Origin of the sequence: Streptomyces parvulus, from assembly GCF_014648855.1 — a bacterium.
Classification (GTDB): domain Bacteria; phylum Actinomycetota; class Actinomycetes; order Streptomycetales; family Streptomycetaceae; genus Streptomyces; species Streptomyces parvulus.
In genome coordinates this window covers 1-57,671 of the sequence record NZ_BMRX01000006.1, presented here as the reverse complement: position 1 = coordinate 57,671, position 57,671 = coordinate 1, and the positions used below count along the sequence as shown (strand labels likewise).

The 57,671-nt window shown below is 72.9% G+C and carries 42 protein-coding genes, 2 tRNA genes and 1 pseudogene (1 of these 45 running past the window's edge); 8 read left to right on the top strand and 37 right to left on the bottom strand.

The window, feature by feature from the left end; genetic code table 11:
- Window positions 1-314: the 3' portion of a DUF3097 domain-containing protein gene (locus IE108_RS12400; protein WP_064727826.1), read on the top strand. 487 nt of this gene lie to the left of the window's left edge; only the last 314 of its 801 coding nucleotides appear in the window; the start codon falls outside the window, past its left edge; it ends in the stop codon at window positions 312-314.
- 141 nt (window positions 315-455) lie between these two features.
- On the opposite strand, the gene hemW is transcribed toward IE108_RS12400, so the two are convergent.
- The 4 genes from hemW to lepA all read right to left on the bottom strand — a co-directional run bounded on the left by hemW (window position 456) and on the right by lepA (window position 8,040).
- Window positions 456-1,688: a radical SAM family heme chaperone HemW gene (gene hemW / locus IE108_RS12395; RefSeq protein ID WP_064731746.1), complete on the bottom strand. Its 1,233-nt coding sequence runs from the start codon at window positions 1,686-1,688 to the stop codon at window positions 456-458.
- A 136-nt stretch (window positions 1,689-1,824) separates the two neighbouring features.
- A complete protein-coding gene (locus IE108_RS12390) occupies window positions 1,825-3,807 on the bottom strand; it encodes a SpoIIE family protein phosphatase (RefSeq protein WP_064727827.1) in 1,983 nt (660 codons plus the stop codon).
- A 213-nt stretch (window positions 3,808-4,020) separates the two neighbouring features.
- Window positions 4,021-5,898, bottom strand: coding sequence for an AMP-dependent synthetase/ligase (locus tag IE108_RS12385; RefSeq protein WP_064727828.1), 1,878 nt, complete (start codon window positions 5,896-5,898; stop codon window positions 4,021-4,023).
- A 273-nt stretch (window positions 5,899-6,171) separates the two neighbouring features.
- Window positions 6,172-8,040, bottom strand: coding sequence for a translation elongation factor 4 (gene lepA, locus IE108_RS12380; RefSeq protein ID WP_064727829.1), 1,869 nt, complete (start codon window positions 8,038-8,040; stop codon window positions 6,172-6,174).
- A gap of 253 nt (window positions 8,041-8,293) precedes the next feature.
- On the opposite strand from lepA, the gene rpsT reads away from it, so the two are divergent.
- Window positions 8,294-8,560: a 30S ribosomal protein S20 gene (gene rpsT, locus IE108_RS12375; protein ID WP_064727830.1), complete on the top strand. Its 267-nt coding sequence runs from the start codon at window positions 8,294-8,296 to the stop codon at window positions 8,558-8,560.
- A 649-nt stretch (window positions 8,561-9,209) separates the two neighbouring features.
- Here the strand turns inward: rpsT and IE108_RS12370 are convergent.
- The 10 genes from IE108_RS12370 to leuS form a co-directional block, all read right to left on the bottom strand.
- Window positions 9,210-10,445, bottom strand: a complete 1,236-nt coding sequence (locus IE108_RS12370; RefSeq protein ID WP_079163503.1) for an IS701 family transposase — start codon at window positions 10,443-10,445, stop codon at window positions 9,210-9,212.
- A gap of 52 nt (window positions 10,446-10,497) precedes the next feature.
- The gene (gene holA / locus IE108_RS12365) at window positions 10,498-11,487 is read right to left on the bottom strand and encodes a DNA polymerase III subunit delta (protein ID WP_189397643.1); all 990 of its coding nucleotides are present in this window, start codon (window positions 11,485-11,487) and stop codon (window positions 10,498-10,500) included.
- A gap of 95 nt (window positions 11,488-11,582) precedes the next feature.
- On the bottom strand, window positions 11,583-11,828 hold the full coding sequence (locus IE108_RS12360) for a hypothetical protein (protein ID WP_064731748.1): 246 nt from the start codon (window positions 11,826-11,828) through the stop codon (window positions 11,583-11,585).
- 107 nt (window positions 11,829-11,935) lie between these two features.
- Window positions 11,936-12,817: a YceI family protein gene (locus IE108_RS12355; protein ID WP_079163505.1), complete on the bottom strand. Its 882-nt coding sequence runs from the start codon at window positions 12,815-12,817 to the stop codon at window positions 11,936-11,938.
- Window positions 12,818-12,948: 131 nt separating this feature from the next.
- Window positions 12,949-13,824 carry an arylamine N-acetyltransferase family protein gene (locus tag IE108_RS12350; RefSeq protein ID WP_064727832.1) on the bottom strand — a complete coding sequence of 292 codons (876 nt, stop codon included), beginning with the start codon at window positions 13,822-13,824 and terminating at the stop codon, window positions 12,949-12,951.
- Between the two features lie 4 nt (window positions 13,825-13,828).
- Window positions 13,829-16,411 carry a ComEC/Rec2 family competence protein gene (locus IE108_RS12345; RefSeq protein WP_064727833.1) on the bottom strand — a complete coding sequence of 861 codons (2,583 nt, stop codon included), beginning with the start codon at window positions 16,409-16,411 and terminating at the stop codon, window positions 13,829-13,831.
- 173 nt (window positions 16,412-16,584) lie between these two features.
- Window positions 16,585-17,316, bottom strand: coding sequence for a ComEA family DNA-binding protein (locus IE108_RS35395; protein WP_107420415.1), 732 nt, complete (start codon window positions 17,314-17,316; stop codon window positions 16,585-16,587).
- A gap of 653 nt (window positions 17,317-17,969) precedes the next feature.
- Window positions 17,970-18,815 (bottom strand): DegV family protein, encoded by an 846-nt coding sequence (locus tag IE108_RS12335; protein WP_064727835.1) that lies wholly within the window; start codon window positions 18,813-18,815, stop codon window positions 17,970-17,972.
- Window positions 18,816-18,888: 73 nt separating this feature from the next.
- Window positions 18,889-19,623 carry a hypothetical protein gene (locus IE108_RS12330; RefSeq protein WP_064727836.1) on the bottom strand — a complete coding sequence of 245 codons (735 nt, stop codon included), beginning with the start codon at window positions 19,621-19,623 and terminating at the stop codon, window positions 18,889-18,891.
- A 264-nt stretch (window positions 19,624-19,887) separates the two neighbouring features.
- Window positions 19,888-22,788, bottom strand: coding sequence for a leucine--tRNA ligase (gene leuS, locus IE108_RS12325; RefSeq protein ID WP_064727837.1), 2,901 nt, complete (start codon window positions 22,786-22,788; stop codon window positions 19,888-19,890).
- Window positions 22,789-23,309: 521 nt separating this feature from the next.
- Here leuS and IE108_RS12320 point away from each other — a divergent pair.
- Both IE108_RS12320 and IE108_RS12315 read left to right on the top strand, forming a co-directional pair.
- Complete coding sequence (locus tag IE108_RS12320) at window positions 23,310-24,554, top strand: ferric reductase-like transmembrane domain-containing protein (protein WP_064727838.1); 1,245 nt, start codon at window positions 23,310-23,312, stop codon at window positions 24,552-24,554.
- Entirely contained in the window at window positions 24,551-26,161 is a 1,611-nt protein-coding gene (locus tag IE108_RS12315; RefSeq protein ID WP_064727839.1) for an NADH-quinone oxidoreductase subunit NuoF family protein, read from the top strand. Before IE108_RS12320 ends, IE108_RS12315 begins: the two co-directional genes overlap by 4 nt.
- Before the next feature lie 57 nt (window positions 26,162-26,218).
- Here IE108_RS12315 and IE108_RS12310 read toward each other — a convergent pair.
- The 10 genes from IE108_RS12310 to IE108_RS12265 form a co-directional block, all read right to left on the bottom strand.
- A tRNA-Ala gene (locus IE108_RS12310) sits at window positions 26,219-26,291 on the bottom strand.
- A 96-nt stretch (window positions 26,292-26,387) separates the two neighbouring features.
- Entirely contained in the window at window positions 26,388-26,621 is a 234-nt protein-coding gene (locus IE108_RS12305) for a hypothetical protein (protein WP_019523121.1), read from the bottom strand.
- A 3-nt stretch (window positions 26,622-26,624) separates the two neighbouring features.
- Window positions 26,625-26,798 carry a hypothetical protein gene (locus tag IE108_RS12300; protein WP_107420145.1) on the bottom strand — a complete coding sequence of 58 codons (174 nt, stop codon included), beginning with the start codon at window positions 26,796-26,798 and terminating at the stop codon, window positions 26,625-26,627.
- A gap of 201 nt (window positions 26,799-26,999) precedes the next feature.
- A tRNA-Ala gene (locus tag IE108_RS12295) sits at window positions 27,000-27,072 on the bottom strand.
- A 119-nt stretch (window positions 27,073-27,191) separates the two neighbouring features.
- Entirely contained in the window at window positions 27,192-27,863 is a 672-nt protein-coding gene (locus IE108_RS12290) for a histidine phosphatase family protein (RefSeq protein WP_064727840.1), read from the bottom strand.
- Window positions 27,860-28,306 carry a ribosome silencing factor gene (gene rsfS, locus IE108_RS12285; protein WP_064727841.1) on the bottom strand — a complete coding sequence of 149 codons (447 nt, stop codon included), beginning with the start codon at window positions 28,304-28,306 and terminating at the stop codon, window positions 27,860-27,862. Before rsfS ends, IE108_RS12290 begins: the two co-directional genes overlap by 4 nt.
- An 83-nt stretch (window positions 28,307-28,389) precedes the next feature.
- Window positions 28,390-30,111, bottom strand: a complete 1,722-nt coding sequence (locus IE108_RS12280; protein ID WP_064727842.1) for a LytR C-terminal domain-containing protein — start codon at window positions 30,109-30,111, stop codon at window positions 28,390-28,392.
- 16 nt (window positions 30,112-30,127) lie between these two features.
- Window positions 30,128-30,823, bottom strand: a complete 696-nt coding sequence (gene nadD, locus IE108_RS12275; protein ID WP_064727843.1) for a nicotinate-nucleotide adenylyltransferase — start codon at window positions 30,821-30,823, stop codon at window positions 30,128-30,130.
- A gap of 59 nt (window positions 30,824-30,882) precedes the next feature.
- The gene (locus IE108_RS12270) at window positions 30,883-31,050 is read right to left on the bottom strand and encodes a hypothetical protein (RefSeq protein ID WP_107420146.1); all 168 of its coding nucleotides are present in this window, start codon (window positions 31,048-31,050) and stop codon (window positions 30,883-30,885) included.
- A gap of 127 nt (window positions 31,051-31,177) precedes the next feature.
- On the bottom strand, window positions 31,178-31,339 hold the full coding sequence (locus IE108_RS12265; RefSeq protein ID WP_189397642.1) for a hypothetical protein: 162 nt from the start codon (window positions 31,337-31,339) through the stop codon (window positions 31,178-31,180).
- Window positions 31,340-31,480: 141 nt separating this feature from the next.
- Here IE108_RS12265 and IE108_RS12260 point away from each other — a divergent pair, with 141 nt between their 5' ends.
- The gene (locus IE108_RS12260; RefSeq protein WP_064727845.1) at window positions 31,481-32,620 is read left to right on the top strand and encodes a M48 family metallopeptidase; all 1,140 of its coding nucleotides are present in this window, start codon (window positions 31,481-31,483) and stop codon (window positions 32,618-32,620) included.
- Window positions 32,621-32,635: 15 nt separating this feature from the next.
- Here IE108_RS12260 and IE108_RS12255 read toward each other — a convergent pair whose 3' ends face one another.
- The 5 genes from IE108_RS12255 to proB all read right to left on the bottom strand — a co-directional run bounded on the left by IE108_RS12255 (window position 32,636) and on the right by proB (window position 37,689).
- On the bottom strand, window positions 32,636-33,706 hold the full coding sequence (locus tag IE108_RS12255; protein WP_064727846.1) for an SCO2583 family membrane protein: 1,071 nt from the start codon (window positions 33,704-33,706) through the stop codon (window positions 32,636-32,638).
- Window positions 33,707-33,792: 86 nt separating this feature from the next.
- Window positions 33,793-34,362, bottom strand: a complete 570-nt coding sequence (locus IE108_RS12250; RefSeq protein ID WP_064727847.1) for an SCO2584 family spore wall biosynthesis protein — start codon at window positions 34,360-34,362, stop codon at window positions 33,793-33,795.
- 130 nt (window positions 34,363-34,492) lie between these two features.
- Complete coding sequence (locus IE108_RS12245) at window positions 34,493-35,779, bottom strand: glutamate-5-semialdehyde dehydrogenase (protein WP_064727848.1); 1,287 nt, start codon at window positions 35,777-35,779, stop codon at window positions 34,493-34,495.
- Between the two features lie 147 nt (window positions 35,780-35,926).
- On the bottom strand, window positions 35,927-36,448 hold the full coding sequence (locus tag IE108_RS12240; protein WP_107420417.1) for a DUF8830 family protein: 522 nt from the start codon (window positions 36,446-36,448) through the stop codon (window positions 35,927-35,929).
- 134 nt (window positions 36,449-36,582) lie between these two features.
- Window positions 36,583-37,689: a glutamate 5-kinase gene (gene proB, locus IE108_RS12235; protein ID WP_064727850.1), complete on the bottom strand. Its 1,107-nt coding sequence runs from the start codon at window positions 37,687-37,689 to the stop codon at window positions 36,583-36,585.
- A 210-nt stretch (window positions 37,690-37,899) separates the two neighbouring features.
- Between proB and IE108_RS12230 the strand changes: the two genes are divergently transcribed.
- Window positions 37,900-40,044 carry a hypothetical protein gene (locus IE108_RS12230; protein WP_107420149.1) on the top strand — a complete coding sequence of 715 codons (2,145 nt, stop codon included), beginning with the start codon at window positions 37,900-37,902 and terminating at the stop codon, window positions 40,042-40,044.
- Window positions 40,045-40,066: 22 nt separating this feature from the next.
- Here the strand turns inward: IE108_RS12230 and galE are convergent, their stop codons facing one another.
- Window positions 40,067-41,038 carry a UDP-glucose 4-epimerase GalE gene (galE, locus tag IE108_RS12225; RefSeq protein ID WP_064727851.1) on the bottom strand — a complete coding sequence of 324 codons (972 nt, stop codon included), beginning with the start codon at window positions 41,036-41,038 and terminating at the stop codon, window positions 40,067-40,069.
- Window positions 41,039-41,382: 344 nt separating this feature from the next.
- Between galE and IE108_RS12220 the strand changes: the two genes are divergently transcribed.
- Window positions 41,383-43,617, top strand: a complete 2,235-nt coding sequence (locus IE108_RS12220) for a bifunctional glycosyltransferase/CDP-glycerol:glycerophosphate glycerophosphotransferase (RefSeq protein ID WP_064727852.1) — start codon at window positions 41,383-41,385, stop codon at window positions 43,615-43,617.
- Between the two features lie 23 nt (window positions 43,618-43,640).
- Window positions 43,641-47,204, top strand: a complete 3,564-nt coding sequence (locus IE108_RS12215; RefSeq protein ID WP_064727853.1) for a bifunctional glycosyltransferase/CDP-glycerol:glycerophosphate glycerophosphotransferase — start codon at window positions 43,641-43,643, stop codon at window positions 47,202-47,204.
- A gap of 87 nt (window positions 47,205-47,291) precedes the next feature.
- On the opposite strand, the gene IE108_RS12210 is transcribed toward IE108_RS12215, so the two are convergent.
- The 7 genes and pseudogenes from IE108_RS12210 to IE108_RS12180 form a co-directional block, all read right to left on the bottom strand.
- A complete protein-coding gene (locus IE108_RS12210) occupies window positions 47,292-49,331 on the bottom strand; it encodes a glycosyltransferase family 4 protein (protein ID WP_064727854.1) in 2,040 nt (679 codons plus the stop codon).
- Window positions 49,332-49,521: 190 nt separating this feature from the next.
- Window positions 49,522-50,958, bottom strand: coding sequence for a GTPase ObgE (obgE, locus tag IE108_RS12205; protein ID WP_064727855.1), 1,437 nt, complete (start codon window positions 50,956-50,958; stop codon window positions 49,522-49,524).
- 124 nt (window positions 50,959-51,082) lie between these two features.
- Window positions 51,083-51,337: a 50S ribosomal protein L27 gene (gene rpmA / locus IE108_RS12200; RefSeq protein WP_015033582.1), complete on the bottom strand. Its 255-nt coding sequence runs from the start codon at window positions 51,335-51,337 to the stop codon at window positions 51,083-51,085.
- 14 nt (window positions 51,338-51,351) lie between these two features.
- Window positions 51,352-51,672, bottom strand: a complete 321-nt coding sequence (gene rplU / locus IE108_RS12195) for a 50S ribosomal protein L21 (protein ID WP_003976204.1) — start codon at window positions 51,670-51,672, stop codon at window positions 51,352-51,354.
- A gap of 274 nt (window positions 51,673-51,946) precedes the next feature.
- Window positions 51,947-55,921: an Rne/Rng family ribonuclease gene (locus IE108_RS12190; protein WP_064727856.1), complete on the bottom strand. Its 3,975-nt coding sequence runs from the start codon at window positions 55,919-55,921 to the stop codon at window positions 51,947-51,949.
- Window positions 55,922-56,195: 274 nt separating this feature from the next.
- On the bottom strand, window positions 56,196-56,972 hold the full coding sequence (locus IE108_RS12185) for a TIGR03936 family radical SAM-associated protein (protein WP_064727857.1): 777 nt from the start codon (window positions 56,970-56,972) through the stop codon (window positions 56,196-56,198).
- Between the two features lie 48 nt (window positions 56,973-57,020).
- Window positions 57,021-57,671 (bottom strand): annotated as a pseudogene (locus IE108_RS12180) (hypothetical protein); the annotation flags it as partial.

The window sequence follows — 57,671 nt, the reverse complement described above, 5'->3', positions numbered from 1 at the left end:
TCGATCACTTGGTGCCGGGTTCGAAGGAGTCCCGCATCGCGGAGGCGGTGACGGGCGAACACGCGCTGGTGGTCGGCCATCCCTACATCGACATCTGGGAGGCGGTGAAGCCGTCGTCCGTGGGGATCGACGCCTGGCCTCGGGTGCCGCGCGGGCAGGACTGGAAGACGGGCGTGTGCCGGGCCCTGGGCTGGCCCGCCGACAACACCGGGGCGGTGTGGCAGGCGATCCTGGCGCGGGTCGGCTCGTACAAGGACCTGGAGCCGGAGCTGCTGGGCCGCGTGGAGGAACTGATCGACTTCGTGACCGCGTAAGCCGTGTCTTTCAGCCCTTCCGGGCTGCATTTCAGCCTCCCCGGGCTGCATTTCAGCCCCTCCGGCGTTTGAGGAGCGGGGGTCCGGGGGCGGAGCCCCCGGGACGGGACGGGTAGGGGCGGCGGGGGCGAAACGAACTGGTCAGTCCACCAGATCCCGCACCACGGCATCCGCCAGCAACCGCCCGCGCAGCGTAAGCACCGCGCTCCCCGCCGCGTACGGGTCCTCCTGAAGGAGTCCGTCGGACAGCGCCCGCCGGGACGCCACGAGCCCCGCCTCCCGCAGCAGCGACAGCGGCACCCCCTCCCGCAGCCGCAGCTCCAGCAGGATCCGCTCGACCCGCCGGTCCTCCTCCGTGAGGACCTCCCGCCCGGCCCCCGGCGACTTCCCCGCCGCCAGCGCCCCGGCGTACGCCCCGGGGTGCTTCACGTTCCACCAGCGCACACCGCCCACGTGGGAGTGGGCTCCCGGCCCCGCGCCCCACCAGTCGGCGCCCCGCCAGTACAGCTCGTTGTGCAGGCAGCGCCCGGCGTCGGAGGTGGCCCAGTTCGACACCTCGTACCAGTCGAAGCCCGCCGCCGAGAGCGTCTCCTCGGCGATCAGGTACCGGTCGGCGTGGACGTCGTCGTCGGTCATCGGGACCTCGCCGCGCCGGATGCGCCGCGCCAGCTGGGTGCCCTCCTCGACGATCAGGGCGTACGCCGAGACGTGGTCGGGTCCGGCACCGATCGCGGCGTCGAGGGAGGCCCGCCAGTCGTCGTCGGACTCGCCGGGTGTGCCGTAGATCAGGTCCAGGTTGACGTGGTCGAACCCGGCGGCGCGGGCCTCGGCGACGCAGGCCTCGGGGCGGCCCGGGGTGTGGGTGCGGTCCAGCACCTGCAGGACGTGCCGCTTCGCGCTCTGCATGCCGAAGGAGATCCGGTCGAAACCGCCCTCGCGGAGGGTGGCCAGGTAGGCGGGGTCCACCGACTCCGGGTTGGCCTCGGTGGTCACCTCCGCGTCCGGCGCCAGGCCGAACTCGTCGCGGATCGCGCCCAGCATCCGCACCAGGTCCCCGGCGGGCAGCAGCGTGGGCGTACCGCCGCCGACGAAGACCGTGCGCACCTCGCGCGGGTCGTCGCCGAGCACCTTGCGGGCCAGCCGCACCTCGTCGACGAGGGTCCCCGCGTAGTTGTCGCGGGAGGCGAGGACGCCGCCGGTGCCGCGCAGCTCGGTCGCGGTGTACGTGTTGAAGTCGCAGTAGCCGCAGCGGGTCGCGCAGTAGGGCACGTGCAGGTAGAAGCCGAGGGGGCGGTCGGCGGCCCCGGCGAGCGCGGACGCGGGCAGGGCACCGTCGGCGGGGACGGGTTCGCCGTCGGGGAGTGCGGAGGGCATGCGTTCCATTGTCCCGTACCGGACCGATTGCTCGGCCGCGCCGGCCGCGGTCGTCCCGCGCGGGGCGGTCGCCGGGCTCGCGAGACCGCCGCGGCGGCTCACGCTCCCTCTCACACCGGCCCGCGCCGCCCACCGGTCACTCGGCCTGGAGCACCAGCAGCGCCAGGTCGTCCTCCGGGGGCCGGGGCCCGAACTCGTGCACCAGCCGCCGGATGCGCTCGGCGACCAGCCCGGCGTCCAGTCCCGCGCACCCGGCGAGCGCCGCCGCGAGTCCGTCGCCGTCGTCGAACTGGCGGGAGCCGCTGCGCCGCTCGGTGACCCCGTCGGTGACGCACAGCAGGGTCTCACCGGAGCGCAGCTCGAAGGTCTCGCTGGTGTAGGCGGCGTCCTCGACGACGCCGAGCAGCGTCTGCGGCGCGGCCACCGCGCGGACGGCGCCGTCGGGTGCGAGGAGCAGCGGCAGCGGGTGTCCGGCGGAGGCGAGGGTGCAGCGGACGCCGCCCTCGAAGGGTTCCAGTTCGCCGTAGAGCAGGGAGAGGAACCGGGTCTGCGGTCCGTCGCCCGGGGCAACCGGTGGTCCGCCGACGGCCACCAGGGCGCGGGCGGCGGCGTCGGCGGCCTCGGTGGCGTCGTCGAGGAGGAGCTGGTTGAGGCGGTCGAGGACGTCGGGGACGCCGTACTGCTCGCGGGCGAGCAGCCGCAGCCAGGGCCGGGCGAGGCCGATGACGACGGCGGCCTCGGGGCCCTTGCCCTGGACGTCGCCGACGGCGAAGCACCAGCGGCCGTCTCCGGCCGGGAAGAGATCGTAGAAGTCGCCGCTGGGACCGCCCTTGTCGCGCGGCTCGTAGACGAGGGCGCTGCGCACGCCGGGGATCTCGGCGACGGCGCCGGGCAGCAGGCCGCGCTGGAGGACGGCGCTGATGGTGGCCTGGCGCGCGTACTGCCGGGCGGCGCCGATGGCGAGGGCCACCCGGCGGCTCAGGTCCTCGACCAGGCCGGTGATCTCGTCGGGGAAGCCCGCAGGGCCGGCCCGTCCGATGATCAGGGTGCCCAGCGGCCTGCCCCCGGCGACCAGGCGGTAGGCGAGCGCGGCGCCCTGCGTGCCGAGCGCGTCGCCGGGCCAGGGGTGGCCGACGGGGCCGGAGCGCCAGGGGTCGCGGGCGCGGGGCGGGTCCTTCTCGAGGGCCAGGCGCAGTTCGTCGATGTGGCCCTCACCGGCGTGCCACACCCGGGCCAGCCGGGCGCCCACGGCGGTGCCGGGCTCGTCGCTCCAGGCGCCCCGGCCCAGGGACTCGTCCTCCAGCCAGACGCCGCACCAGTCGGCGAGCCGGGGCACGACGAGCTGCCCGGTGAGGGAGGCGACCAGGTCCTCGTCGAGCTGCCCGGCCAGGAGGTCGGAGGCCTCGGCGAGGAAGGAGAGCGCGCCGCGCCCGAGCCACTCCCGGTCGCGCAGACCGCGCAGGCCGGTGTCGGCGACGTCCGCCGACGGGTCACCGGCGGCTTCCGTCCAGGGCCGTGCGTCCGGGCCGTGGCCGGTCCACGGGCCCTCGCGGCCGGCGTACGCCTCGATCTGCTCGGCGGTCACCGCGTCGCCCCCGGCGTCGGCCGCCGTCTCCCGGCCCGCCGCGGGCAGCCGGGCCCACACCGTCTTGGTGCCCGGCCGGTACGTGATGCCCCAGGCCTCGGAGAGCGCCGCGACCAGCCGCAGTCCCCGCCCGTACTCGGAGGGGTCGGCCGGCGTCTCGTCGTCGCCGCCCCTCGGCGCACGGGAGGGGTGGTGGTCCGCGGTCTCGACGACGACGGTGCCCGTCTCCTCCATCAGGCAGACGACCTCGACGTCGGTCCCGGCGTGCACGACGGCGTTGGTGACCAGTTCGCTCACGACGACCAGGACGTCGGCGGCCAGGTGTTCGGTGAGCTGCTCCGTACCGGGCAGCCCCCGCGCGCACCAGTCGGCGAGCGCCGCCCGCACCATCGCGCGCGCCGCGCCCGGCGCGAGGGAGCTGCCGAGCAGCGCCACGTGCGCCCGGCCGAGGTCCTGGGCGGACGCCCCGGCGGTGTGCGGGGGCGCCCCGCTGAGGTGGGAGGCGGTCTCCCGTTGCGTCGGAATGGCCCCCATGGACGTCTCCCCGGGCAGTTCGTGCGAGGAACTCGCAGCCGATGCCGACAGAGTGACAGACCGGCCCCGTTCATAAGCACGGAGTTACCGAACTGGGCCGCCACGGGTGAGATCCGTGCTAAGCGAACGCTCGAACACCGCCGCGAAACGAACGGTTCCGGACGCACAGGGGCGGGACGCGAACATGTCGCGCCCCCGCGCCCGCGCCCGCGCTCACGCCTCGCGCGAGCCCTCGTACATCTCCTCGATCAGGTGCTTGTACTCCCGCTCCACCACCGGGCGCTTCAGCTTGAGGCTCGGGGTGATCTCGCCGTGCTCGACGTCCAGGTCGCGGGGGAGCAGGCGGAACTTCTTGATGGTCTGCCAGCGCTGGAGGCCCTCGTTGAGCTGCTTGACGTAGCCGTCGACCATCTCCACCGTCACGGGCGCCGCGACGATCTCCGCGTACGGCTTCCCCTCCAGGCCGTTCTCCTTGGCCCACTCGGTGATGGCGATCTCGTCGAGGGAGATGAGGGCGGTGCAGAAGTTCCGGTCGGCGCCGTGCACCAGGATGTTGGAGACGTAGGGGCAGACCGCCTTGAACTGGCCCTCGACCTCGGCGGGCGCGATGTACTTGCCGCCGGAGGTCTTGATGAGGTCCTTCTTGCGGTCCGTGATCCGCAGGTAGCCGTCGGCGGAGAGTTCGCCGATGTCGCCGGTGTGGAACCAGCCGTCGGCCTCCAGCACCTCCGCCGTCTTCTCGGGCAGCTTGTGGTAGCCCTCCATGATGCCGGGGCCGCGCAGCAGGATCTCGCCGTCGTCGGCGATGCGCACCTCGGTGCCGGGCAGCGGCTTGCCGACCGTGCCGGTGCGGTAGGCCTCGCCGGGGTTGACGAAGGAGGCGGCGGAGGACTCGGTGAGGCCGTAGCCCTCCAGGATGTGGATGCCGGCGCCGGCGAAGAAGTAGCCGATCTCGGGGGCGAGGGCGGCCGAGCCGGAGACGCAGGCGCGCAGGCGGCCGCCGAAGGCCTCGCGGATCTTGGCGTAGACGAGCTTGTCGGCGACGGCGTGCTTGGTGCGCAGGCCGGCGGGGGCGCTCGCGGTGCCGGTGCGCTTGAAGTTGTCCTGGGTGACCTTGGCGTACTCGCGGGCCACGCCGGCGGCCCACTGGAAGATCTTGTACTTCGCTCCGCCACCGGCGCGGGCCTTGGCGGCGACGCCGTTGTAGACCTTCTCGAAGATGCGCGGCACGGCCGCCATGTAGGTCGGCTGGACCACCGGCAGGTTCTCGATGATCTTGTCCACGCGGCCGTCGACGGCGGTGACGTGGCCGACCTCGATCTGGCCGGAGGTGAGCACCTTGCCGAAGACGTGCGCGAGCGGCAGCCACAGGTACTGCACGTCGTCGGCGCCGACCAGACCGGTCGCCGCGATCGCCTTCGCCATGTACGACCAGCAGTCGTGCGGGAGGCGGACGCCCTTGGGCTTGCCGGTGGTGCCGGAGGTGTAGATGAGGGTGGCGAGCTGGTCCTTGGTGAGCGCGCCGACCCGCTTGGCGACCAGTTCGGGGTCCGCCTCCAGACGCGCCGCGCCGCTGCGCTCCAGCTCGTCGAGGGTGAGGATCCAGTCCTCGGAGGTGTCCGCGCCGGCCGCGTCGATCACCACGACGTGGGTGAGGTCGGGCAGCTCCGCCCGCTTCTCCCGGGCCTTGGCCAGCTGCGCGGCGTCCTCGGCGATCAGCACGCGGCTCTCCGAGTCGGAGAGGATGTACGCGGACTCGTCGGCGTTGGTCTGCGGGTAGACGGTGGTCGTGGCCGCGCCCGCGCACATGATGCCGAGGTCGGCGAGGATCCACTCCAGCCGGGTGGAGGAGGCCAGCGCCACCCGCTGCTGCGGCTGCACGCCCAGCTCGATCAGGCCGGCCGCGATCGCGTAGACCCGCTCGGCGGCCTGGGACCAGGTCAGCGACTTCCACTCGTCGGGGCCCTCGCCCGAGGCCGGCGGCACCGGGTGGCGGTAGGCCTCGGCGTCCGGCGTGGCCGCCACCCGCTCCAGGAAGAGTCCCGCCACGGAGGGCGGACGGTTCTCGATCGTTGTCTGTGTGTCGCTCACGACATCCTCCGGGCCCGCGACGGTGCGGCTGGCTCGTAGCGGTTGGCTCAGGTGCGGCTGGTTCACTCTCGGGCGGTGGTTCTGGCGTTGTTTAACTCGCGAGTAACTATGGAGCAGGCATCAGAGTAAAGGGCGACCGGCCCCCGCGTAAGAGTCCGCACTCTGTCACTTCCTACAGAGCCCCGCCCGTGACATGCGAAGGGACCCGCCGCACTTTCGTACGACGGGCCCCCAGGCGTCCGTTTTGCCCGGACTCGGCGTGCGGTGCGGCGGTTACTTCTTGCCCTTGCCCGACCCCGCGCTGTCATCGCTGGAGAGGACCGCGATGAAGGCCTCCTGCGGAACCTCCACGGAACCCACCATCTTCATCCGCTTCTTGCCTTCCTTCTGCTTCTCGAGCAGCTTCCGCTTGCGGGAGATGTCGCCGCCGTAGCACTTGGCGAGGACGTCCTTGCGGATGGCGCGGATGGTCTCGCGGGCGATCACCCGGGAGCCGATGGCGGCCTGGATGGGCACCTCGAAGGCCTGCCGCGGGATCAGCTCGCGCAGCTTGGCGACGAGCCGTACGCCGTACGCGTACGCGGCGTCCTTGTGGGTGATCGCGGAGAAGGCGTCCACCTTGTCGCCGTGCAGCAGGATGTCGACCTTGACCAGGCTGGAGGTCTGCTCGCCGGTGGGCTCGTAGTCCAGCGAGGCGTAGCCGCGCGTCTTGGACTTGAGCTGGTCGAAGAAGTCGAAGACGATCTCCGCGAGCGGGAGGGTGTAGCGGATCTCCACCCGGTCCTCGGAGAGGTAGTCCATGCCGAGCAGGGTGCCGCGCCGGGTCTGGCACAGCTCCATGATCGAGCCGATGAACTCGGTCGGCGCCAGGATGGTGGCCCGCACGACCGGCTCGTAGACCTCGTTGATCTTGCCTTCGGGGAACTCGCTCGGGTTGGTGACGGTGTGCTCGGTGCCGTCCTCCATGATCACGCGGTAGACCACGTTGGGCGCGGTGGCGATCAGGTCGAGGCCGAACTCGCGCTCCAGGCGCTCGCGGATCACGTCGAGGTGCAGCAGGCCGAGGAAGCCGACGCGGAAGCCGAAGCCCAGGGCCGCGGAGGTCTCCGGCTCGTAGACCAGGGCGGCGTCGTTGAGCTGGAGCTTGTCCAGCGCCTCGCGCAGCTCGGGGTAGTCGGAGCCGTCCAGCGGATACAGGCCGGAGAAGACCATCGGCCGCGGGTCCTTGTAGCCGCCGAGCGCCTCCTCGGCGCCCTTGTGCTGGCTGGTGACGGTGTCACCGACCTTGGACTGGCGGACGTCCTTCACACCCGTGATCAGGTAGCCGACCTCGCCGACGCCGAGACCGTCGGCGGCGAGCATCTCCGGGGAGTTGGTGCCGATCTCCAGCAGCTCGTGGGTGGCGCCGGTGGACATCATCCGGATCCGCTCGCGCTTGTTGAGCTGGCCGTCGATGACTCGGACGTACGTCACGACGCCGCGGTACGAGTCGTAGACCGAGTCGAAGATCATCGCGCGGGCGGGGGCGTCCTTGACGCCGACCGGGGCGGGGATCTCGGCGACCACCTTGTCCAGCAGCGCGTCGACGCCGAGGCCGGTCTTGGCGGAGACCTTGAGCACGTCGTCGGGGTCGCAGCCGACCAGGTTGGCCAGTTCCTCGGCGAACTTCTCGGGCTGCGCGGCCGGCAGGTCGATCTTGTTCAGCACGGGGATGATCGTGAGGTCGTTCTCCATCGCCAGGTAGAGGTTGGCGAGGGTCTGCGCCTCGATGCCCTGGGCGGCGTCCACGAGCAGGATCGTGCCCTCGCAGGCGGCCAGCGACCGCGAGACCTCGTACGTGAAGTCGACGTGCCCGGGGGTGTCGATCATGTTGAGGATGTGCGTGCTGCTCTTGTCGTGGGTCGGCGCCCACGGCAGTCGCACCGCCTGGGACTTGATCGTGATGCCGCGCTCGCGCTCGATGTCCATGCGGTCGAGGTACTGGGCGCGCATCTGCCGCTGCTCGACCACACCGGTCAGCTGGAGCATCCGGTCGGCGAGCGTCGACTTGCCGTGGTCGATGTGCGCGATGATGCAGAAGTTGCGGATCAGCGCCGGGTCGGTACGGCTCGGCTCGGGCACATGGCTGGGGATCGCGGGCACGCAGGGTCCTGATTCTTGAGGCGTCCGCAGTGTCTGCGGTCTCGGGTCGGATCGATACGTAGCCTCCATCGTCCCACGGGCGGCGACCTGGGATGGGTTTGGGAGGGCTTGAGGCCTGGTTTGGGCGGTCCAGAGGGCCACTGGTACTGTGGGGGGCTGTGTCTCATGCCCTCTCAGCGCGAGGCACTCCTTCAAGAAATCATCGGCACGGGACCCTCGCGTCCTCGTGCCTGAACCTGCAAAGGCTCATTTCGTGGCGAACATCAAGTCCCAGATCAAGCGGAACAAGACCAACGAGAAGGCCCGGCTGCGCAACAAGGCCGTCAAGTCCTCTCTGAAGACCGCGATCCGCAAGGCCCGTGAGGCCGCTGCCGCGGGTGACGTCGAGAAGGCCGCCGAGTACCAGCGCGTCGCTTCGCGCCAGCTCGACAAGGCCGTCTCCAAGGGCGTCATCCACAAGAACCAGGCCGCCAACAAGAAGTCGGCCCTGGCCACCAAGGTCGGCGCCCTCAAGGGCTGAACCCCTCATCTGGTCTGATCGCCGGGTGGACCCAGAGCGGGCCCTCTCTCATCCGCTCCCGTCCGGCACCCAGGATCCATGCGCGGCCTGCGTTCGCCACGCGGGCATGGATCCGCGAGCTTGATCCGAAGGCCCCGGTGGCCGTCCTTCCCCAGGACGGACGCCGGGGCCTTCGGTCTGCTCGGTCCGGTCCGGCGGTCTGCTCGGTCCGATCCGGTTGTCTGCTCTGTCCGGCGGTCTGCTCGGTCCGGCGGTCTGCTCGGTCCCGATCCGGCGGTTGCTTGGTCCGGCCGGTCCGGCCGGTCCGCGGCTTCCGGGGGGGGGCGGGCCCTAGGGTCTGTCGTTTGGATCAGGCCGGCTGAGAGAAGGGGTCCTTGCCTGCCCACCCGAGCGGGGCGTGGTGCGTGCGGCTGCAAGGCGGAGGAGGGCGACAACGCGGAGCGTTGGCAACCGACGACAACGCCGCAGACGCGCGTGCCACGCCCCGCGACGCCGGCATGATCCAAACGACAGGCCCTAGTAGTGCTTCGTTAGGTTCTTCGTGTTCTGTGGCGGCTTCGTCGGGCGGGCAGGGGGCGCCCGCAGGTGGTGCAGGCACCGGTCCAGCACCTCAGCAGGTCCTGTAGAGCGTCGAGGGCCTGGTAGAGGGTCAGACCGGTGTGCGGACTTTTGGGTCGAGCCTCCTGAGGGTGAGGAATGCCTGGGCGGCGGAGACGAGGGTGACGTGGTGGTGCCAGCCGCGCCAGGTACGGCCCTCGAAGTGGTCCAGGCCCAGGCCGTGCTTGAGCTCGCGGTAGTCGTGCTCGATCCGCCAACGCATCTTCGCCCACCGCACCAGATCGGCGACCGGGGTCGAAGCGGGCAGGTTCGATATCCAGTAGCCCGTGGGAGCGTCGTGGCTGTCCGGCCGTTCGACCAGGAGCGTCTGGGTGGGCAGGACACCGTCCCATCGGTTGCGGCCGCCGCCCGCCTCCTGGGCAGCGGCCACGGACTGCTTGCCCGCAGGCCGGATGGTCAGGACCGCGAACCGTGAGGTCATCGCGCCTTTACTGCCCTGGCGCCAGGTCACCTCGGTGAACCGGGCCGCGTCGGACTCGGCCGCGAGGGCGGAGATGGCTCGTGGTGGGGTGCGATAGCGGGGCAGCGTGGGTGGACCGAGCCCGCCGTATGCCGGATGGTGCGGCTCGACGCCCTCGGGGTGGGCGACCTCCTTCCCGGTCAGCGCGACGACGTAGGACATTCCTCGTTCCTCAAGGCCGATCCGAAACGGTGTGCTGACGCCATAGCCGGCATCGGCGACCACGACCGGCGCCTTCAGCTCCGAGTCGGCGAGCGCGTCGAGCAGACCGAGCGCAAGCCGCCACTTCTCCTGGTGGACGACGTCGTCGGGGACTCCTGCGCGGCGGCAGCGGTCCGGATCGTCCGTCCACTCCCGCGGCAGATACAACTGCCACTCCAACGGGCACGAGGCAGTGTCGGTAGCGGCATGGACGCTGACCGCAACCTGGCAGTTCGCCCGCTTACCGACCGCGCCGCAGTACTGCCGGGCCACCCCGACCGACGCCCGCCCACACTTGGGGAACGACACGTCGTCGACCACCCACACCTCGGGCGTGACCGCCTCGGTGAGACGCTCGGCGATCCGCTTCCTGACCGGCAGCGGATCCCACGGCGACTGGCTCACGAACTGCTGCAGGGCCTGCACGTTCCCGTCCGGCAGACGCTCGGCCATCGGCTGGACCGACTTCCGCCGGCCGTCGAACATCAGGCCCCGCAGGTAACACTCGCCCCATCGCCGCTGATCCCGCCGCGGCAGCGACCCGAACGCATCGACAACGAACTCCGCCAACTCACCCCGGAGTCGCTCCACTTCCCCCAGCTTCACCCCGAAAGGCTGCCCACCACCAGACGAGATCACTCAACGTAACGAAGCACTACTAGGCCCGTCCGCGTGAGCGGGCCGCCCGCGCGATCGTCACCACGGCCTTCTCCAGCGCGTACTCGGGGTCGTCACTGGCGCCCTTCACCCCCGCGTCCGCCTCGGCCACGGCGCGCAGGGCCACGGACACCCCGTCCGGCGTCCAGCCCCGCATCTGCTGCCGCACGCGGTCGATCTTCCAGGGCGGCATCCCCAGCTCACGCGCCAGGTCGGCCGGGCGTCCGCCGCGCGCGGAGGAGAGCTTGCCGATGGCGCGCACGCCCTGCGCCAGGGCACTGGTGATCAGCACCGGCGCGACCCCGGTCGCCAGCGACCAGCGCAGCGCCTCCAGGGCCTCGGCCGCGCGTCCCTCCACCGCACGGTCGGCGACGGTGAAGCTGGAGGCCTCCGCCCGCCCCGTGTAGTACTGCCCGACCACTGCCTCGTCGATCGTCCCCTCGACGTCGGCGGTGAGCTGGGACACCGCCGAGGCCAGCTCCCTGAGATCGCTGCCGATCGCGTCGACCAGGGCCTGGCACGCCTCGGGGGTGGCCGACCGCCCGGCGGCACGGAACTCCGCGCGCACGAACGCCAGCCGGTCCGCGGGCTTCGTCATCTTCGGGCACGCCACCTCGCGCGCGCCCGCCTTGCGACCCGCGTCGAGCAGGCCCTTGCCCTTGGCGCCGCCCGCGTGCAGCAGGACGAGGGTGATCTCCTCGGCGGGGGAGCCGAGGTACGCCTTGACGTCCTTGACCGTGTCGGCGGACAGGTCCTGCGCGTTGCGTACGACGACGACCTTGCGCTCGGCGAAGAGCGAGGGGCTGGTGAGCTCGGCGAGGGTGCCGGGCTGCAGCTGGTCGGGGGTCAGGTCGCGTACGTCCGTGTCGGCGTCGGCGGCCCTCGCGGCGGCCACCACCTCCTGCACGGCACGGTCGAGCAGGAGGTCCTCCTGGCCCACGGCAAGGGTCACCGGGGCGAGAGGGTCGTCATTCGCAGTCTTCCTGGCCATCGCGACAAGCATCCCACGCGCCACTGACAACGGGCCGCCGCGCCCGGTCCACGGCGGCCGCTCCGCCGCGCCCGCCGAACTGGTGCGGACACGACCTAGGGCTCCTCGCGCCAGCCCTCCCACTCCGCCGCGAACTCGTCCAGCTCGCCGGGGTCCAGCAGGGCCCGCTCGTCGCTCAGCAGGACCAGCCACTGGGCGTCCTCGGCGTCGTCCTCGCCGGCCAGGGCGTCCCGCAGGATCCGGGGCTCCTCGTCGAGGCCGAACCGCTCCCCCAGCGCCTGCGCCGCCTCCTCCGCGGCGTCGCGGTCGGGCAGCACCAGCACATGTCTCACGTCGCTCACGGGTGCCATTGTCGGACACCGGGCGGCCACGCCGGTCGCCGGGCTCGTCGGTCGCCGGGCCCGGGGAGCGGGGAGCGGGGAGCGGGGAGCGGGTGGGCTCCGCCCGGTCAGCCCTTGGGCACGGTCTGCACGTCGAGGTCGATGCGGATGCTGGGGCCGACCACGGCGATACCGCGGGCCAGCATCGTCTGCCAGCTCACCGTGAAGTCGTCGCGGTGCAGTTCGGTGGTGGCGCGGCAGGCCGCCCGCGTCTCGCCCTCCATGCCGTTGCCGAGCCCGAGGTACTCGGTGTCCAGCGTGACCGTGCGCGTCACGCCGTGCAGGGTCAGCGCGCCGGTGACGGCCCAGCGGTTGCCGCCTCGGTGGGCGAAGCGGTCGCTGTAGAACTCCAGCGTGGGAAACCGCTCCACGTCCAGGAAGTCGGCCGAACGCAGGTGGTCGTCGCGCATCTTCACGTTGGTGTCGATGGACGACGCGTCGATGACGACGTGCATCGCCGACTGCTCCATGTCCTCCGCGATCCGCACCGCGCCCGCGAAGGAGTTGAACCGGCCGTGGATCCGGGCCAGTCCAATGTGCCGCGCGGTGAACGCGATCGAGGAGTGCGCGGGTTCGACCTCCCAGTCGCCCGGCGTGGGCAGCTCGGGCGGCTGGGCCACCTGGAGCGTCACGTCGCCGAGCGAGGCCAGCGCGTCCGCTGCGACCGTCACGGACGCCCGGTACGGCGTGTAGCCCTCGGCGGAGACGGCGAGCCGGTACTCCCCGGCGGGCACCGCCGAGACGAAGGACCCGAAGGGGTCCGTGCCGCCGGCGACCACCTTGCGCCCCATGGTGTCGGTGACCGTGAACTCCGCGTTCGGCACGGGCTCGTGGACGGGGTCGAGGACCCGGCAGCTGAGCACCCCCGCGTCCGGCGGGGTGCGCACCGCCGCCAGGGGGCCCGTCCGTTGCATCCGCTTCGTACGGCTTCCCAGCAAGCGGCCGATCATCTGCGACACCCTCTGCCCGACATCAGAACTAGTTGACGAAGCAACATTCGATCACCGATGGGGCTTTCGAGGCAACACGGGACCACCTCACGGGAAACCGGCATCACCGGACAGCGGCGCATGTGCCGGAACTACGGCCGAGTGCCCGCCTGTGGCCCGGTATCGTCCTGCCGGCGGACCGGCACCCGGTCCAGACGGATGCCGAAGTGCTCCCGGTAGGCCGCGAGTACCTCCGCGTCCGTCTCCAGCTCGCGCTCCTCCCGCCCGCCGCCGGCCGCCGTGGAGGTGAGCCGCCGTCCGCTCAGCGTGATCCGGCCTCCGTCCCCGGTGACCCGGGAGCAGACCGTGGACTGGAGGAAGTGCGACCGGGGCGAGGTGCTGTGCCACCAGGCGCCGGACACGAAGTCGTCCAGCACCCTCGGGCGGGCCTCCACCCGGTACACCTGCTTCCCGTCGCGCAGCACGTCCAGGTCGGCCGCCGGCGCCGGTCCGGACGCCTTCGCGACCCCGTCCCCTCCGCGCACCCCGGCCGCGTCCGGCCCCGACTCCACGACCCGGAACGTGCCCCCGCCGTCCTCCTGGTCCGCCCGTTCGCCGACGGCCAGCGGGCCGTGACTGTGCGCCCCGAACCCGACGTCCGCCAGCCAGTCGCCCCCTTCCTCTGTCCGCACCAGCAGCGCCATGTGGTCGTACGGGATCCCGACCCGGCCCCCGTCCCCGTACACCCGGGCGGCGAGCATCGTGACCCGGTACCCGAGCGCCGTGAGCAACGCGCCGAACAGGCCGTTGAGTTCGTAGCAGAAGCCGCCCCTCCCCCGGCCCACCACCTTGTCGTGCAGCGGCGTCTCCGCCAGCACGATCTCCTCGCCCAGGTGGACGGAGAGGTTCTCGAACGGCACCGTGCGCAGATGCCGCAGGTGCAGTGCGCCCAGCGCCTCGGCGGTGGGCCGGGGCGGGCGCTCGGCTCCCAGCCGGCGGAGATAGGCATCGACCTGTGCGGAGTCCATGCCCTCAGTCTCCCGCGACCCGCAGCTCCCCGCCGGTGCCGGCGACGGCCAGCGCCCCGTCCCGGTCCGTGCGCAGCACCGTCGTCCCCAGCGCGCGGAGGGCGGCGAGGGTGCCCGGGGCCGGGTGCCCGTAGGTGTTGTCCGCGCCGCAGCTGATGAGGGCCAGGCGCGGCGCGACCCTCCGTATGAGGTCCGGGTCCTGGTGGGCGGACCCGTGGTGGGCCACCTTGAGGACGTCGACCCCCTCCAGCTCCGCTGCCGCCGGGGAGCGCGCCAGCTCACGCTGGGCCGGCGGCTCCAGGTCGCCGAGGAGCAGGAGGCGCAGGCCCGCCGTGCGCACCAGCAGGGTCACGCTGGCGTCGTTGGGGCCCTCCGTGCTCGTGGACGGCAGTGTCCCCGGTCCGGTGCCGGGCGGCGGCCACACCACCTCCCAGGACAGCGGTCCGGCCCGGCGCCGCTCTCCGGCGGCCGCGTGCCCGACGGGGACACCTCGTGCCGCCGCCTGCTCGCGGACGGACTCGGCCTGCTCCGCGGGCTCTTCGAGGGCGGTCGTCTCGATGGCCCCCACCGCACGCCCGCGCAGCACTCCGGGCAGCCCGGCCACATGGTCGGCGTGGAAGTGGGTGAGCACCACGAGCGGGACCCGGGTGATGCCGAGCGTGCGCAGGCAGCCGTCCACCCGGGCCGGGTCGGGCCCGGCGTCCACGACCACGCCGGCGCCCTCCCCCGCCGCCAGGACCATGGCGTCGCCCTGTCCCACGTCGCACATCACCATCCGCCAGCCGGGCGGCGGCCACCCCTTGATCACCCTCGCCAGCGGCGGCGGCTGCACCACCGCCAGCACCAGCAGCACCGCGCAGACCCCGCACCACCAGGGGTGCCGCAGCAGCCGCCGGCCCACGAGCAGCCCGCCCGCCGTGAGGAGGGCGAGCAGCGCCGCCCCGGCCCAGCTGCCCGGCCAGTCCACTCCGGCGCCGGGCAGCGCGGCTCCGGTGCGGGCGATCCCGGCGATCCATCCGGCGGGCCAGCCTCCGCACCAGGCCAGCGCCTGGGCCACCGGCATCGCCAACGGCGCCGTCGCCAGCGCCGCGAACCCCAGCACCGTGGCCGGGGCCACCGCGAACTCCGCGAGCAGGTTGCACGGCACCCCCACCAGGCTCACCCGCGCCGACAGCACGGCGACGACCGGCGCGCACACGGCCTGGGCGGCACCCGCGGCGGCCAGCGCCTCCGCGAGCCGGGGCGGCACCCCGCGCCGCCGCAGCCCCGCGCTCCACCGTGGGGCGAGCGTGAGCAGGGCCCCCGTGGCCAGCACGGAGAGCAGGAAGCCGTAACTCCGGGCCAGCCACGGGTCGTACAGCACGAGCAGCAGCACGGCCGTCGCCAGCGCGGGGAGCAGCGACCTGCGGCGTCCGGTGGCCAGGGCGAGCAACGCGACGGAGCCGCAGGCCGCCGCCCGCAACACGCTCGGGTCGGGGCGGCAGACCACGACGAAGCCCAGCGCGAGGGCGCCGCCGAGCAGCGCGGTCGTCCGCAGCGACAGCCCGAGCCGGGGCGCCACTCCCCTGCGTTCACTGCGCTGGGCCAGTCCGGGCGGGCCGAGCAGCAGGGCGAGCACGATCGTGAAGTTGGCCCCGGAGACGGCCAGCGTGTGCGCCAGGTCGGTCTCCTTGAACGCCTCCTCCAGCTCGGGCGTGATGCGCGAGGTGTCCCCGACGACCAGGCCTGGCAGCAGCGCCCGCGCGTCCGCCGGCAGCCCGTCGGTCGCCTCTCGCAGCCCGGCCCGCAGCCGCCCCGCCAACCGCTGCGCCGCCGACGGACCGGCGACCACCTCGGGCCCGGCCCGCCCGTCCCGCACCCTCAGCACGGCCGCCACCCGGTCACCGGTCGTCCTCGGTGGCTCCGAGCGGGCGGTGACGCGGAGCAGCGTCGTCGGCAGGAGCCGCAGCCAGCGCGCCACCGCGGGCCCGGCACGGGACGGACGATCCCCCTCCGCGCCCCGCTCGTCCGCCACGTCGACGAGCAGGAGCACCGGCGTCCGGGTCCCGACGCCCGTCCCGTCCGCCTCCGCGACCCGCCGCACGTCGGCCTCGACGAGCACCGTGGGCGGCATGGCCCCGTCGCCCCGCACGCGTGGTGCGGTGAGCCGGGGGTCGGCGGTGACCTCCACCTCGGCCGTGACGGTTGCGTACTCCCGGGCCGCTCCCGGCACGGGCCCCCGGCGCAGGTCGGCGCCGTGCAGCGCGGCCGAGGCGGCGGCCGCGGCGACGCAGAGCAGCAGGGCGGCGACGGCGACCGGAGGCCGGCCCGCACATCCCCTCCGCCCGTACCCCGCACTCCCCGTTGGCTCGTACTCCGCGCGACGCCCTCGCCCCTGCCCCGCACGCCCCCTCCCCGCCCGGCGGAGCACCACGCAGCCCAGGACCAGGGCGCCGACGACGATGCCGACGGACCACCCGGCGGGCGCGTCCAGCAGGAGTGCCGCCGTCGCCCAGGCCGCGAGCGCGGGCGGCACCAACCGCAGGTCCGTGGGCCCCTCCTGGCGTGGGTGAGCCGCGCCGAGCCGGTGCCCGGACGCGACGTGCACGGCCGCGCGCGGGCGTGACGCCCCGTCACGGGCATCCGCCGGGCCACTGGTCCCTTCCGCTCGTCCGGCGTCGCCGATTCCTTCGGCCTCGTCGATCCCCTCGGCCTCGTCGACGAGGTCTCCCGGTGGAGCGGCGCTCGAATCCGCGGGCCGCCCCGTGGAGACGTCCGTACTCATGGCCGCACGAGATTCCGCAGGTCGGCGAAGCGGCGCTCGCCGATGCCGTTGACCTCGCGCAACTCGTCCACGGACCGGAAACCGCCGTGCTGCGTGCGGTAGTCGATGATGTGCTGGGCGAGCACCGGGCCCACGCCCGGCAGGGTGTCGAGCTGGTCCGGGGTCGCCGTGTTCAGGGAGACCGGCGCCCCGGGTACGGCCGCCGCGATCCCTCCGCTCCCACCGGTGCCCGCGGCGCCGGACGTGCCGGGCGCGGCCCCCGCGGCGGCGGGGACCGGAGCGCCCACGACAACCTGCTCGCCGTCCACCAGGAAGCGCGCCCGGTTGAGTCCGTCGGTCTTCGCCCCGTCCCGCACGCCTCCGGCGGCCCGCAGGGCGTCCGCGACCCGTGACCCGGCCGGCAGACGATGGACGCCGGGCTCTCGGACCTTGCCGCCGACGTCCACCACGATCTCGGCCCCCGCCGTCGGCGCCGCCCCTCCGGCCACCGCCCCGGCCCCGGCCTTGACCTCGTCCGGCGCCCGGTGGCCCGCCGCCTCCCGCACCACCTCGGGCGCCGCCACGGGCTGGGTGCGGCCGCTCCAGAAGTGCTGCACGGCGAAGAGCGCCGCGACGACGAGCAGCACGGCGAGCGCGGCCGCACTGCGCCGCTCCAGCCCGCACCGCGCCTGCAACCAGACCGGCATCCGCTCCCGTAGCGCCTGACCCGACCGCTCCCGCCAGGTCATCCCGGGATTGTCGGCAGCCACCGCCGGGGACCCGGAGTCCCCCGCGAGCCCCGAATCGCCCGCGAGCCCCAAGTCCCCCGTGGACCCCGAGCCTCCCGCGAGCCCAGGGCCTCCCGCCGCTTCCCTCAGGCCTCCCCCGGCATCCCAGCGCTCCCCACTCCCGCCGTACCGCGGCGGCCCCTTGCCCGCCACTCCCGGAGATCCGTCCCGTCCTGCCCGTCCCGCCCGTCCTGCCCATCCAGCCGATCCGACCTGATCGACCTGATCGGCCTGATCGACCTGATCAACTGATTCGGCCCGTTCAGCCCGTTCGGCGAACAACGCCTCCGCCCGCCGCCGAAGCTCCTCGGTGGGGACCCGCCGGCGTCCGTGCCGCGCGTGGGAACGGGGTGGGCGGCGGTGGCGGAGGCGCCCGTCGGACGCCGGTGCGCGACCCGGGCCGCTGGTCGCGGACGCCGTAGGTGACGGTGAGCGAGAGTGTGATCGAAGTGCCATGCGCCGAGGATGCGACAGCTCGCCGCAGCCGCGACGATCATGGTCAATTCCCGTGGATTACCCACGGGTTGTGGAAAACTCCATCCCCCGAACGGCCGACGCCCGACGCCCGACGCCCCAGCCCAGCCCTCCCAGCCCCGCCCCACCTCGCAACCCCCTCAGCGGGACGAGACCACAACCCCCAGCAACCCCGGCCCCGTGTGCGCCCCGATCACCGCGCCCACCTCGCTGACGTGCAGGTCGGCCAGGTCCGGCACCCGCTCCCGCAGCCGGTCGGCGAGGGCCGACGCCCGGTCCGGGGCGGCGAGATGGTGGACGGCGATGTCGACGGGCGCGCTGCCCGCCCGGTCGGCGGCGATCTCCTCCAGCCGCGCGATCGCCTTGGACGCCGTACGCACCTTCTCCAGTGGCTCGATGCGGCCGCCGTGAAGCTGAAGCAGGGGCTTCACGGCCAGCGCGGAGCCGAACAGCGCCTGGGCCGCCCCGATCCGGCCACCGCGGCGCAGGTAGTCGAGGGTGTCGACGTAGAAGTAGGCGGAGGTCCCGGCGGCCCGTTTCTCGGCGGCCGTGACGGCCTCGTCCACGGTGCTGCCCGCCTCCACCGCGTCCGCGGCGGCGAGGGCGCAGAAGCCGAGGGCCATCGCGATCATCCCGGTGTCCACCACACGCACCGGAACCGGCGCCTCGCGTGCGGCGACGACGGCGGCGTCGTGCGTGCCGGACAGTTCGGCGGAGAGGTGGAGCGAGACGATGCCGTCGACGCCGGACTCGGCGATCCGCCGGTAGGTCTCGGCGAAGACGGCGGGGCTGGGGCGGGATGTGGTGACCGGACGGCGTTTCTGCAGGGCCTGGGCCAGGGAGCGGGTCGAGATCTCGGTCCCCTCCTCCAGCGCCCGGTCGCCCAGGACGACGGTCAGGGGGACCGCGGTGATGCCGTGCCGCTCCATCGTCCGGGCCGGAAGGTAGGCCGTTGAATCGGTGACGATCGCGACATGGCGGGACATGAGCTGGAGGTTACCTGCCGTAGTGTCCGTCCGGCAGCCCGGCCCCGGTGACCGGGCGTTCACTCGGCCGTCGTCAGGTCGTGCTCTCCGGGCGGGCCTTCTTCTGCCACGGGTACACCGGGTTCGGCCCCGGCGCGTCGATGGCGGGGCGCGTCGCCTCCTCGGCGGGCGCCTGGGCCGGGGGCTCGGGCCAACTCTGCCGGGCGGAGGGCGCGTCGGCGGCCGGCGGCTCGGGCCAGGGCGGCGGGGCCGCGGCGGGCTCCGTCTCGGTCCAGTGCCGCAGGGCGCCGGCCTCGACGTCGATCTGCGCGCTCAGCGAGTCCAGGTCGTCGTCGGCGAAGCGGCGGGCGCGGTCGCGGGCCGCCCAGCGCAGGGACTCCGCCGAGCGGGTGATCCGCTCGGTACGCTCGCGCAGCGAGGGCAGCAGCGCGGCGAGCGTCGCGCGGTCCGGCTCGGACTCCAGCCGCCGCAGCTCAGCGTCCAGCTCGAAACCGTGGGCGCTCAGCCGCTCGAAGAGGGCCAGGGACTCCTTGAGGGACTCGTCCTCGGCCACGCGCGCGTGCAGCGTGTCCTGGGTGGCCCGCATGGATGTGCGCAGGCTCAGCCGCAGCTGGGCCAGCTCGCCGGCCGGACCGGGCTGCACCAGGGACTTGGCGCGCAGGGTGTGGTCCTCGACCGTGCGCCGGGCCTGCGTGATGCCCCGGTCCACGCTGCGCTTGGCCGCGCCGACCGCCTTCACCGTGGCGTAGACGCCCAGCACCACCGCGAGCAGGAAGAGCAGGGCGAAGACGGTGATCGCTACTTCCACGAAGCTCCTCCTCCGAGCGTCCGGCCCGCGCGCCGGCGGTCCGCGGCACTCCCGTGCCGCTCTTCCACGGTAAACGCAGCGGGCAGGCCCAGGGTTCCGGCGGAACCCCGAACCTGCCCGCACCCACCCCTCGGGGCGCCCCTAGGGGATCACCCCGAGACCCGGTGGAAGCAGCACATCCGATACGCGCCGGGGCCGAACGCCCGTCGCCTCACGAGCCGCACGCCCGTCGCCCGTCGCCTCACGAGCCGCACGCCCGTCGCCTCACGCCGGAACGATGTTCACCAGCTTCGGCGCCCGCACGATCACCTTCCGGATCCCGGCCCCGCCCAGCGCGGCCACGACCTTCTCGTCGGCCAGCGCCGCCTTCTCCAGGTCGCCCTCGGAGATGCCCGGGTCGACCTCCAGCCGCGCCTTGACCTTGCCCTTGATCTGCACGACGCAGGTCACGGTCTCGTCGACGACGTAGGCCGGGTCGGCCACCGGGAAGTCGTGGTGCACCACGGAGTCCGTGTGCCCCAGCTTGCGCCACAGTTCCTCGGCGACGTGCGGGGCCAGCGGCGCGACCAGCAGCACCAGGCGCTCGGCGACCGTGCGCGGGACCGGGCCTCCCACCTTGGTCAGGTGGTTGTTCAGCTCGGTGACCTTGGCGATCGCGGTGTTGAACCGCATCCCCTCCAGGTCCTGCCGGACGCCGTCGATGGCCTTGTGCAGGGCGCGCAGCGTGTCCGTGTCGACGTCGGACTCGGGGACGTCCGTGACGGTCACCTCGCCGCTGTCCTCGTCGACGACGTTGCGCCACAGCCGCTGCAGCAGCCGGAACTGGCCCACCACCGCGCGCGTGTCCCAGGGCCGGGAGACGTCCAGGGGGCCCATCGCCATCTCGTACAGGCGCAGCGTGTCCGCGCCGTACTCGGCGCAGATCTCGTCGGGGGTGACCGCGTTCTTCAGGGACTTGCCCATCTTGCCCAGCAGCCGGGAGACCTTCTCGCCCTGGTGGTAGTAGGCGCCGTCGCGCTCCTCCACCTCGGCGGCCGGCACCGCGATGCCGCGGGCGTCCCGGTAGACGTAGGCCTGGATCATGCCCTGGTTGAACAGCTTGTGGAACGGCTCGGCCGAGGACACGTGCCCCAGGTCGAACAGCACCTTGGACCAGAAGCGCGCGTACAGCAGGTGCAGCACGGCGTGCTCGGCGCCGCCGACGTACAGGTCGACGCCGCCGTGCGGCAGGCCCTCGCGGGGGCCCATCCAGTACTGCTCGATCTCCGGGTCGACCAGCCGCTCGGAGTTGTGCGGGTCCAGGTAGCGCAGCTCGTACCAGCAGGAGCCGGCCCAGTTGGGCATGGTGTTGGTCTCGCGGCGGAACCGGCGGGGGCCGCGCCCGTCGCCCAGGTCCAGGGTGACGTTCACCCAGTCCTCGTTGCGCGACAGGGGCGTCTCGGGGCGGGTGTCGGCGTCCTCCGGGTCGAAGGTGCGCGGCGAGTAGTCCTCGACCTCGGGCAGCTCCAGGGGCAGCATCGACTCGGGCAGCGAGTGCGCGATGCCGTCCTCGTCGTAGACGATCGGGAAGGGCTCGCCCCAGTAGCGCTGGCGGCTGAACAGCCAGTCGCGCAGGCGGAAGTTGACGGTGCCCTCACCGGTGCCGGTGCGCTCCAGCCACTCGGTCATGCGCTCCTTGGCGTCGGCGACGCCCAGGCCGTCCAGGCTGATCTCGCCGTTGGACGAGTTCATGATCTTCGCCTCGTAGGAGCCGAAGGCGTTCTCCCACGTCGCCGGGTCGGTGCCGCGGCCGTCGGTCGGCTCGACCACGCAGCGGATCGGCAGCTCGAAGGCGCGCGCGAACTCGAAGTCGCGCTGGTCGCCCGCCGGGACGGCCATGATCGCGCCGGTGCCGTAGCCCATCAGCACGTAGTCGGCGATGAAGACCGGGACCCGCTCGCCGTTGACCGGGTTGGTGGCGTAGGCGCCGATGAAGACGCCGGTCTTGTCCTTGGCCTCGGCCTGGCGCTCGACGTCGGACTTGGAGGCGGCCTGCGCGCGGTACGCCGCCACGGCCTCGGTCGGGGTGGCGTGGCCGCCGGTCCACACCTGGTGGGTGCCCTCGGGCCAGGCGGCCGGGGTGAACTTCTCGACCAGGGGGTGCTCGGGCGCCAGCACCATGTAGGTGGCGCCGAACAGGGTGTCCTGGCGGGTGGTGAAGACGGTGATGCGCTCGCCGTCGACGGGGAAGTCGACGCGCGCGCCCTCGGAGCGGCCGATCCAGTTGCGCTGCTGCAGCTTGATGGCCTCGGGCCAGTCCAGCTCGTCCAGGTCGTCCAGCAGCCGGTCCGCGTAGGCGGTGATGCGCATGTTCCACTGGCGCAGCTTCGACTTGAAGACGGGGAAGTTGCCGCGCTCGGAGCGGCCGTCGGCGGTGACCTCCTCGTTGGCCAGCACGGTGCCCAGCCCGGGGCACCAGTTGACGGGCGCGTCGGAGGCGTAGGCCAGGCGGAACTCGCCCAGGACGTCGGCACGCTCGGCCTCGCTCAGCGCGCTCCAGGCGCGTCCGGCGTGTCCCGGGACCTCACGCTCGCCGGAGGCGAACCGGGCGACCAGCTCGTCGATCGGGCGGGCCTTCCCCGCCTCCTCGTCGTACCAGGAGTTGAAGATCCGCAGGAAGATCCACTGGGTCCACTTGTAGTACTCGGGGTCGATCGTGGCGAACGAGCGGCGCTTGTCGTGGCCCAGGCCCAGCCGGCGCAGCTGGCTCACCATGTTCTTCATGTTGGCCTCGGTGGACACGCGCGGGTGCGTGCCGGTCTGCACCGCGTACTGCTCGGCGGGCAGTCCGAAGGCGTCGAAACCCAGGGTGTGCAGGACGTTGTGGCCGGTCATCCGCTGGAAGCGGGCGAAGACGTCGGTGGCGATGTAGCCCAGGGGATGGCCGACGTGCAGGCCCGCACCGGACGGGTACGGGAACATGTCCATGATGAACTTCTTGGGCCGGGCGACCAGCTCCGGATCGCCCGCCAGGTCACCCTTGGGGTTCGGCGCCGCGTACGTCTCCTCGGCGTCCCAGAAGTCCTGCCAGCGTGCCTCGATGTCGGCGGCCATGGCGGCCGTGTAGCGGTGCGGCGCGGCGTCCGCCGACACGGGGGCGGTCGCCGCGGGGTTCGTCTCGCTCATGATCCTCAAAGCTCCATCGATCGTCTCTGCCAGCGGCTGCGACCTTCAAGACCAGTGGCTGCGGATGCCTGGAAATGAAAAATCCCCTCGCACAGGAGGGGACGCCGCGCCGATTCCGGCCACCGGGCTGTGACCGGGGTCGGGACTGATCAGCGCGGCTCGCTAAGCAGAAGGCGTACGGCACGCATGGCGTCAGGGTACCGCAGTCGCCGATCGCGCCGCGACGCGCCTTCCGGCCGCCGGCCGCGCCCGTCGAACCTGAACCAAGGTCAAAGGTTACTTCGCGTAACGACCAGTAAAGGGACAACCCTACGAGCGCACGGTCGTTTGATAACAACGCAATAACTCAAACCTCGTACCCACGGGTACGGACGCCACTTAGAGTGCCGCTCCGGGACCGCTTTCCCGAACCGCTCCGGAGTCGCCCCCATGAATCCTCCCCCGATCCGCCTTCCGCTCCCCGCGCACGACACCAGTCCGCCGCCTCCCCGCGCGTCCCTGCCGTGGGGAGGCCCGTCGTCATGACGAACGACAGCACGGCCGACGACACCTTCGCCGAGTTCCTCAACTTCGGCGCCGGCGTCCTCTCGCTCGTCTTCCTCAGCTGCTCGGTGATCTGGGGACTCCTCGCCCAGGACCGGATCGTCCTCGACACCCGGCAGCGCATCCTGGCCCAGGCCGTGCACCGGACCACCGCGGTCGCCTCGGTCGTGTTCCTCCTGGTCCACATCGGCGTCAAGCTGGCCCTGGACCACACGACGTGGGTCGCCGCGGTCCTGCCCTTCGGGCTACTGGCCACGGAGGACGAGGCCTTCGGCGGCCGGGCCGTCCTGATCGGCTTCGGCACCCTGGCCAGCATGCTCATGATCTTCGTGGGCGTCACCGGCGCCCTGCGCAACCGCTTCGCCTCGGCGTCCCCCGTGGCCTCCCGCTGGCGGGCCATGCACATGCTGGCCTACCCGGCGTGGTGCATGGCCCTGCTGCACGGGCTCTACGCGGGTCGCGCGGCGAAGCCCGTGTTCACGATCCTGTACGGCCTGTCCGTACTGGGCGTCATGGGCGCCCTGGCCCTGCGGGCGGCCCCCCGCCCCGTCAAGCGCCGGGTCGCCGACCGGATCGCCGCCGTCTTCGGGACCGGAGAGCGGCCGGTCCGCGAGGAGTGGCGGGAGGAGCGCACCCGCGGGACCGACCCCGCGGCGCTGCCCGGCTACGACCGGCCCCGGGCGGGACGCGGGCGCGGCGGGTCCGGCCCGCTGTACGAGACCGCGGAGCGCATGGCCCCGCCCCAGCCCGCCGGCGGCTTCGCGGCCGCCTACCGCGCCGTCTCCGGCCCCCCGGGCGCCCGCCGGGCACCGCTGACGGCCGACGGCACCGGATCCCACAGCCTGCCCCCGGACATGCGCCCCACCGAGGCGATGCCCCTCGTGGACAGCGGCGCCAGCACCTCGGGCAACTGGCCCATCCCCTCGCCGCCCCCGGTCGGCGAGGCGCCCCCGTCGGCCTACGACCCGCTCAACGACACGGGACACACCATCCCGGTCTACGGCAATCCGGGCGCCTCCGGATACGGGTCGAGTGACGTGTACGACACCGCTGAGACGAACGCGGTCTACGACACGTACTACCCGGACGACACGTACAACAGCGGTCCCGCCAATGAACCAGCCCCCGGTACGCCCCCGCGCGGTGCGCCCTCGTCGGACTACGACTTCGGCGCACCGGGTGCGGGCGAACCCTGGAACACGCCTTCCGGAGGCTTCAAGTGAACGAGGCCCTGCCCGACGTCCCGGAAGTCCGCGTCGTCGGGCTTCCCCAGCTCACGTCGGGCTTCGACCTTGTCGAGCGCCTGGACCTGCCGATGCATCTCAAGGTGCACGGCCCGCTCGAACCGATGGGCGGGGAGCAGCTCGCGCAGCTCTCCGAGCGCATCGGCCTGAAGGGCCGCGGCGGCGCGGGCTTCCCCTTCCACAAGAAGCTGCGCTCGGTCGCCGAGGCGGCGATCAAGCGCGGTGTACGGCCGGTCGTGGTCGTCAACGGCAGTGAGGACGAACCGGCCTGCCGCAAGGACACGGTGCTCATCAACCGCGCCCCGCACCTGATCCTGGACGGCGCGCTGCTGTGCGCCGAGGCGATGGGCGCCCGCACGCTCGTCATCGGGGTCACCCGCGAGTCCACCCAGCGCTCCATGGAGGCCGCCCTCGCCGAGCGCGGCCTCAGCAACGGCCGCCGCTCCGCCCTGCGCGCCCGCGTGCAGCGCAACCCGGTCCGCATGGTGACCGGCGCCGCGGCCTCGCTGATCCGCTCGATCGACGGCGGCCCGGCGATCCCGCCCGGCCGCAAGGTCAGCGCCTCGAAGAGCGGCGTCGGCGGCGCGCCGACCCTGCTGTCCAACGCCGAGACCTTCGCCCAGCTCGCGATCGCCGCCCGCATCGGCCCCGAGCGCTACGGCAACACCGGCCTGTACGACGAGCCCGGCACCGTGATGCTCACCGTCTCCGGCGCGGTCGCCCGGCCGATGGTGATCGAGGTGCCGACGGGCGTGCCGCTGCGCTACGTCCTGCAGCTGGCCGGCGCCCCGCCGGTGCCGCAGGGCGTGCTCACCGGCGGCTACCACGGCAAGTGGATCGACGCGGCGAGCGTCGACGAGGCGATCGTCTCCCGCAACTCCCTTCAGCAGGTGGGCGGCTCGCTCGGCGCGGGCGCGATCCTGCCGATCGGTCAGGACACCTGCCCGCTGGGCGAGTCCCTGCGGGTGGCCCAGTGGCTGGCGCAGGAGAGCGCGGGCCAGTGCGGTCCCTGCTACCTCGGTCTGCCCGCCGCGGCGCGCGGTCTGGAGGACATCCTGAACGGCGGCGGCCCGGCCGCCCTGGAGGCCGTCAAACAGGTCGCGCGGAACGTGAAGCGGCGCGGCGCCTGCTCGCACCCGGACGGCTCCGCGATGTTCCTGGAGTCCACCGTCGGCGCGTTCACCGACGACCTCGCAGCCCACGTCCTCGGCAACGGCTGCGGACGGCCCGTGGAGGGCGTGCTGCCGCTCTTCGAGGGGGGCATGGCGCCCACGGGCGTCCCCGGCGGCGACGAGGCGAACGGCCCCAGCCGCCAGAAGATCTACGTCGACTGGACGCTGTGCCGGGGCCACGGGCTGTGCGCGGACATCCTCCCGGAGGTCTTCCAGCTGGGCGCCGACGGCTTCCCGACGGTCGCGCAGGCCGAGGTGCCGCGATTCGCCGAGGCCAAGGCGGTGCGCGCGGTGCGCCGCTGCCCCGCACTGGCCCTGCGGATCGAGGAGGACCTGCGCGGACCGGTGCCGGCCTCGCGGACCAACCTGCCGGTGCTCTCCCAGGGCCGCGGCCGCCGGGCGCTCGGCCGCTGACGAGGGCCCCGGACGCACGAACAAACCCCCCGGATCACGATCCGGGGGGTTTTCCTGTGGAGCTAAGGAGAATTGAACTCCTGACCTCCTGCATGCCATGCAGGCGCTCTACCAACTGAGCTATAGCCCCTTGCCCTTCATCCGCCCGGTTTCCCCGGCGGCGACGCCAACATTACACGGTCCACCGGGCCCAACACCAAATCGTTTCCGATCCGTCCGGTTCGCCCTAGGCCGTCACGAACGAGTAGAACCGCTTGAGCGTGCAGTGCTCCTCCAGGAGCCGGCCGTAGATCGGCTCACCCTCCAGTTCGCGGTACGTCTCGATCGGGTCGCCCTTTATGATCAGCGCCCGCGCGCATTCCTCGCACCAGTACTGGTAGTCCGGGTTGAGCGGCTCCATGTCGCGCACGATCGGCGTGCCGCTGCCGCACCAGTCGCACTTCCGCCTGTGTGCACCCATCGATCAGCTCCAGCTGTGGCCGCAGGCCGTGCACACGTAGGAGATCCCGCCGTTGTCGCCCAGGACTTGGGCGACGTGCCCGGAACCGCACGAGGGGCAGTGCAGGCGGGTGAGTGTGTTCCGCGCCACCGCCGAGCCGAGGAGGTGGCCGACCTCCTCGCGGATGCTCGCAGGCATCGCCACTCCCTCCCGTCGGGTCGCGGTCCCCTTCCGGCCGTTTGATTCTGCCACGACCGGGCCAATACGGTCAGCGACGCCTCAGTACCAGTCCGGACACGGAGGCCCACAGGGGTATACGCCCCTGGGAGCCAGGTTGCTCAAGCGTGCGGATGCGAAAAATCCCGCCCCCCGAGGGGGACGGGATTCGTCCGTGGGCTGTGGAGCTAAGGAGAATTGAACTCCTGACCTCCTGCATGCCATGCAGGCGCTCTACCAACTGAGCTATAGCCCCTGGTCCCACGCGGCCGGGCCGCATGGTCTCTCGTCCCGCTCGGCGGGGCGAACAAGAAGAACTTTAGCCTGTGGCCTGCCGGAAAGTGAAATCCGGGTACCGGGGCCGCCGCCCGTCGCTCAGACGTCGTCGCCGAGCACCGGTTCCGGCAGCGTGCCGGCGTTGTGCTCCAGCAGGCGCCAGCCGCGCGCGCCCTCGCCCAGGACCGACCAGCAGCAGTTGGTCAGCCCGCCGAGACTCTCCCAGCTGCGCGGATCGAGGCCGAGGAGACGGCCGATGGTGGTGCGGATGGTGCCGCCGTGGCTGACCACGACGAGGGTGCCGTCCTCGGGCAGCTTCTCGGCGTGCCGCAGCACGACGGGGGCGGCGCGGTCGGCGACCTCGGTCTCCAGCTCTCCGCCGCCGCGGCGCACGGGCTCGCCGCGCTTCCAGGCCGCGTACTCCTCGCCGTGCCGGGCGATGATCTCCTCGTGGGTCAGGCCCTGCCAGACGCCCGCGTAGGTCTCCCGCAGGCCCTCCTCCAGGGTCACCTCGAGGCCGGTGAGCACGGACAGCTCGGCGGCCGTGTCCGCGGCCCGCACCAGGTCGGAGGCGACGATGGCGTCCGGCCGCAGGTGGACCAGGAGCTCGGCCGCGCGGCGGGCCTGGGCGACGCCGGTCGCGGTCAGCTCGACGTCGGTGCTGCCCTGGAAGCGGCGCTCCACGTTCCACGAGGTCTGGCCGTGGCGCCAGAGGATGACGCGCCTGCCGCGGCCCGGCCTGCCCGCCGCGACCTCGCCGGTGGCGCTCATCGCCAGTCCCCGTCGGTCTCCGTCGCCTCCTCGGCGGCCTGGAGCTTCGCGTGCTCCTCGGCCTTGCCGCGGGTCTCCTTGGCGTCGGCGGGCAGCTCCAGCTCGGGGCAGTCCTTCCACAGCCGCTCCAGGGCGTAGAAGACGCGCTCCTCGCTGTGCTGGACGTGGACGACGATGTCGACGTAGTCGAGCAGGACCCAGCGGGCCTCGCGGTCGCCCTCGCGGCGGACCGGCTTGGCGCCCAGGTCCTTGTTCAGCCGCTCCTCGATCTCGTCGACGATCGACTTGACCTGGCGGTCGTTGGGCGCGGAGGCCAGCAGGAAGGCGTCCGTGATCGACAGCACGTCGCTGACGTCGTACGCGATGATGTCGTGCGCGAGCTTGTCGGCCGCCGCCTGGGCGGCGGCGTTGATGAGTTCGATGGAGCGGTCGGTCGCGGTCACTGCCTGGCTTTCGGGTCGGCGGTCGGTTGACCTCAAGGGTCTCACGACCGCCGGTGGCGGCCCACGCGACGAGGCGCCCTCCCCTACGACGCCGGTTCGTAGTCCTGGCCGAGCACCACCGAGACCCGTGCGTTCGCGGTGGTCTTCCCCTGCGCGACGGCGTCGGTGGGCAGGCCCAGGGTCTTGGCGACCTCGACGGCGTTCTCCTTGTCGGCGGCGTCGGCGTAGACGACCTTCGAGGCGGCCTCGGTGCCGGAGGCGGTGCCGCCCGACAGGAAGGTGAAGCCGCCGTTGAGCAGGACGACGCGGGCCTTGCCGGTGCGGTCCTCCTCGCCGGTGGCGTTGCGGACGGAGACGCTGACGGCCGCGTCCTCGTCGGGGCTCTTGGCGGTGCCGCCGAGGACGTCCTTGACGACGCTGTCGCTGGTCTCGGCGCTGAGCGTGCCGCCCTGCTGGACGGGCAGCAGCGTGGTCCTGAAGTCCCCGCCCTTGGCGCGGTCGGAGAGCCCGGCGAGGAAGGAGCCGAGGTCGTTCTCGGTCAGCGGCGGGTCGAGGATCAGCCCGAGGGTCTGGACGGTGGTCGTCGCGGCCTGCGGGTCGGACGAGAGCTTGCGCAGCACCCCCTGCATGACCTGCCCGAACCGCTGCAGCTGGGTGTCGGCCGACTCGCCCTTGCCGCGGTACGTGGCGTAGGCGACGGCCATCTTGCCGCTCAGGGTCTGGCCCTCGCCCTTGCGCACCAGCGGGGTGGCGCCCTTGTCCTTGGCCTCCGGGTCGGCGACGTCGGCGTCGGTGTCGACCTCGATGTTGCCGACCAGGTCGACGAGGATCTGGAGGTAGGGCGTGTCCAGGCGCCAGGTGCCCTCGATGTCGGTGCCGAGGGAGGAGTCCAGGGCCGTGCGGGTGGCGTCGGGGCCCTGGTCGTCGACGGACTGGGCGAGCGTGGTGGTGCTGCCGTCGTCGCCGGTCAGGGCGAGCGCGTTGGGCACCAGGACGGCGGTGCCCTGCTTGGTGGTGGTGTTGTCGACGAGCAGGGCGGTCGAGGTGCCGCCGCCCTTGGTGTCGTGCAGGTGGACGGCGATCACGTCGCGCTTCTGGGCGCCCGCCGCCGTCGCGGAGCCGGTCTTGTCGTCGGAGGAGGACATGCCGGGGAGCTTTCCGGCGTACCAGAGGTAGCCGACGCCGCCGGCCGCGACCAGGGCCAGGGTGACGACGAGGGCGACGACACGCGTGCGTGCGCGCCGGCGGGCCTCCTCGCGGCGTTCGGTGCGGTTCTCCGTGAACTTCATCCAGTCGATGACGTCCTCGGAGTCGGCGGCCGGCTCCTCGACGAAGGCGAACTGCTCGGTCCGGTAGTCCCGGTCGCCGTCGGCGGGTGCCGGCGCCCGCTGCTCCTCGCGCGGGCCCGCCTGCTGCGGGATGTGCGCGGTCTGCTCGGCGACCCTGGGCTGCGGGCCGCTGGTGGCGGCCGGGCCGTAGGGGTCGTACGGCTGCTGCGGTGCGGCGGGCGGATAGCCGTGGGAGCCGTGGTCCGGCGTGGGGGGCTGCTGCCCGGTGTCGTAGCCGGCGCCGGAGCCGTAGGGGTCGTACGGGTCGTAGGGGCGCTGCGCGGTCTGCCCGCCGTCCGCGGGGGCGTACGGGTCGTAGCCGTAGCCCTGCTGCTGATACTGCTGGTACGGGTCGTACTGCTGCTGCCCGCCGGGTGCGGCCTGGGCGTGGCGGTAGACCGGGCGGCCGTACTCGTCGTAGCCGACCAGTTCGTACGGGCCGTCGCCGCCGTGTCCCGCGTCGTATCCGTCGTTCACCGGTGCCCCTCTCGGTTCACTCGCCGCGGTACAGCTGGCGTTTGTCGATATAGCGCACGACTCCGTCCGGCACCAGGTACCAGACGGGATCGCCCTTGGCGACTCTCGCCCGGCAGTCCGTGGAGGAGATGGCGAGGGCCGGGACCTCGACGAGCGAGACGCCGCCCTTGGGGAGTCCCGCGTCCGTGAGGGTGTGGCCGGGCCGGGTGACGCCGATGAAGTGCGCCAGGGAGAACAGCTCCTCGCTGTCGCGCCAGGTGAGGATCTGGGCGAGGGCGTCGGCGCCGGTGATGAAGAACAGGTCCGCGTCCGGGTTGAGGGCGCGCAGGTCGCGCAGCGTGTCCACGGTGTAGGTGGGGCCGCCGCGGTCGATGTCGATGCGGCTGACGGAGAACTGCGGGTTCTCGACGGTCGCGACCACGGTCATCAGGTAGCGGTCCTCGGCCGCGGACACCACGCGGTGGCTCTTCTGCCACGGCTGTCCGGTGGGCACGAACACCACTTCGTCGAGCTGGAACTGCGCGGCGACCTCGCTGGCCGCCACCAGGTGCCCGTGGTGGATCGGGTCGAAGGTGCCGCCCATGACGCCGAGGCGGCGCTTGCCCGGCGACGACGGGGCGTTGCCCGGACCGGCGGCGCGGGCGGGCACCGCGTTCTGCGTGCCGCGCCCCGGCGTGTGCGCCGGGGCGGTAGGCGTGTCCTGCTCTCCCATGCGTGCAGACCCTACCGGCCCGCTCCGGGCACCCCGGCCGCCCCCACGGCCGGCGGTGCTCAGCGGTCGCGGTTGAACCGGGTGGTGATCCACAGCAGGAGCATCAGGGCGAGGAACGCGCCGATGCCGGTGACGTAGGGGCTGAGGCTCTCGTGGTTGCCGCTGTGCTCCTCGCCGCCCTCGGCGGCGAGGGTGGCGAACTGGGCGGCGCTGAGGGGAAGGCTCATCGGCAGGACCTATCCGGTGTGGGCGGGACAAGACGTCCGCTCATCGTATGCGGGCCGGTCCCGGGCGATCACGCCGACTCCGCCGACGGAGCCGCGCCGCCGGGGGCCGGGGAACCTTCGGATCGGCTCAGTCGTCCTTCCGCTTGTACCCCCGCAGCAGGAACCAGGCGGTCAGCACGCACCCCAGGACCATGACGATCAGGACGATCCGGAGCAGATTCCCCGGCCCCTGCTGCTCGGCGGCGGTCGCGGCCCCGGCGAGCCAGTCGGTGTGGGGGATGTGCTGCATGGCGTGGACTCCTTCGGTGTACTGCCCGTCCACGGTATCTCCGCCTAGGCTGGGCCCGGCTCGGGGGGTGCGAAGGACCGCACGAGGGTTCGCGAAGGCCGGACACACGCACAGGCCACACACACGCACATGGGGGAAGACATGTCCGACGGCCACCAGGACAACGGGCGCGAGCACGTGCCGAGCCGGCAGCGCAGGCGCTTCCCGGGGATCTCCTCGCGCGCCTACGAGCACCCGGCCGACCGCAGCGCGCTGGTGGCGCTGCGCAGGCTGAGCGGTTTCGACACGGTGTTCAAGGCGCTGAGCGGGCTGCTGCCGGAGCGCAGTCTGCGGCTGCTGTTCCTGTCGGACTCGGTACGCGTCTCGGACCGGCAGTTCGCCCATCTGAACGTCATGCTGCGGGACGCCTGCTACATCCTGGACCTGGAGAAGGTCCCGCCGATGTACGTCAACCAGGACCCGGTGCCGAACGCGATGTGCATCGGTCTGGACGAGCCGATCATCGTCGTGACCACGGGCCTCGTCGAGCTGCTCGACGAGGAGGAGATGCGGGCGGTGGTGGGGCACGAGGTCGGGCACGCGCTGTCCGGGCACTCGGTCTACCGGACGATCCTGCTCTTCCTGACCTCCCTCGCCGTCCGGGTCGCGTGGATCCCGCTGGGCAACGTGGCGATCATGGCGATCGTGACCGCGCTGCGCGAGTGGTTCCGCAAGTCGGAGCTGTCCGCCGACCGCGCGGGGTTGCTGGTGGGCCAGGACATCCAGGCGTCGATGCGCGGCCTGATGAAGATCGCGGGCGGCAACCACCTGCACGAGATGAACGTGGACGCGTTCCTGGAGCAGGCCGACGAGTACGAGGCCGGGGGCGACCTGCGCGACTCCGTGCTGAAGATCCTGAACGTGCTGCCCCGCAGCCACCCCTTCACCACGGTGCGGGCCGCCGAGCTGAAGAAGTGGGCGGCCTCCCGGGACTTCCAGCGGATCATGGACGGCCACTACCCGCGGCGCGAGGAGGACAAGGACGCCTCGGTCCGGGACTCCTTCCGCGAGTCGGCGTCCCACTACGCGACGCACGTGCGCGGCTCCAAGGACCCGCTGATGAAGCTGGTCAACGACATCGCGGGCGGGGCCGGCGACCTCGGCGACCGGATGCGGCGCGGCTTCGGGGGCTTCACGTCCTCCCGGCCCCCCGAGGACGGGAACGGGTCGTCCGGGGCGTCCGGGGGCGAGGACGGCGGCCGGGAGAACCCGGAGGACCGTCCGCCGCGCGACGGCGCCTGAGCCCGCGCGGGGGCGTCACACCTTGGGCTGGGCGCCCGGCGCGAGGGTGCCGCACAGGGCGGTGGCGTCGTCCGGGGTGAAGGGGTCGGTGCCGGCGGGGGTGCCGGTCCCGGCGGTCTGGCCGGCGAGCAGCGGCCGCAGGTGGTTCGCGGAGTCCTCGGCGCAGGACAGCGGCCCGGCCTGGACGTAGGAGGCCACCAGGTGCGTCTGGCGCATGCGCAGGTCCTCCCGGTCGTAGCGGAAGTGCAGCTCGCGGCGGACGGTGAACAGCGACGTCCCGGCCCGCTCGGCTCCGGCCGGCCGCAGCGCGTAGACCATGGTGTGGTCGGCGGTCACCTCCAGGGTGGAGGCGTCGCTCTCCACGGCCCGCAGGCTGCCGTCGACCCGGATCTCCGGGTCGGCCAGCTCGGCCCGGGCGGGGTCGAAGCGCACCAGCCAGCCGGTGGGCGCGTGCCGGCCGTCCGCGGCGGGCGCCGCGAAGCTCTCGTCGAACTGGGGCAGCTGGTCCGGGTCGAGCAGCACGCGCACGGAGCGGACCCCGCCGCCGCCGAGCACCTCCGGGTCGAGCGCCGAGCGGACGATGTAGTTCTTGGCCGTGGTGAGGGCGTTGAGCACCTGGTCCTCGGAGAAGTGCGCCGTGCGCCGCGCCCCGGGCAGCGGGACGCCCTCGGCGGCGGTGCGGAACCCCGCGGCGGGACTGTGCTCGTAGAGGAGGCCCGCGTCGTCGGCGCCGGGCACCCTGCCCCGGGGGGCCAGCGGGACGACCGTCATCCGCACCGGCTCGGCGGACCGCTGCGCGGAGGGGCTCTGGTACGGGTGGCGTACGCCCATGTAGATGGCGGTGCCGAAGGCGACCGCGATCAGGACGATGAGGACCAGCGCCTGCCGGGAGAGGCCGGCCCGGCGCAGCGGCGGGCGGCGGCGGACGGCCGGGGCGTGGTCGGTGATGCGCTCCTGGGCGGAGAACTCCTGGAGCCGGGCAGCGCGGACGAACGACTCGTCGAAGACGACGGATCGGTACTCGTCCTCTCCGCCGCCGGGAGTGCCCTCGGGCGTCCCTCCGGGCGGATCGCCCAGGCCTGCCATACCTTCAGGGTAGGTCGGCGGAAGGTCCCGTAAACGCGCCGCCGCAGGTCAAGTTGGGACAGGTTCCCGGGCCGCGGGAGGGCAGGTCAGGGGCTGCGCGGGATCACCGGGACGGCGGGCTGGGAGTAGTCCGCGGAGGCCGAGGGCGTCACGGCGCCGCCCTGCTCGGGGCGGGTCGACGCGGGTGGCGGCACCTGCTGCGTGCCGCTGCCCGAGGAGGCACCCCGGTACACGGCCACGAAGGCCAGCGCGACCATGCCGACGCCCATGACGAGGGCGAGCATCCAGGCGACCGGCCGGTGCCAGCGGACCTGCTTGCCGGACGGCGGCGGCGCCCCGTACGGGCGGTCCAGGAGGTCGCGGTCGTCGTCCGGGTCGTCGAGGTCGGGATCATGGCCGAAATCGCCGTATCCCTCGTCGAAGCGCTCGGCCCTGGTGGGGCCCCGGCGGGCCGCTTCCGCCTCGGTCGCCTCGGCCCGGGCCTGTGCCGCGGCCAGCAGGCGCTCGACGGCGGTCGGCTCGTGCACCTCGGCCGCCCGTACGAAGGCCTCGTCGAAGACCACGGAGGCGAACTCTTCGTCCGACACCCCGCGGTCGTGTTCGTCGTCGGGCTCCCAGCCGTCGGGAAACGGCGAACCCCCCACGTCCTCCGGCACGTGTCCAGAGTAGACCTGGGGGGTCGTTTTGGGCAGACGGCCGGGAAATTCGTCCGATGGGTGGGATGCCCCGATCGAGCCGCGGGGCGAGCCGGGGGCATATGCCCGAGGCCTACGCCCGTGCGGCCGATCAGCGCCGTACGTGCCCGTCGCCGGTGACGATGTACTTGGTGCTGGTCAGCTCCGGCAGCCCCATCGGGCCCCGGGCGTGCAGCTTCTGGGTCGAGATGCCGATCTCCGCGCCGAAGCCGAACTGGCCGCCGTCGGTGAAGCGGGTGGAGGCGTTCACCGCGACCGTGGTGGAGTCGACCAGCTGGGTGAAGCGGCGGGCGGCCTGCTGCGAGGTCGTCACGATCGCCTCGGTGTGGCCGGAGGTCCACAGCCGGATGTGCTCGACGGCCTTGTCCAGGGAGTCGACGACCGCCGCGGCGATGTCGTACGACAGGTACTCCGCCTCCCAGTCCTCCGGGGTGGCCTCCACGGCCGTCACCTTGGAGTCCCCGGCGTACGCCATCACGCGCTCGTCGGCGTGCACGGTGACCCCGGCCTCCGCGAGGGCGTCCAGGGCGCGGGGCAGGAAGTCGGCGGCGATGTCCTGGTGGACCAGGAGGGTCTCGGCGGCGTTGCAGACGCCCACCCGCTGGGCCTTGGAGTTGACCAGGATCTCGACGGCCGTGTCGACGTCGGCGAGCGCGTCGACGTAGACGTGGCAGTTGCCGGTGCCGGTCTCGATGACGGGGACGGTGGACTCCTGGACCACGGTGTTGATCAGGGAGGCGCCGCCCCGCGGGATGAGCACGTCGACCAGCCCGCGGGCCCGCATCAGCTCGCGCACGCTCTCGCGGCTCTCGCCGGGCACGAGCTGGACCGCGTCGGCGGGCAGCCCGGCCCCGCCCACGGCGTCGCGGACCACCCGGACCAGGGCGGTGTTGGACTGGTAGGCGGAGGAGGAGCCCCGCAGGAGCACCGCGTTGCCGGACTTCAGGCAGAGGGCGGCGGCGTCCACCGTGACGTTGGGCCGGCCCTCGTAGATGATGCCGACCACCCCGAGCGGCACCCGGACCTGGCGCAGGTCGATGCCGTTGGGGAGGGTGGAGCCGCGCACGACCTCGCCGACCGGGTCGGGCAGGGCGGCGACGTCGCGCACGTCGGAGGCGATGGCGCGGACCCGCTCCGGGGTGAGGGTGAGCCGGTCGATGATGGCCTCGCTGGTCCCGGCGGCGCGGGCCTTGGCCACGTCCTGGGCGTTCGCCTCGACGATCTCGCTGGTCCGGACCTCCAGGGCGTCCGCGACGGCGAGCAGCGCGTCGTCCTTGACGGCCCGCGGCAGCGGCGCGAGGTCCGCCGCGGCGGACTTGGCCCGGTAGGCGGCCCGGGTGACCGGGGACATCGAGTCGTACGGCGAGAGCGTGGTCATGGGGGCAGCGTAGTGGGCCGGACCGGGGCCATCAGGGGTTGTCCCAAACCCCGAGACCCTCCTTTGGGCCTGAACCGGCGCCGCTCTCGCGGACCTGGTTGCCCGCCGCGGGGGTCGCGCGATCAATGGTTTCGGCCGGTGGCCGCATTAGAACGGATGTACCCCCACCGGCGTCGCCGGTGCCGGGCCGTACCCCGCCGCGATGCGCTGGTGGTAGGTCGCCCGGTCGATGACCTCCAGGCCGACGATCTCCCACGGCGGCAGCCCGGCGGTCTGCCGGTGCTCGCCCCACAGGCGCAGGGCGACGGCGGCCGCGTCGTGCAGGTCGCGGGCCTCCTCCCAGTACCGGATCTCGGCGTGGTCGTCGGCGTATCTGCTGGTCAGCAGGAAGGGGTGGTCGTGCGCGAGCTGTTCGAGAGCGCGCCGCACCTCGGGCAGGGGGGCGCGGGCGCCGGAGACGCTGAGGGTGACGTGCCACAGGCGCGGGGTGTGGGCGGGGTCCTCGCCCCGGAACCGGTCGCCGGCCGCGACGCTGGTCAGGGCGCGCTCCTCACCGGACGCGCGGGCGGCACCCCGGGCACCGCCGGGACGGGCGCCGGTGCCGGCGCGGGAGCCGCGGGAGGCGGTGGTACCGCGGGACGCCGCCGGTCCAGGGCGTACTCCGCTCACGACGGCCTCCTTCACGCACACGGCTGGCCCGGCGGTCGGCCGGGTTCGTCCCTGAGGAAAGTTGAGCAGGCCGGGCGGGATCGCGGGGCCGTTTTGCGGAACGTCCACCGCCGATTCGGGGACGTTTCGACCCATTACGGGTGCAGGATCACCAGATCGTCCCTGTGTACGACCTCACGTTCGTAGGCGGGGCCCAGCTCGCGCGCCAGTTCCCGGGTGGAGCGGCCGATCAGCCGCGGGATCTCCTTGGCGTCGAAGTTGACCAGCCCCCGGGCGACGGCCCGTCCGGTGCCGTCCCGCAGCTCCACCGGGTCGCCCGCGGCGAAGTCGCCCTCGGCGCCCGCGATCCCGGCCGGGAGCAGCGACTTGCGGCCCTCCACGACCGCGCGCACCGCCCCGTCGTCGAGGACGAGCGCCCCGCGCGGGGTGGAGGCGTGCTGGAGCCACAGCAGCCGGTCGGCATAGCGCTTTCCGGTGGCGTGGAAGTAGGTGCCCGTGTCGCCGCCGGCCAGGCCCTCGGCGGCGTGCACCGCGCTGGTCAGCACCACCGGGATGCCGGCCGCCGCGGCGATCCGGGCGGCCTCGACCTTGGTGACCATGCCGCCGGTGCCGACGCCCGCCTTGCCGGCGCTGCCGATCTCGATCTCCGCGAGGTCGGCGGGGCTGTGCACCTCGGCGATCCGCGAGGTGCCCGGCCGGCCGGGATCGCCGTCGTAGACGCCGTCCACGTCGGACAGGAGCACCAGCAGGTCGGCCCGGACCAGGTGGGCGACGAGGGCGGCGAGCCGGTCGTTGTCGCCGAAGCGGATCTCGTCGGTGGCGACGGTGTCGTTCTCGTTGACGATCGGGAAGGCGCCCATCGCCAGCAGCTTGTCGAGGGTGCGCGAGGCATTGCGGTGGTGCGCCCGGCGGCTCATGTCGTCGCTGGTCAGCAACACCTGCCCGACGCGGACGCCGTAGCGGGCGAAGGAGGCGGTGTAGCGGGCGACCAGCAGGCCCTGGCCGACGCTGGCGGCGGCCTGCTGGCGGGCCAGGTCCCGGGGGCGGCGACGCAGGCCCAGCGGGGAGAGCCCCGCGGCGATGGCGCCGGAGGAGACGAGGACGACCTCGCGCTCCCCGCTCCCGCGCACCTTGGCCAGGACATCGACGAGTGCGTCGACCCGGTCGGCGTCCAGCCCGCCCGCGGCGGTGGTCAGCGAGGACGAACCGACCTTGACGACGATCCTGCGGGCCTCGCCCACGGCCTGCCTTGCCCCTGCCACGGCCCCGTCCGCCTCTCCCGTTCCGACGTGCGCGAACCCCCGCGCTCGCCAGGCAATCTACGCGAAGGGGAACCGGCTCCGCGCCACGGTCCAGGCTGCGGACGGGGGCGGCGGGACGTCCCGCTCGCGAGCGCGGCGCGAACACGCGCGTGTCGTCGGGCGGCCGCCCGGCGTTAACCCGGATGTCCGATGCGCGACAAGCCTGGAGCGACCGCAGTGCCCCTCTCCCTGCCCCGCCCCCGCCTCCCCCGGCCCGCTCGCCCGCGCCTCCCCGGCCGGCGGACCGTGCTGAAGCTGCTCGTCCTGGGTGTCCTGGCCACCGCCTTCGCCGCGCAGGCGGTGGGCGCGCTGCTGCCGCACCTGCCGCTGCTGCTCGCCGCGACCGCCGGCTCGCTGGCCGCCGAGGCGGTGCTGTACCGGTGGCAGCGGGGCATGGTGTCGCTGTTCGCCAAGTCGCACGCCGACGTCACGGTCCGGCACGTACTGCGGGACCTGCTGCTGGTGGTGGGCCTGCTGCGGCTCGGCGAGCAGCACCGGGAGGGGGTCTACGCCCCGCTGGTGGCCGCGCTCCTCGTCTTCTACGGGCTGCACTGGGCGATCCAGGCGGTGTCCGTCCTGGTCCGCCGCACCCGGACGCTGCCCGTGGTGACCCGGAACATCGACGCCTCGGCGCTGCGGCTGACCCCGGCGCCCCCGCTGCTGCTGCGCCGCCCGGGGCACCGGCTGGCCGTCTTCGGGCTGCCGGCTTCGGGCGGGCTGCTGGCCACGGCGGCCACCGACGCCCCGGTGTGGGGCGCGGCGGGGCTCGGACTGTCGCTGGTGGCGGCGGTGACCGGCCTGTGCGCGCTGCTGACGCGGCTGCTGCCGGGACGCCGGCCCGCGGGTGAGCGGGAGGTGCTCGACTGGTTCGAGGCCTGGCTCGCGGAGTACCGGCCGACGGTCGGCCTGTACTTCTCGGGCGGGGGGTCCTCGGCCTACCAGGCGAACATGTGGCTGGAGCCGCTGGCGCGGCTGGAGGGGCGTCCGGTGATCGTGCTGCGGGAGCGGTTCATGGTGCAGCGGATCGCGGCGACCGACATCCCGGTGGTGTGCCTGCCGAAGGTGTCCACGCTGATGCGCCTGGAGCACTCCACCCTCCGGGTCCTCCTGCACCCCTCGAACTCCGGGAAGACCTCCCAGGTGCTGCGCATCCCCACCATCAAGCACGCCTTCGTCAACCACGGGGAGAGCGACAAGCTGTCCTCCTGCAACCCGTACGCGAAGGCCTACGACGAGGTGTGGGTGGCCGGTCCCGCGGCGCGCGAGCGGTACGCGCTGGCGGAGGTCGGCGTCGAGGACAAGGACGTGGTGGAGATCGGCCGGCCGCAGCTGGACGCCGTACGGCCGCACGGCGGGCCGCCCGCGCCGGGGGCGTTCACGACGGTCCTGTACGCGCCGACCTGGGAGGGCTGGGACGGCAACCCGGGCAACACGTCGGTGGTGGAGGCGGGCGAACACCTGGTGCGGGCGCTGCTCGCGGACCCGGGGGTACGGCTGCTCTACAAGCCGCATCCGCTGACCGGTTCGGTGGACCCGCGGGCCCGGGCGGCCGACCTGCGGATCCGGGAGCTGGTGCGGGCGGCGAACCGGGTGCGGGTCGGGCCCCGTCCGGCGCCGGCCGCCGGGGCCGAGCTGGCCCGCCGGACGGCGGAGCTGGACCGGCTCACCGCGCCCGGCTTCCGGGCGGCCGCCGACCAGGCGGAGCGGATGCTGCGCCGCCCGGCGCCGGAACCCGGCCGGGAGGGGGTGGTGGCGCGGGCGGCGGCCGCCTGGGAGGAGGCGTACTGGGCGTCGCTGCCCGAGTGGGAGCACCAGGTGGTCACGGACGCCCGGCCGCCGCTCTACGCCTGCTTCAACCGGGCCGACCTGCTGATCAGCGACGTCTCCAGCGTGATCAGCGACTTCCTGGCGAGCGGCAAGCCGTACGCGGTGGCCAACACCAGCGGGCTGGCCGAGGACGGGTTCCGCAAGGCCTTCCCGACGGTGGTGGCGGCGACCGTGCTGACACCGGACGGGTCCGGCGTCCCCGCCCTGCTGGACGCGGTCCGGCATCCGGAGCTGGACGAACTGGCCGGGGAGCGCGCCGCGTTGGCCCTGCGGCTGCTGGGCCCGGCCGACCCTCCGTCCCAGGAGCGCTTCGCGGCGGCCGTCCGGTCGCTGTGCGCGACGGCCGGGGAGCACCGGGCCCGGATGGCCGAGCGCCTTGCCACCGAGGTGCCGGTGCCCGGTCCGCGGCGGGGGGCCGGTGCGCTGCCCAGGGCCTCGGCGGCGCCGGAGCCGCGGGACCGCGTCTGACCCGCGGGCGCGGGCGGGACGGTCAGCCGTGGCGGTGGCGCCAGCCCTGCCAGGCGGAGTCGATCATGGCGTCCAGGTCGTGGCGGGCCGTCCAGCCCAGTTCCGCGCGGGCGCGGTCGGCGGAGGCGACGACGCGGGCCGCGTCGCCGGGGCGGCGGGGGCTCACCCGGGGGGCGGCGTCCTGCCGCCCGGTGACCTTGAGGATCCGGTCCACCATCTCGCGCACCGAACTGCCCTCGCCGCGCCCCACGTTGAGGGTCAGCGCGGTGCCCTCCGGGGCGTCGGCCAGCCGTCGCGCGGCGGCGAGGTGGGCGGAGGCGATGTCCTCGACGTGGATGTAGTCCCGTACGCAGGTGCCGTCCGGGGTGGCGTAGTCGTCGCCGAAGACACGGGGGGCGTCGCCGGCCTCAAGGCGCTCGAAGACCATCGGGATGAGGTTGAAGACGCCCGAGTCGGACAGTTCGGGGGCGGCCGCGCCCGCGACGTTGAAGTAGCGCAGTGAGGCGGCCCGGATGCCGTGGGCGCGGGCGGCGGCGTCGATGAGCCACTCGCCGGCCAGCTTGGTCTCGCCGTAGGGGCTCAGCGGCAGGCAGGGAGTGTCCTCCGTGACGAGGTCCACATCGGGCATGCCGTAGACGGCCGCGGAGGAGGAGAAGACGAGGCGGTCCACGCCGGCGGACACCATGGCCTCCAGGAGCGTCGCGAGGCCCGTGACGTTCTCCCGGTAGTAGTGCAGCGGACGCTCCACCGACTCGGCGACCTGTTTCTTGCCCGCGATGTGCACCACACCTGTCACAGCATGGTCACGAATCACGCCCTCCAGGAGAGCCTCGTCGAGCACGCTGCCGACCACCAGCGGCACCCCGTCGGGGACGCGGTCGGCGCTGCCGGTGGACAGGTCGTCGTAGACGACGACGCGCTCCCCGCCGTCGGCGAGGGCGCGCACCACATGCGCGCCGATGTACCCGGCTCCGCCCGTGACCAGCCAGCTCATCCTCATGCCTCCCAGGTCTTCGTCACTGGGTGCAGACTCGTCCGTGGGCCCCGGAAAATCGAGTCGGGCACATGGGACGGAATGCGACGGAAGTCGGTAAAGAGGACACGGGGACCGAATGTGAGGAAGTTCTCCGGCCGCTCCCCGACGGCCGATTCGAGCGGCCCGTCCCGGCCATTTCCGGCTGTGGCCAGGCACAGAGTGTCCGGCTACCGTGCCCACGGAAACTCCGCGTGAATCCTTTACGCTGATGCGGCGGCGCGCTCCAGGCCCTATGGCGCCAGGAGCGCGTTCCGCTTCCCAGCCCGCGGTCCCCTGGTCAGTTCTCGGAACAGGTTGTAAGGATGCCCAAGCTCTCTCTCGTTGTCCCCGTGTACAAGGTGCAGGGCTATCTGCCCGAGTGCCTTGACTCCGTACTCGGGCAGGACTGCACGGACTTCGAGATCATCGCGGTCGACGACTGCTCGCCGGACGGGTCCGGTGCCATTCTCGACGAGTACGCGAAACGGGACACCCGGATTCATGTGATTCACCTCACGGAAAACGTGGGGCTGGGGCGCGCGCGCAACGCCGGACTGGAAAAGGCCAGTGGCGATTACGTGTTGTTCCTGGACAGTGACGACACCCTGTCCGACGGCGCGCTGTCTTCCATCGTCGAGCGGCTGGAGGCCACCGGCGACCCCGAGATCCTGGTCTTCGACTACGCCCGCACCTACTGGGACGGCCGGGTCCGCCCCAACCTGCGGGCCGACCTGCTGCGGCAGGAGGGACCGGACGCCTTCTCCCTCGCCGAGCGCCCCCAGTTGCTCGACCTGCTCCAGATCGTGTGGAACAAGGCGTACCGCCGCGACTTCGTCACCCGGACCGGGCTCACCTTCCCGCCCGGGTACTACGAGGACGCCCCCTGGACGTTCTGCTCCATGATCAGCGCCGAGCGGATCGCCGTCCTGGACCGCGTCTGCGTGCACTACCGGCAGCGCCGCGAGGGCGGCAACATCCTCAAGACGGTCAGCCGCAAGCACTTCGACGTCTTCGACCAGTACCAGCGGGTCTTCGACTACCTGGACGCCCACGAGGAACTGGCCGAGTGGCGGGGCCCGTTGTTCCGCAAGATGGTCGACCACTACCTGACCATCCTGGAGCGGCCGGGCCGTCTGCCGCAGGACGCGCGAGCGGAGTTCTTCCACCGCGCCGCGGCCGACTACCGGGCCCGCGTGCCCAAGGGCTACACCCGTCCGGCGGGCGGCCGCGGCCACAAGTACGGGATGCTGGAACGCGACGCCTACACGACGATGGTGAGCGCGCTGGCCGCCGTGAAGTTCCGCCAGCGGGTCAAGAGCCGCACCCGCACCGCGCTCAACCGCTCCAAGCGCGGCGCGATGGGCGCCTTCTACCAGTCCCAGCTGAGGCTCCCGCTGGACGACAACCTGGTGCTGTTCTCCGCCTACTGGAGCCGCAGCGTCTCCTGCAACCCGGCCGCCATCGACGCCGAACTGGCCCGGCTGGCCCCGGGGATGCGCCGGGTGTGGGCGGTGCGCGCGGAGAACGCGCACCTGGTGCCCAAGGGCGTGAAGGTCGTCCGGGTGGGCTCGCGCGAGTACTGGGCGGCCCTGGCCCGCGCCAAGTACCTCGTGAACAACGTGAACTTCTCCGACGCGGTGGTCAAGCGCGAGGGCCAGATCCACGTGCAGACCCATCACGGCACGCCGCTGAAGACCATGGGCCTGGACCAGCGCAAGTACCCTGCCTCCACCGACATGGACTTCGAGAAGCTCCTGGAGCGGTGCGACCGCTGGGACTACAGCATCAGCTCCAACCGGTTCTCGACCGTGGTCTGGGAGCGGGTCTACCCGTGCTCGTACACCACGCTGGAGACCGGCTACCCGCGCAACGACGTCCTGGTGAACGCCACCGCCGAGGACGTGCGCGCGGCCCGTGCGGCGCTCGGCCTGGCCGACGACGCCAAGGTGTTCCTGTACATGCCGACGCACCGCGAGTACCAGCCGGGCTTCACCCCGCCCCTGGACCTCGGCCGCTTCGCCCGCGAACTGGGTCCGGACGTGACCGTGCTGGTGCGCGGCCACTACTTCTACGGCGGCTCCTCCCCGCAGATCGCCGAGCTGCGCCGCACCGGCCGGATCGTCGACGTCTCCGGGCACGGCCGGGTGGAGGACCTGTACCTCGCCGCCGACGCGCTGATCACGGACTACTCCTCGGCGATGTTCGACTTCGCGGTCCTGGACCGTCCGGTCATCAGCTACGTCCCGGACTGGGACGTCTACTCCGTGGTGCGCGGCACCTACTTCGACCTGCTCCAGGAAGCGCCCGGCGCGGTGGCCACGACGCAGGCGGAACTGCTGGGCCTGCTCGCCTCGGGCGAGTACGACAGCCCCGGGACGACCGAGCGCCGGGACGCCTTCCGCAGGCGTTTCTGCGAATTCGACGACGGACACGCAGCCGAACGCGTCGTACGACGCGTCTTCCTCGGTGAAGAGAGCCTGCTGCCCATCGTCCCGTTCGCCGAACGCCACCACGCCCCGACCCCCGCCCAGGCGCTCGAACTGGTCGAGCGGGCCTGACCCCGAAAGGAGATCACCAAGCCATGGCCCCTCGGCTCAGTGTCATCGTCCCCATCTACGACGTGGAGCGTTACCTCCCCGCCTGTCTGGACTCGCTCGCGGCGCAGACCTTCCGCGACTTCGAGGTCCTGATGGTGGACGACGGTTCACCCGACGGCTCCGCCGCCATCGCCGAGGAGTACGCCTCCCGCGACTCCCGCTTCAAGCTCATACGCAAGGAGAACGGCGGCCTCGGCGCCGCCCGCAACACCGGCATGGCGCACCTCGCGCCGGAGTCGGAGTTCCTGACCTTCGTCGACAGCGACGACCTGATCCCGCCGGACGCCTACCGGCTCATGGTCGGCAGCCTCGACGAGAGCGGCTCGGACTTCGCGACGGGCAACGTCTTCCACCTGAAGGGCGAGAAGTCCTGGCAGGTGCCGCTGATGCGGATGCTGGCCGGCGAGGCCCGGGTGGGCACGCACATATCCCGGTACGCCAAGCTGGTCGCCGACCGCATCGCCTGCAACAAGGTCTTCCGCCGCACCTTCTGGGAGAAGAACGGCTTCGCCTTCCCCGAGGGCCGGCTGTACGAGGACACCCCGGTCACCATGCGGGCCCACTACCTGGCCGAGAGCGTCGACGTCATCTCGGAGCCCTGCTACTACTGGCGGCTGCGCGAGGGCGAGTCGGCCCCGTCGATCACCCAGCGCCGCACCGACCCGGCGGGCGTGCGCGACCGCACCACCTCCGTGATGGAGATCAGCGCCTTCCTCGCCGACCAGCCCGGCGAGACCTTCGCCCGTCTCAAGCGCGAGTACGACACCCGCGTCCTCCGCGACGACCTGCGGCTCTTCCTCAACGTGGTGCCGGACGGCGACGAGGAGTACCGCGCCGAGTTCCTGCGCTCGGCCAACCGCTTCCTCGACAGCATCGACCCCAAGGTCGTCATGGACCTCCCGGCCGAACTGCGCGTGCAGTGGCTGCTGGTGCGCAAGCACCAGATGGAGGAGCTGATCGCCCTGCTGGCCGGCCAGCGCCGCCGGGAGACGCCCGAGGTCAGCGGTCTGCTGCGCAAGTACGCCTCGTTCCCCTCCCTGGAAGGTGCCGACCTGCACCTGCCCAAGGAGGCGCTCCGCATCGACCAGCACCTGACCATGCGCGCCCCGCTCCAGGAGGTCAGCTGGTCCGGCGGCAAGCTCGTGCTCTCGGGCAACGCCTGGATCGACAAGATCGACCTGCCCTCGCGCAAGGCCTCGGTCAAGGTGCTCCAGCTGCGCAAGGACCGCTCCCGCCGCCGCATCCTGCTGCCGGCCCGCAATGTGCCGCGCCCCGAGGTCACCACCGACTCCGGCCAGGACCGCTACAACTACGACTGGGCGGGCTGGGAGGTCACCATCGACCCCGCCAGGCTCCGCAAGGGCGGCGACTGGCAGGAGGCCGTGTGGCACGTGGGCCTCGGCATCTTCGCCTCCGGCCTGGTACGGCGCAACGCCGTCCACTCCAGCGGCGGCGCGGCCTGCAACTTCCCGCCGTACCACTGGCTGAGCCCGGACTTCCGGATGCTGCCGTCCGTCGAGCGCGGTGCCCTGAAGCTGCGCATCGAGAAGGTCCGCGCCCTGATCACGGGCCGTGCCCTGGAGGACGACGGCATCAGGGTCACCGGTGAGATCCGCGAGCCGCTCGCCGCGGACGAGCAGGTGACGCTGCGGGTCAAGAACCAGAAGGGCGCCGAGACCCTCGAGTACCCCGTCACGGTGACCCGCGAGGGCGGCCGGCAGGAGTTCTCGGTCCGGGTGCCGGTGGCCGACGTGGCGCTGGTCTTCCACGAGGGCGTCGACGAGATGGCGCAGCCCGAGAAGCGGACCTGGTCCACGGTGCTGGTCGCGACCGGCCCGCAGGGCAAGGAGCGCCGCTTCGGCACCGTGATGCAGGAGGGTCTTCCCGACGCCGAGTTCCCGCTGCCCGCGTCCCTCGGCGACCAGTCCCACCTGGTCGAGCTGGCCGTGGTGGCGGGGCACACCGGCTTCCTGAAGTTCTCCGGCCGCACCCGCCGCGCCCTGATCGACACGGCGACCGTGCGCGACGGCCGGATCGCCCTCACCGGCCACGCCGATCCCCGGCTGTCCGGGTCCCGGTTCCTGCTCAAGCCGCGCAACCGGTACGAGGAGCGCTTCGTCGAGACCCGCTGGCTCGACGGTGGCCGCTTCGAGGTCTCCTTCGACCCCTCCAGCCTCGGTGGCAGGGGCGACGTCCCGCTCCGCGCCGGCCGCTGGAACCTCTTCCTGCGGCCCGAGGAGGAGGGCGTGCCCGACGTGCCCTTCGTGGTCGACCGGCTGGCCGCGGACTCCTTCCCGGTCCAGGCCGAACTGGGCGGGCGCCGCTACTGGCTGGAGAACCGCTGGGGCGACTTCCCGCAGCTCAACGCGCGCTCGGAGCTGAGCGACCTGGAGCGCGGACCGTACCGCCAGCGGGAGCTGCGCTCCGAGGTGTACGAGCCGCTGTTCCAGCAGCCGCTCAAGGACCAGGTCTTCTACCTGAGCTACAACGGCAAGCAGTTCTCGGACAGCCCGCGCGCGATGTACGAGGAACTGGTGCGGCGCGGCATGGACGTCAAGCACCTGTGGGCGGTCCGCGACGGCCAGGTCAACCTGCCCGACGGGGTGGAGAAGGTCCGCATGTGGGGCAAGGAGTGGTACGAGGCGCTGGCCTCCAGCCGCTACATCGTCACCAACGGCCACCTTCCCGACTGGATCGTGCGCCGCCCGGGCCAGTCGATCGTGCAGACCTGGCACGGCACGATGCTGAAGAAGATCGGGCACGACATCGACACGCTCCACTTCGACCGGCGCTACCAGGAGAAGCTGGCGCTGGAGGCGAAGCAGTGGAGCCTGCTGGTGTCCTCCAACCGCTTCAGCACGCCGATCCTGAAGCGGGCGTTCTCCTACGACGGTGAGATCCAGGAGGCGGGCTACCCCCGCAACGACTACCTGTACTCGCCCGAGCGGGACGCGATCGCCGCCCGGGTCAGGAAGGCGCTCGGGCTGCCCGAGGGCAAGAAGGTCGTCCTGTACGCGCCGACCTGGCGCGACGACCAGTCGCACAGCGCCGGGCAGTACCTGTTCGACCTGCGCATCGACCTGGAGGACGCCCAGCGCCGCCTGGGCGACGACCACGTGCTGCTGATCCGCCGCCACTCCAACGTGGTGGACGCGGTGCCGGGCGCGGGCAACGGCTTCGTCTGGGACGCCTCGGAGTACCCGGACATCGCCGACCTGTACCTCGCGGCGGACATCATGATCACGGACTACTCGTCGGTGATGTTCGACTACGCGCACCTGAAGCGGCCGATGCTGTTCTTCACGTACGACCTGGAGCACTACCGGGACACGCTGCGCGGCTTCTACTTCGACTTCGAGCAGGACTCCCCCGGGCCGCTGATCGGCAACTCCAAGGAGCTGGTCGACGCGATCCGCGACATCGACCAGGTCCAGGCGGAGTACCAGGAGCGGTTCGACCGCTTCCACCACCTGTTCTGCGACCTGGACGACGGCAACGCGTCCGCACGGGTCGTCGACCGGATGCTGGAGCAGGCGCGGGAGGGCTGACCGCGCGCTCGTGCCGAAGGGGCGGGGCCCGGAGGATCGTCTCCTCCGGGCCCCGCCCCTTTGCCGCTTCCCTGCGCCGTGCGCGGATCAGAGGCGTACGGTCTTCACCGCGAACTGGCAGGCGGCGGTGAAGTACGGCCGCAGCTCCGTGCGCCGCCGGGTGGGCGGCAGCGGCGCGGGCGTCTGCCCGAGCGCCCGGCGGGACTTGCGCACCGCCCGCGTCAGCACGGTCGGCGGCGCCGCCGCGGCCTCGCTGAGCACCGGACGCGGGAAGGTGAACACGTTGATCGGGGCCAGGACGTCGGTGGCGAGCTTGGCCAGCTGCACGCGGGCCGCGCCGGCCGCCGGGCGCAGGGTGAAGTCCCAGATGACCTCGGCCTCGTCGGCCTCGGTGTGCGCCCGCACCAGCGCGGCGCACTCGATGTCGACCGCGATGCGGCCGTCGCCCTCGTCGCGCAGCGGGAAGGTCAGCACCCGCGTCTTGTCCTTGCGGTGCACGGCCTCCACCACGGCACCGGCGGCGGCCCGGGCGCCCCACAGCTCGGCCCGTACGGCGATGGTCCGCTCGTCGGCCCTGACCGGTCCGACCTCGGCGTGCACCTCGCGCAGGGCGCTGCGCAGCCGCAGTCCGCCGTCCTCGTGCATGTGCGGCAGCAGCAGCGCCAGGGCCGGTCCCTGCGGGCGGGGCAGCTCGACGGCGAGCAGGTCGCGGGTGTCGCAGCCGTAGCCGTCGGTGCCCAGCGCCACCTCGCGGCCGCCCTCGCGGGTGGCCAGCGTCAGCTCCCAGGTGCCGTGCGGCACCCCGGCGTCCCAGGGCACGACGGCGTCGCCGGCGGAACTGAACGGGAAGCGGTGCTCCTCGGTGCCCGCGCCGCCCTTGCGCAGGACGAGGTCGGCCTGCCCGGCGCTCGGCGGCAGCGTGCCCACGGCGACGTGCACCGAGCCCTGCCGGTCGACCCGGGCGGTGGCGTGGCGGGGCAGCTCCTTGCGGGCGAAGGCCTCCTGGAGAATGGCCTCGAAGCGCTCGCGGCTGGCCCGCTCGTGGAAGCGCTCGGCGCCCCGGATGCCCGCCGCGGACATCTTCAGCCGCAGTTCGTCGTCCTGGACCAGGCGGCGGATCGCCTCGGCCATCGCGTCGACGTCACCGCGCGGGACGATGATGCCGTCCTCGCCGTCGGTGAGGATGTTGCGCGGCCCGTGGTCGGCGTCGGTGGCGATGACGGGGAGCCCCGCGGCCATGGCCTCCACGACGACGTTGCCGAACGCCTCGCGCTTGGAGGGCAGGACGAAGATCGAGCCCTTGCCGAACTCCGGGGTGACGGGCGAGGTCTGGCCCATCAGCAGGATGCTGTTGGACAGGCCCAGTTCCTCGATGCGGGCCCGCAGCTTCTTCTTCTCGGCGCCGTGGCCGTAGATGCGCAGCGTCCAGTCCGGAGCCTCGGCGTGGACCCGGGCGAAGGCCTCGATCAGCAGGGCGTGGTTCTTGTTGTCCGTCAGATGGCCGGCCGAGACCACCACCTTGTTGGTGCCGGTGGACCGGATGGCGGAGGCGGGCACGCAGTTGGGCATCACGGCCAGGCGGTTGCGCACCGCGGGCACCTGGCGGGCGATGTCGGCGACCTCCTCCGGGGTGAGCGCCGTCAGGGCGTCCAGGTACCGGTAGGCCGGGAAGAGGCGCTCCTTGATGTCCGTGGCGTAGATGGCGGGCATCGAGTGCTCCTGGGTGACCTTCAGGTAGTCACCTCGGGCCTGCGCCAGCATGATCGTGTTGCGCGGGCTGGAGCTGACGATGACGTCGGCGTCGGTGGTGTCGAAGTACTCCAGCAGCCGCAGTTCCGCGAGCCGGCTCACCACCGGCGTCTTGGCGCCGGCGTTGAGCGGGTAGATCAGCGGGAACTTGTCGGAGAGCGGATTGTCCACGTCGGAGACCGGGGAGTCGGGCCGCATGTCGCTGAGCACCCGGACGGAGACCCGCGGATCGAGCGGGAAGTAGGACTCGTCCCGCACCTTGCGCAGGGCCACGATCTCCACGTCGTGCCGCTGCGCCAGCGCGCCGGCGAGATTCTGCGTCGCGCTGACCACGCCCCCCATGTGGCAGAGGTCCCGAACGAGAAATGCGATCTTCACTTTGCGGCTTCTCTCTGCTTCCGGGAACGAATGGTCAGTCCGTTTCCCCGCCCCGGGCCACGCACAGTGGCCACATCCTCCTCACAAAGTACACATGGGTGTTCGACAGCGGATCACGGACCTGCCACACCTGTGTAACCCTGCGGACAGCAAGATGCCGTCCGCAGGGCCGTGGTTCCAGGGGGCGGGATCAGAACGGCTCGAAGCCGTCGAACTCCCGCTCCGCCTCGTCCCGTTCGGCGTCCCGGTCGCGGCGGCGCTGGGCGGCCGGGCGGGGTGCCTCGAAGCGGTGGTCCTCACCGCGGCGGCCGAGCATCTCGGCGCCGGCGGTCACCGTCGGCTCCCAGTCGAAGACGACCGCGTTGTCCTCGGGACCGATGGCCACGCCGTCGCCGTTGCGGGCGCCCGCCTTCATCAACCGCTCCTCGACGCCGAGGCGGGCGAGCCGGTCGGAGAGGTAGCCGACGGCCTCGTCGTTGTTGAAGTCGGTCTGGCGCACCCAGCGTTCGGGCTTCTCGCCCCGCACCCGGAACAGGCCGTCCTCCTCGCGGGTGACGGTGAAGCCGGCCTCGTCCACGGCCTGGGGCCGGATGACGATCCGCGTGGCCTCCTCCTTGGGCCGGGCGGCGCGCGCCCCGGCCACCAGGTCGGCCAGCGCGAAGGACAGCTCCCGCAGGCCGATGTGCGCCACCGCGGACACCTCGAAGACGCGGTAGCCGCGCGCCTCCAGGTCCGGGCGGACCATCTCGGCGAGGTCCTTGCCGTCGGGCACGTCGATCTTGTTGAGGACGACGATCCGGGGCCGGTCGTCCAGGCCGCCGTACTCGCTCAGCTCGGCCTCGATGATGTCGAGGTCGGACGCCGGGTCCCGGTCGGACTCCAGTGTCGCGGTGTCCAGGACGTGCACCAGGACGCTGCACCGCTCCACGTGGCGCAGGAACTCCAGGCCGAGGCCCTTGCCCTGGCTGGCGCCGGGGATGAGGCCGGGCACGTCGGCGACGGTGTAGACGGTCTCGCCGGCCGTCACCACGCCCAGGTTCGGGACGAGCGTCGTGAAGGGGTAGTCGGCGATCTTCGGCTTGGCCGCGCTCAGCACGGAGATCAGCGAGGACTTGCCGGCGCTCGGGTAGCCGACCAGCGCCACGTCGGCGACGGTCTTCAGCTCCAGGTGGATGTCCTGGAGGTCGCCGGGCTCGCCGAGCAGCGCGAAGCCGGGAGCCTTGCGCCGGGCGGAGGCCAGCGCGGCGTTGCCGAGGCCGCCCCGGCCGCCCTGTGCGGCGACGTACGAGGTGCCGTGGCCGATCAGGTCGGCGAGGACGTTGCCGGCCTTGTCGAGGACGACGGTGCCGTCGGGCACGGGCAGGACGAGGTCCTGGCCGTCCTTGCCGGAGCGGTGGCCGCCCTCGCCGGGCTTGCCGTTGGTGGCCTTGCGGTGCGGCGAGTGGTGGTAGTCGAGCAGCGTGGTGACGGACTGGTCCACGGTGAGGATGATGTCTCCGCCGCGGCCGCCGTTGCCGCCGTCCGGGCCGCCGAGCGGCTTGAACTTCTCGCGGTGGACGGAGGCACAGCCGTGGCCTCCGTTACCCGCGGCGACGTGCAGCTCGACGCGGTCCACGAAGGTGGTCATGGGATGTGCCTCCAGTTACTGCCTGCTGTTACTGCCTACTGCCGGGATGTCTCTTGGGTAACACGCGAAAGGCGGACCCGCTTCCCCTCGGGGAAGTGAGGTCCGCCTCGCGCAAGTGTGCCGGTCAGGCGACCGGGACGATGTTCACGACCTTGCGGCCACGGTGGGTGCCGAACTGCACCGCACCGGCCTGGAGGGCGAACAGCGTGTCGTCGCCGCCACGGCCGACGCCGGAGCCGGGGTGGAAGTGGGTGCCACGCTGGCGGACCAGGATCTCACCCGCGTTGACGGCCTGACCGCCGAAGCGCTTCACGCCGAGCCGCTGGGCATTCGAGTCGCGACCGTTCCGGGTGGACGATGCGCCCTTCTTGTGTGCCATGTCTCCTCAGTCCCTTACTTCGCAGCCGCGGGGATCTCAGTGACCTTGATCGCCGTGTACTGCTGGCGGTGGCCCTGACGACGGCGGTAGCCGGTCTTGTTCTTGTAGCGCAGAATGTCGATCTTCTGGCCCTTGTGGTGGTCCACGATCTCGGCCTGGACCTTGATGCCGGCCAGCACCCACGGGTCGCTGGTCACAGCGTCGCCGTCGACGACGAGCAGGGTCGAGAGCTCGACCGTGTCGCCGACCTTGCCGGTGGAAATCTTGTCAACCTCAACGATGTCGCCGACAGCAACCTTGTGCTGGCGACCACCGCTGCGCACGATGGCGTACACGCGGATCTCACTCTCTCGCTCGGGAACGGCACCCCCGCAGTCCAGCCACCCGGTGACACACGGACAGCCTCTTCCGGCCGGGGCCCGCACGGGCCCGCACCCGAAAGGAAAGAGGTTTACGGGGATGTGACGCGTCAGTCGACACGCCGACGCTCAAGATTACGGGGCCGCACGACAGGGGTCAAACCGGGCCCCGCGCCCCCTCGCGCACCGCGGCCCCGCCCGTCCGGAGACCGGAGGGGCGGGGCCGCGGGTGTGCCGGGACGGTGCCGGATCAGCCCTCGTCGGTGGCGGCCGTGACCGTGGACGGCGCCTGCTGGGCGGCGGCCGCGGTCTTCTTCGACGCCGTCTTCTTGGCCGTGGCCTTCTTGGCGGTCGTCGTCTTGGCCGCCTTCTTGGCGGTGGCCTTCTTCGCGGTCGTCGTCTTCTTGGCCGCGGTCTTCTTGGTGGCGGCCTTCTTGGCCGTCGCCTTCTTGGCCGTCTTGCGGGCCGCCTTCTTGGCCGGGGCGGCGTCCTCGGCCGCGGGCTCCGCGTCGGCCGCCTGCCCGGCGGGCTCCTCCTCCGGCCCGGCCGACGGGACGACCAGGACGGCCGCCTCCTCGGACGCGGTGGGCGCGGTGGACTTGCGCACCGCCCGGCGCCGCGGACGGGCCGGGGCGGCGTCCTCGGCCGCGGGCTCCGCGGGGGCCTCGGCGGGTGCCTGCGGCGCCTGCTCGGCCTGCGGGGCGGGCGCCGTCTCCGGCACCGTCAGCACGGCGGCCTCGGCACCCGCGGGGGAACCGGCGGGCGCGGACACCTTCCGGGTGGCACGGCGGCGGGTACGGCCCTTGGGCGCGGCCTCGTCGGCGGCGGGGGCCGGTGCCTCGGGCGCGGGAGCCGCTGCCTCGGCGGGTGCCGTGACGTGGCCCCCGGCGACGGCGTCCTCGACGGCGGCCGGGTCGGCCAGCACCTCGGCGGCGGACTCGCGCCGCACCGGACGCTCGACCTCCTCCCGCACCGTGACGTCCTGCGCGGTCGGGGCCTCGTCGCGCGCGGCCTCGCCCTTGGCGCCCTTCGGCGCGCCCGCCGGGGCGGACGCCCTGCGGCTCGCGCGGCGCCGGCCGCGACCGCGCGTGGCGGCGGCCTCGGCCTCGGCGGCGCTGCTGTACAGCTCCTCGTCGGCGGTGAAGTCGGGCGCCGGGAGGGCGACCGGCTCGGCGACCTCGGCGGCGACCTCGGACTCGGACTCGGTGTCCGCCTCCTGCTCCGCCGTCGGACCGGTCTCGACGCCGGCCACCGCCTCGTGCTCGTGCGGCTGGTCGGCCCCGGCCCGCGCCCGCTTGCGGCGCTTGCTCCCGCCGCCACCGCCGCCGCCGGCGGAGACCGGCTGGTCGAGGTGGACGATGACACCGCGGCCGTTGCAGTGGACGCAGGTCTCCGAGAAGGACTCCAGCAGGCCCTGACCGACCCGCTTGCGGGTCATCTGCACCAGGCCCAGCGAGGTCACCTCGGCGACCTGGTGCTTGGTGCGGTCCCGGCCCAGGCACTCCAGCAGGCGCCGCAGCACCAGGTCCCGGTTGGACTCCAGCACCATGTCGATGAAGTCGATGACGATGATGCCGCCGAGGTCGCGCAGCCGGAGCTGGCGCACGATCTCCTCGGCCGCCTCCAGGTTGTTCCTGGTGACCGTCTCCTCCAGGTTGCCGCCCTGGCCGGTGAACTTGCCGGTGTTGACGTCGACGACGACCATCGCCTCGGTCCGGTCGATCACCAGCGAGCCGCCGCTGGGCAGCCAGACCTTGCGGTCCAGCGCCTTGGCGAGCTGCTCGTCGATCCGGTACGTCGCGAAGACGTCGACCTCGCTGGTCCACTTGGACAGCCGGTCGGAGAGGTCCGGGGCGACGTGGGAGACGTACCCGTGGATGGTCTCCCACGCGTCGGCGCCGCTGACGACGACCTTGGAGAAGTCCTCGTTGAAGATGTCGCGCACGACGCGGACGGTCATGTCCGGCTCGCCGTAGAGCAGCGTGGGCGCGTTGCCGCTCTTGGCCTTCTTCTGGATGTCCTCCCACTGCGCCTGGAGCCGCTCGACGTCGCGGCGCAGCTCGTCCTCGCTGGCGCCCTCGGCGGCGGTGCGCACGATGACGCCCGCGTCCTCGGGGACGATCTTCTTGAGGATGGTCTTCAGCCGGGACCGCTCGGTGTCGGGCAGCTTGCGGCTGATGCCGGTCATCGAGCCCTCGGGCACGTAGACCAGGTAGCGGCCGGGCAGCGAGACCTGGCTGGTCAGGCGGGCGCCCTTGTGGCCGATCGGGTCCTTGGTGACCTGCACCAGGACCGACTGGCCGGACTTGAGGGCGGACTCGATGCGGCGCGGGCCGTTCGCCATGCCCAGCGCCTCGAAGTTGACCTCACCGGCGTACAGGACGGCGTTGCGGCCCTTGCCGATGTCGATGAAGGCGGCCTCCATCGACGGCAGCACGTTCTGCACCTTGCCGAGGTAGACGTTGCCGACGTACGAGGTGGCCTGCTCCTTGTTGACGTAGTGCTCGACGAGCACGCCGTCCTCCAGGACGCCGATCTGCGTGCGCTCGCCGTGCTGGCGCACGACCATGACGCGCTCGACGGCCTCGCGGCGGGCCAGGAACTCGGCCTCGGTGATGATCGGAACGCGTCGGCGGCCCTGCTCGCGGCCCTCGCGGCGGCGCTGCTTCTTGGCCTCCAGACGGGTCGAGCCCTTGATGGACTGCACCTCGTCGGAGGGCTCGCCCTTCTCGCGCGGCGGGCGGGGCTCGCGGACCTTGACGACGGTGCGCTCGGGGTCGTCGGCGGACGCGTCGCCCTCACCGGAGCCGTCCCCGGCCCGGCGGCGACGGCGACGACGGCGCCGGCTGCTGCTGGAACCGCCGCCGTCACCGGAGGACTCCTCGCCCTCCTCGGCGTCGTCCTCGGCCTGCTCGACGGTGTCCGCGGCATCCTGGTCGGCCCGGTCGGCCTGCTCGGCGCCGGTCTGCTCGGTGTCGTCGTTCAGGTCGCCGTCCGCGGAGTCGCCCCGGCGGCGGCGACGGCCGCCCCGGCGACGGCGGCGGCGCGAGCCGGAGTCCTCGGAGCCGTCGGCGTCGTCGTCGTGGTCCTCGCCCGACTCGTCGGCGTCGGTGTCGGCCTCGGAGTCGGCGTCGTTGTCGCCGTCGGCGCGGGTGGCCTGCCGGTCGTCCTGCGCGGCGGCGGGCGTCCGCTCCTCGGCGGCCTCCTCGGCGGCGCGGCGGCGGCGACGGCGGCGCGACCCGGCGGACTGCTCCTCGGCCGGCTCCTCGACGGCCTCGGCAGCCTCGGCGGGCTTGGCCGGCGCGGCACCGGCCGCCTCGGCGGCGGCTTCGGCGGCGGCCCGCTCGGGCGTCTGGAACTGCGGCTCGGCGAACACGGGCGCCTGGAACACGGCGACGGCGGGCCGGGACGGGCGCTTGGGCGCGTCGGCGTCCTCGGCGGCGGCCTGCGCCGGCGCGGCGAAACCGGTGGCGGCCTTACGGGTGGACCGGCGGCGCGCGCGGCGCGGAGCGGCGTCCTCGACGGGCTCGGCGGGCGCGGCGACCTTGGGAGTCTCGGGGGCGGCGGACTCGGGAGCGGGCTCGCTCACCTCGGCGGCGGCTTCGGCGGGCGCCTCGGCCGGGGCGGTGACACGGCGCGTGGCGCGGCGGCGGGTACGGCCCTTGGGCGCGGCGTCCTCGGCCTCGGCGGCGGGCGCGGCGGCGGGCTCGGCGGGCGCGGCGGGGGCCTCAGCGGGCGCCTCGGAGGCGGGCGCGGCGGCGGCCTGCTCGGTGGGCGCGGCGACGCTGCGGGTGGCGCGGCGGCGGGTACGGCGCGGCGCGGGGTCCTCGGTGACCTCGCCGGCCTCGGCGACCGGCTCGGCGGCGGGCTTCTCGGCGGGCGGCGCGACGACGGTCTCGGCACCCTCCGCCGACGCCGGGGCCCCGGCGGGCGCGGAGGCGCGGCGGACGGCACGACGGCGCGGGCGGGCGGGGGCCGCCTCGGGCTCCGGAGCGGCGGCCTGCGCCTCTTCGGTCTCCTCGGTCTCTTCCGCCTCGTCGGTCACGGCGGTCACCTCGGCGGGCGCGACCGTCTCGGCCGGCGCGTCGGAGCCGCCGGACGGCGGACCCGCCGGGCGGGAAGCGGCCCTGCGCCGGCGGCGCGGCGGCAGGGTGTCGCTCGGGGTGTTCGACTCGGAGTCCGTCGTGGTGGTCGACGACTCGGTGGGTTCGGTCGGTTCGAGCATGCGGGGCTTTCTCCCGTCAGGCTCCCGGGCGCCGCACACCGGCCCGGCGTCGATCTGATCGACCGCCGGTGACGTCCGCGGCTCGCGCGGTGCGCGTCGCCGCCGTCCGGGGCGCGGGCGCCGCTCGGAAGCTCTCAGTGTCTTGTCTCGCCGGTTCCGTACCCCTTGGCGGGTACGGCCTGGCGAAAGTCTTGTGGTCGGTGCGCTGCCCGACCCAGGTGGCTCCCGAGTTCGAGGGCGGCGCTACGACGTCCGTCCCTGAGCGGAACCTTCCCTACGCGGGCGCCTTCGCGGCGGCGGGAGCGGCGGCCGGTTGCGGCTCGGGCGCTTCTGCCTCGCGGTCGGGCGCGAGCGGGTCGGTCACCGCACCGGTCTCTTCATCGAACAGCCCCTGCGCCAGCCTGGTCACCGCTGCGGGGACCGGCGGCGCCAGGTCGGCCACGGCGCGAAGACCGGACAGGACGTCGTCGGGTCGTACGGCAGGCGTCACGTGCCGAACAACCAGCCGCAGTATCGCACAGGGCTGGTCGGTCGGCCTATCAGCCGGGGAACCGTGCGTGGTGGCGCTCTCCAGGCTCGCGACGGCGGAGCGGGCGTCGAAGGTGCGGACGCCGTTCTTGGTCCGGCGCTGGACCTCCACGGCCGGGGCGGAGTTGAAGGCGGCCACGGCGCGCTCGGCGTCCGCGGACTCCACCCCGTCCAGGCGCAGCTCCCACACCGATGCCGTCAGCCGGTCGGCGAGCCCGGAGGTCCGGGCCTCGACCGCGTCGACGACGTCGAGCCCGGTGGGCAGCGACGCGTCGAGGAGCACCCTGAGCTGCTCCGGGTCACGCGCCGCGGTGAGCGCGATCTCCAGGTACTCCGCCTCACTGCCCGTGCCGGTGGGTGCGGCATTGGCGTACGACACCTTCGGGTGGGGCGTGAACCCCGCCGAGTACGCCATGGGCACCTCGGCGCGGCGCAGCGCGCGCTCGAAGGCACGCTGGAAGTCACGGTGGCTGGTGAACCGGAGGCGGCCGCGCTTGGTGTAACGCAGTCGGATGCGCTGCACCGCGGGTACGGGCGGCGGGCCTTCGGGCTGTCGCTTGCCCAGTGTCGTTCAGTCCTTCGTGAGAGCGGTCGTACTACTACCAAGAGTACGTGCCTCGGCGACGGATGGTTCCCGCCGGTCGGGCCGCCGTGCCGCCGGAGGCGGACCGAAGAGCGCCCGGCGCAGGTCCGCGCGGGTCTCCCGCACGGTCAGCCGGGCCGCGGCGAGCGCCTGCCGGCCGATCCGTCCGGCGGCGCGTCCGGCCTCCGCGAGCGGCCGCAGGACGCTGTCCCGCAGGGCGTGCCCGACCGGGGTGAGCACGGTCCGGTACGCCCAGCGCGCCGGTTCGGCCACGGCCCACCGCCACAGGGTGCCGAGGAACCGGCCGAACGCCCGCGAGACGTGCCCCGCGATCCGCCAGCCGTGCCCGAGCGCGTCCAGGACCTCCCTGCCGATAACCGCGAGGACCCGGCCCACCGGGGTGAGCACCCAGCGCCACAGGGCGAGGGCGGGCAGGACGAGCAGGATCCGGACGGTCCAGTACAGGACCGCACCGATGCCGGTGACGGCCAGACCCAGACCGCGGGCGAAGCCCTTGCCGCACCAGACCAGGGCGTGACCCAGCGGGACGAGCACCCACGTGTGGAACCAGACGGCGGGTACGACGACGAGGTACCGCCCGAGCAGGGCGAGAGCGGCGTACAGCCCGCGCCCGACGGC

What these genes read in the sequence shown, in the direction of transcription:
- IE108_RS12320 (WP_064727838.1), top strand. Translation starts at nt 23,310, where the DNA reads ATGACGAACGACAGCACGGCCGACGACACCTTCGCCGAGTTCCTCAAC.
- IE108_RS12355 (WP_079163505.1), bottom strand. Translation starts at nt 12,817, where the DNA reads ATGATCGGCCGCTTGCTGGGAAGCCGTACGAAGCGGATGCAACGGACG.
- IE108_RS12220 (WP_064727852.1), top strand. Translation starts at nt 41,383, where the DNA reads ATGCCCAAGCTCTCTCTCGTTGTCCCCGTGTACAAGGTGCAGGGCTAT.
- holA (WP_189397643.1), bottom strand. Translation starts at nt 11,487, where the DNA reads ATGGCCAGGAAGACTGCGAATGACGACCCTCTCGCCCCGGTGACCCTT.
- IE108_RS12260 (WP_064727845.1), top strand. Translation starts at nt 31,481, where the DNA reads ATGTCCGACGGCCACCAGGACAACGGGCGCGAGCACGTGCCGAGCCGG.
- IE108_RS12390 (WP_064727827.1), bottom strand. Translation starts at nt 3,807, where the DNA reads ATGGGGGCCATTCCGACGCAACGGGAGACCGCCTCCCACCTCAGCGGG.
- leuS (WP_064727837.1), bottom strand. Translation starts at nt 22,788, where the DNA reads ATGAGCGAGACGAACCCCGCGGCGACCGCCCCCGTGTCGGCGGACGCC.
- nadD (WP_064727843.1), bottom strand. Translation starts at nt 30,823, where the DNA reads ATGGGAGAGCAGGACACGCCTACCGCCCCGGCGCACACGCCGGGGCGC.
- IE108_RS12290 (WP_064727840.1), bottom strand. Translation starts at nt 27,863, where the DNA reads ATGAGCGCCACCGGCGAGGTCGCGGCGGGCAGGCCGGGCCGCGGCAGG.
- IE108_RS12230 (WP_107420149.1), top strand. Translation starts at nt 37,900, where the DNA reads ATGCGCGACAAGCCTGGAGCGACCGCAGTGCCCCTCTCCCTGCCCCGC.
- IE108_RS35395 (WP_107420415.1), bottom strand. Translation starts at nt 17,316, where the DNA reads ATGACCTGGCGGGAGCGGTCGGGTCAGGCGCTACGGGAGCGGATGCCG.
- IE108_RS12215 (WP_064727853.1), top strand. Translation starts at nt 43,641, where the DNA reads ATGGCCCCTCGGCTCAGTGTCATCGTCCCCATCTACGACGTGGAGCGT.
- galE (WP_064727851.1), bottom strand. Translation starts at nt 41,038, where the DNA reads ATGAGCTGGCTGGTCACGGGCGGAGCCGGGTACATCGGCGCGCATGTG.
- IE108_RS12190 (WP_064727856.1), bottom strand. Translation starts at nt 55,921, where the DNA reads ATGCTCGAACCGACCGAACCCACCGAGTCGTCGACCACCACGACGGAC.
- IE108_RS12270 (WP_107420146.1), bottom strand. Translation starts at nt 31,050, where the DNA reads ATGAGCCTTCCCCTCAGCGCCGCCCAGTTCGCCACCCTCGCCGCCGAG.
- obgE (WP_064727855.1), bottom strand. Translation starts at nt 50,958, where the DNA reads ATGACCACCTTCGTGGACCGCGTCGAGCTGCACGTCGCCGCGGGTAAC.
- rpmA (WP_015033582.1), bottom strand. Translation starts at nt 51,337, where the DNA reads ATGGCACACAAGAAGGGCGCATCGTCCACCCGGAACGGTCGCGACTCG.
- IE108_RS12245 (WP_064727848.1), bottom strand. Translation starts at nt 35,779, where the DNA reads ATGACCACGCTCTCGCCGTACGACTCGATGTCCCCGGTCACCCGGGCC.
- IE108_RS12265 (WP_189397642.1), bottom strand. Translation starts at nt 31,339, where the DNA reads ATGCAGCACATCCCCCACACCGACTGGCTCGCCGGGGCCGCGACCGCC.
- IE108_RS12255 (WP_064727846.1), bottom strand. Translation starts at nt 33,706, where the DNA reads ATGGCAGGCCTGGGCGATCCGCCCGGAGGGACGCCCGAGGGCACTCCC.
- IE108_RS12305 (WP_019523121.1), bottom strand. Translation starts at nt 26,621, where the DNA reads ATGGGTGCACACAGGCGGAAGTGCGACTGGTGCGGCAGCGGCACGCCG.
- IE108_RS12350 (WP_064727832.1), bottom strand. Translation starts at nt 13,824, where the DNA reads ATGGACTCCGCACAGGTCGATGCCTATCTCCGCCGGCTGGGAGCCGAG.
- IE108_RS12300 (WP_107420145.1), bottom strand. Translation starts at nt 26,798, where the DNA reads ATGCCTGCGAGCATCCGCGAGGAGGTCGGCCACCTCCTCGGCTCGGCG.
- hemW (WP_064731746.1), bottom strand. Translation starts at nt 1,688, where the DNA reads ATGCCCTCCGCACTCCCCGACGGCGAACCCGTCCCCGCCGACGGTGCC.
- IE108_RS12335 (WP_064727835.1), bottom strand. Translation starts at nt 18,815, where the DNA reads ATGTCCCGCCATGTCGCGATCGTCACCGATTCAACGGCCTACCTTCCG.